Below are 57671 nucleotides of genomic sequence, written 5' to 3' on the forward strand. Positions count from 1 at the left end.
GGGGATTAGCCAAGCGGTAAGGCAACGGACTTTGACTCCGTCATGCATAGGTTCAAATCCTATATCCCCAGCCATTTTTTTAGTACGAGCCATTAGCTCAGTTGGTAGAGCACCTGACTTTTAATCAGGGTGTCGAAGGTTCGAGCCCTTCATGGCTCACTTTAATATATTTGCGGTCGTGGCGGAATTGGCAGACGCGCACGGTTCAGGTCCGTGTGGGCTAACCCCCGTGGAGGTTCGAGTCCTCTCGACCGCACCATATATTTGCGGACGTGGCTCAGCGGTAGAGCATCGCCTTGCCAAGGCGAGGGTCGCGGGTTCGATTCCCGTCGTCCGCTCCATAATCCGGCGCCATAGCCAAGTGGTAAGGCACAGCTCTGCAAAAGCTTTATCCCCAGTTCGAATCTGGGTGGCGCCTCCATGTATTTTTTTAAATTGTGTTATCCCAATATTTTTTACGCGGGTGTAGTTCAATGGTAGAACTTCAGCCTTCCAAGCTGATAGCGTGGGTTCGATTCCCATCACCCGCTTCACAGTAAACCCCTTCGCTTCGGCGAAGGGGGTTTTTTATTATAACTATATTGAGCAGAGAACAAGTGGTGTACTATTCAGCTTGTTCTTTTTTTGGCTGTAGCGTTATACTTCTACGGCCATCGGTACCAAATGGAATGTCGCCAGCAATGGTAACACGCCGTACCACACGGTGCTCATCGCCATAGTCATTAATTGCATAATGCTGTGTTGCTCGGTTATCCCAAACCACCACATCGCCCACAGCCCAGCGCCAGCGAACTGTATTTTCAAGTCTGGTAATGTGCTCTTGTAAAATACTAATGATTCGATCGGAATCTGCGGTTCTGAGCCCCGATATCCTTCTTACAAATTGCCCTAATAGCAAGTTACGTTCCCCTGTTTCGGGATGAACTCTTACCACCGGATGCTCTGTTTGATATACCGTTGAGGCAAAAACATTGTTCTTTCGCTGGGTCTGCTCTCTTGCGACTTCTTGTTGGGCAGGGGCTACATAATCAAAAGCGTTGGAGTGGATTGCCCGAAGGCTGCTTGCCAGCTCTTTTAATTCAGGAGATAAATCTTCATAGGCCGCTGCCGTGTTGGCCCATACCGTGTCCCCTCCAGCAGGAGGAATCACCACTGAGCGCAGAATGGATGCTTTGGGATAAGCTTCAACAAAGGTAACATCGGTGTGCCAAGCGTTAGCACGCCCTCCATGAGCAGAATCCAGCTCAAGTACAGCTCGGGTCCCATCTTTTACGGGCACAGTGGGATGTGCATACAGCTCTCCTAAAAGTTTAGCAAAGCGCTCTTGACCCTCATCATCTAGTTGATGTTGATCTCGGAAGAAGAGGACTTTGTACTTGAGCAGAGCTTCTTGAATGGATTCAATGACCGCAGGAAAGAGATCCTCAGATAAATCAATACCTCTCACTTCCGCTCCAATTCTTCCGGCTACCGGTACGATTTCAAGCTGAACTACCTGGTTATGAGTAACATTATTCATGAATAAATTCCTCCTTGGGTATGCGGTCTCCCGCCGTATTGGTAGATCATTCGATCAATGATTCACACAAAAAAGTAATAAGCACAATTCAAAAGAAACAATAGGAATACGGAAAGCAGAATATTATGGAGAGTACACAGATTGCATCAAGCCTGACATAAGAGGCAGGACCTAGAGAGCGCACGTATTAAATAATGCCTGACATAATGGGCAGAACCTAGGGAGCGCAAGTATTAAATAAAGCCCGACATGAGCGGCAGAGCCCAAAGAGTACACAGATTGCAGAATGCTTCCCTAAGGTCAGAACAGAGAACACTCAGAAGCCCCTACATAGAGGGCCGTCATACAGTCATACGTTGCTCTTACCATAAGTGGCAGAGCAGGTAGAGTACATGTCGTAAGCATGGCCCTACATACAGGAAATACACAAACAATACATACGAGGCGCAATAGCAGAATAGAGAAAATAGTACATAGATAACAGAATTTGTACTAATCTACTTGCGTAAATAGCACAGATAGAGAGGCACTGTAACTGTAAGTACTCTAGTGCCTTTTATACTCTTATCATACGGACTAAAACAGATGAGGTTAGCAGTTCATTTAATTCAGTTTTTCAACAAACGTATTGTTAATTGCTTTTGCAAAGTCAGGCTTCTTTTTCAAAAATTTATTGTTCAGTAGTATTTCCGAGGATGCCTCATGGGCTTGTAGAGCCTCAGGCGTATAGGCAGAGAGTTGATTGGCACTTCGCTCTAGCACCGTCTTGATGACAGAAGCGGGCATTTTAGAATGTTTCTCATAAAGAGCAGCAGCTTCGTCGAGGTTATCGCGTTGCCAGTCGAGCGTCTTTTGATACACTTTTAGATACTCTGTGACGAGTTCTGGATGTTCTTTGGCAAAACCAGTTCTAGCGATCATGGATAGAGGAGCGAGAAATTCGCCCTCCACTTCAATGATTTTCGCCTTTTTTTGCTCAACACTTAAGGTTACATAAGGATCTAGGGTTATCCAGGCATCCAGTTGTCCTGTCTCAAAAGCAGCTAAAGCATCATCCGCTTGCAGATTGATCTGTTTAACATCATCCTGGGATAGACCGATGGACTGCAATATTTTGATTAAGTACACGTGGCTGGTCGTTCCCTTGGCAACACCAATCGTTTTTCCTTTTAAATCAGCAACAGAGGAGATCGCGCTATTCACAGGAACAATCACGGTATTCAGATCTTTTCCATCACCTAACAGTCCGATAATTTCAAAAGGTAACTGATTGGCCAAGCCGGTGATCACTGCTCCGTCCCCCATGGAAGAGAGGTCTATCCGATTAGATACAAGGGCTTCCAGTATAGGAGGACCGCTCGTAAAGTTACTCCACTCTACTTTGGCGCCTTTCTCTGCAAAGGCCTCATCAATCCATCCTTTTTCCTCTGCAATCATAAGAGGACTGATTCCTCCAAGGCGAGCAATATGAACAGTTACCTCGGCTGATTTACTCCCTGCAGCAGCTTCTGCAGATCCACTAGTGGATGGGGAAGCTCCATTCTCATTACTGCAAGCGGTAAGCACCATGAGTAGAACGGTTACGAGTGTAACCATTTTCGATTTATTGCTTGAACGATGTTTCATTTTTTCATCTCCCATCCAAAGTTTGTGGTCATGCGGAATGCTGCAGCAAGGTTGCGAAAAGATCTAAAAAGGACGATCTCCCGCTATCGATACTCGCTCTGCTACCCGGCGGTTAGGAAAATAATCGGATACAGCATAATGCTGGGTTGCTCTGTTATCCCAGAAGGCTACTGAATTAGGCTCCCAGCGGAAGCGGATCTGATATTCGGGAATATGAGCCTGGCTGAACAGGTAATTGAGGAGTTGCTCGCTCTGCTCTTCTTCGAGTCCAACAATACGGATCGTAAAGATGGCGTTTACGAATAATGTTTTTCTCCCTGTCTCCGGGTGTGTACGTACGATAGGGTGTTCTGCGGGCGGGAATTCAGCTTGCTTCGCTTCGAGTACATCTGGTGGAAGAAAGCGACCAAAAGTAGAGGTGAAATCGTGTATAGCGGTTAGACCATCAATGCGTTCTTTGATCTCGTCTGGCAGATTATCGTAAGCTGCTCCCATGTCGCACCATAAGGTATCCCCACCTAGAGCTGGAACTTCAGAAAGGCGGAGAACGGATCCAAGTGCAGGTTCTTGACGCCAGGATACATCCGTATGCCAAATATTTTCGTTACCTGTCATATTGGCATTTTTCTCAAAACGGGTAATCTCCTCCGCATTTCCTTGAGGCAAGAAAGGGTGTTTTTCGAGTTCACCCCACTCTTTGGCAAAAGCAACTTGCTGTTCACTGGTGATATCTTGATTACGGAAGAAGAGTACTTTCTATTCGAGAAAGGCACGATGGAGCTCTGCTTTTAATTCTAAGCTGAGGGGAACTGCTAAATTGACACCTTCGATTTCAGCTCCGAGCAAGGGGCCAAGAGGTTTGAGCGTAAATAAAGTGTACGGCTGCTCTGGTTGACTTCCCTCCGCTAAGCGATGTAGTTGCCTGGCACCTGCTTTGAGTTCTCTGCGTGGTGCATAACTACGAGATAAATAGTCAGTTTGATTCAAGATATTCATGATGGTCTAGCCTCCTTTAACAATGTATTCACACCTGTTTAGTTGTATTTAGCCGAAAAAAAGAGGACGACAGGATTTGGGAGATCATAAAGAGGTTCTTTGATCTCCAAATCTCTGGTCGTCCAGTAGATTCAGCTAGATAGTGTTGCTTTGATGGACCAAATCTTATCAGTCTGCAAATCATCTTGTCAACCCTTATTTTTATTTATATAGAAAATAATGTAACTCTATTCTTTGTATGTACTATTAACAAAACTAATTCATACTAAAATAATCGGGTATTGACAAGATCCTTTTTTCTCTGATAAGATGAGCCAAATCCTATACGATGACCCAAAGTTTTGGGGACTACGAATTGACTGGAACCACCAGAGATTCGGCAAGCACATTAGGTGCTGTCGGATCTCTTTTTTTATGGTCAGAAGTTCAGTACGGCAAATCTAGAACAATGATAATGAATCGGAGGGAATGTAGATGTTAAATGATGAACTACGCTACATATTAGAGATTAGTGAGGTTAGTAAAACGTTCCGAAGCGAGCAAGGCGATACACATGTACTGGATTCCATAGATTTGTCTGTGAAGGAAGGAGACTTTACTACGGTCATCGGACCCAGTGGATGCGGCAAAAGTACCTTGCTTAAAATTATAGCAGGACTTGATCGGGATTATGAAGGAGAGGTACTGCTCAAGGGGAAAAGGGTGGAGCGTCCTTCTCAAGAGAAGGGATTTATTTTTCAAGAACCGAGATTATTCCCTTGGCTGAATGTAGAGAAGAATATCGCAGCTGATCTGTCTCTCAAAAATCCAGATGTAAGGAATGATGTACAGCGGCTGATAGAGCTGGTTAAACTGAATGGTTTTGAAAAATCCTATCCACGGCAGTTATCAGGCGGGATGTCTCAGCGGGTAGCTATCGCCAGAGCTCTTCTTCGTAAACCCGAAGTGCTGCTGCTAGATGAGCCATTTGGAGCGCTCGATGCTTTCACTAGAGGGCATATGCAAGAGGCGCTGCTGGATATATGGCAAACGAATAAAACAGCAATGGTCCTCGTCACGCATGACATTGATGAAGCTGTGTTTTTATCAACGCGTGTTGTTGTAATGGACCGACGCCCAGGACGAATAAAATCGATTGTTCCAATTGATCTTCCTTATCCTCGCAAAAGAACAAGCCGTGCTTTCACAGAACTGCGTACGCATGTACTGGAAGAGCTTGATCATCGGGAGGAACAGGAAGCTTACAGTATCTAAGCCGGGATAGCACTACAAATTTTAGATATAAAGGGGCGAAGTGAAGATGGCTTTACCGCTGACAATACGAAAAAATCCGTCTGTACAAATAAGCAAGAGGCAAACTCGAAAAGGAATGGGGGGAAAGTGGAGACTCTTTTTACGAGGAGCACTGCTTCCTATAGGTATTCTTGCACTTTGGCAAATTCTTAGCGCAACGGGCGTCATCTCCCAGCAGATGTTCTCATCGCCCTGGCTGATTGTAAAACAGTATTTTTTTCTAACAAGCTCTGGAGAATTACCGCATCATCTGCGGATTAGTGTAGTGAGGGCTTCGCTTGGCTTTTTATTTGGGGCAAGCAGCGGGTTAATACTCGGAATGCTTGTCGGCATGTACAGACCTGTTGAAGAAGTGCTGAATCCAACCGTTCAAATGATTCGAACGATCCCACTGCTTGCGATTACTCCCTTATTCATTATGTGGTTCGGTTTTGGCGAACTATCTAAAGTATTGCTGATTTCGATGGGTGCTTTCTTCCCGCTCTATGTGAACACTTTCCTTGGCGTTCGCAATGTGGACTCGAAATTATTCGATGTCGCCCGTGTCATGGAGTTCAGCCGTTTCTCACAAGTTGTGAAACTGATTATTCCTGCTGCACTGCCTAATATCCTGCTTGGAATTCGGTTATCGCTAAGTATCGCATGGCTTTGCCTTGTCGTTGCTGAGTTACTGGGGGCAGATACAGGAGTAGGCTATATGATTCAAGAAGCTCGTTCTTTCATGCAAACAGATGTGATGTTTGTGGGGATTACCATTTTCGCTCTTGTGGGTAAATTATCAGACTCTATTGTGCGGTTATTAGAGAATCGCCTGCTTCGCTGGCAGGACAGCTATAAGGGATAGGATTAAGAGCTAAAATCTTGAGGAGATGGGATTAAAGATACGTAAAAAGGCGAGGTAAACATAATGTAAATATGAGAAAAATAAGAGGGAGTACGAGAAAATAAGAGAGAATACAAGGTGAATTTGAAGAATATCTAATATGAGCAAGATACGAGATTTTGAATCAGGCTAGATACGAGCAGGATACGAGATTTTAATTTAAGTTAGATACGAGGTTGATATACGCTGGATAAGAAGTAGCTGCAAAAAAGATATAAAATAAAGGTAAGTAAAAGTTAATCTGAATCATAAAAAAATCCTCCCGATCCACTATGGATTATGGGAGGTTTTTTGCTGATAGACTATTGACTATCAGGCTGCTATACGAAGCAGAGCTACGCTTCACTCTTAGATGAATATTCAGCAGAATGTTTGGCAATGAACCGCTTTGCAAGTTGTCCGAGAACTACGTCATCCATCGGTGGATTGTGAAGCCCAAACCGAACATCCCGGTAATAGCGCTGTAAAGGACTATTCATAGAAAGGCTATGAACTCCAGTGATGCGCATCGCTATATCTACAACGGAGAGTGCGGTCTGAATGGCAAACACTTTAGCTGCTCCAAGATCAGGTGCAATCTGCTGCAAATCTTCCTTCGCAGGAGAAGGACCCAGACGCTCCACGCGTTCTGCAACGCTGTATAAAAAATGTCTTGCTGTGGTCAGTTCAAGTTCAATCTGACCGAGTTTTTGCTGAATATGAGGGAGTTCTAAAATGGGATGCGTAAGGCTGTTGGGCTGATAGCTTGCAGCAAACCGGACAGCTTCATTACGTGCCGCCTGTGCAATCCCAAGATATACAGCCGGAATGTTAAGTAGATACACATTCGGTATACCCGTAGGTTTCTGCGGACGATGGAAGACAAGTGCATCTTCAGGAAGCAGCACTTCCTTTAGCACAAGATCATGACTTGCTGTTCCCCTCATACCTGCCATATTCCATGTAGGTTCAATAAGAACGCCAGGCATATCTTTATGAATCAAATACTCAGAGACCTCACCCGTGTCCTCATCCGTCGCAGAGACGATAAAATAGCTAAGCGCAGTAGATAAGGAAGTGAATGTTTTTCGGCCGCTCAGGATATATCCATGGCTGTTCCTGCGTGCTTTCGTCTGCGGTTTTCCTCCTCGGGAAGGGCTACCTGTTGCGGACTCCGAGTCGGCAGCATTGCTCAGTGCTTGTTTCTTTATCACATCATTACACAAGCACTGAAAGACAGATTCATTCCAGTGCCGACGAAAAGCAAGGTTAAACATCGTGATGTGATGCCAGCCGATGGCAAGTGCAGCAGGCCCGTCAACCATAGCAATCTGCTCCTGACACATAAGAAAAAGGGGAAGTGAAATCTGAGCACCCCCATATTCGTTCGGCACAGAATAGGTGTGATACCCTTCTGTAAGCAAATCAGAGATCAGCGCGGAGTTGAGCTCATTCTTCTCATCAGCAAGTCTTGCCCCTTCGATGTGCCGGTTAGCGATCGTGCGGATACGGATCAGTATATCCTGCTCTTTCTTCGTTCTGATAAAGGAGTTCTCAAATGGTGACAACGGGTAACCCTCCCTTTAAATAGATGGTGGTGTGAGTGCTTGCTAGTACCAGCAGTCCGTTTTTCGTCTATCTTGCTTCGGTTACCTGTTTACGAATCTCATTCATCATCTTGATCGTATCCATGCTGGCATGATTGCCAAGCAGAATGATCGTCACTCCGTTACCTAGATCACGCATAATGCCTGTAGAATAACCTGTCCCTGAACCATTATGGAAGACGTTAAGACCGTTGGAAGTTTCGCTGATCATCCATCCATATCCGTAATTCTTTTCGGAATACGGAGTGAACATGTTTTTAAGCGATTCTTCGCTGACTACTTTACCGTCCTTCAGTGCTTGGTCCCATTTCAGAAGATCGTCCACAGTGGAATAGAGCGTACCCGTTCCAGACTGGGAGACGTAATAATCTGCTGTGACCCATTTTCCACTCTGATCCACGAATCCCTTAATCGTGTTGGTCGATTTTGAAGCCGTACCTGTATCCTTCATTCCAAGTGGAGTAAACATATGTTTCTGTAAGTAAGAACCATATTCTTCACCGGTTACTTTCTCGAGTATATGGGCTAATAAAATGTAGCCATTATTGCTGTAGCGATACTCTGCTCCAGGTTCAGCCATCAGCTTTTTGGTGCGTATTTCTTTCAAGGTATCCTCTAGCGTTATTCCTTCTTCTCTTGTGAAATTGGAAGGAAGCCCGGATGTGTGAGACAGTAACATATGCAGTGTAATTTCATCTCCGCGATCAACACCGGTCACGTATTTGGATAGCTTGTCTGTTAACGAAAGTTTGCCGGCTTCTACTTGCTGCATGATGGCAGCTGATGTAAATCCTTTGGTAATAGAAGCAATTCGCGATTTTTGATCCGGCCGTACTAGTAGGTTTTCTTTAGATAGGCCATATCCCTTACGAAGGGTAACTTCTCCATCTTTGGCGACAAGTGCAATGCCGGAAAACCCAGATGTTTGCAAATAGGAGTCAATGGATGCCGACTCTTTATTTATTTTCGTGACTTGATCGGACTTCAGTACGATGTTCATATGTGTAGATGTATTTGTTAGCTGAAGCGTTGATTTCATGGCATCAGATAGAGAGCGTAGCGGGATCATCAGCGTTCCGGACATATTTTTGGAATTCGCAGGTAAGGTAAGCGTGACGTCATTTATGGTGATGATGTTGGTTCCTGCCTTATGGGAGATGAGATCCCCGTGATTCTCGATTTGCACCGTTTGTGTGCTTTGGTTCCATTTTACTTTTCCCTTGAGGGCTGCTGCCGCTTGTCTAAGCGGGGCGAAGGTCGTTCCATTTTGCACAAAAGGAGGGAACTCCCAAGTAACTGTCTGTGAATCCACTTCGATATTTGCAGGTTTCGTTACCATAGCGGAAGCAGCATATGTGGTTTCGGTGAAAGCTCCCGCTGGGGTAAGAACGAGACCGGCAGCTAAGAGTACGGTGAGCAGTTTTTGTGTTGTTTTTGATGATTGTTTAGTAAAAGTCATGAAGTAATGAATCCTCCTGTCAGGAAATGTAGTCCAAATCTGTAATCTGTCTTGTAATAAATGAACGAGAGTACATTTGAAGATACTGGTATTTATTCTAACGAAAGTAAGAGTGGTAAACAACCCATATACTGGATGTTTATTTTAATATATCCCTCATAAGAAAAGCTGTACGGAAGCGCAAGCTGTTGTTGGAACTCGCAGAGAACGACCGGTAAGCTGTTCGCATTTGTCCAGACGATAGATAACGGTGTTGCGATGGAGTGCGAGGAAGTTAGCGGTAGATCTCTTTTGATGACTATATAGAAATAGGAACATTCATCATTGAGACCATCGACAAAATCGCAAAAAAAAGATTTTTGTCTTGTTACCAGTTGAGATAACCGGGCCTTTTTAGGGTAAATCCTATTAGAAGCGATATACATATCACATGATGAGTACAGGATTTTCATTCTCGAATAGACCAAGGAGGAAACGTTATGCAGTGGAAAGGGAGAAGGGCCAGCTCTAATGTAGAAGACCGGAGAGGACGGAAAGGGGCGGGACTGATTGGCGGTGGTATTGGAGGTGTTGTTATCCTGCTGATCGTAACACTACTCGGCGGCGGAAATGCTGCTGATTTGCTGAGCAGTCTTACGGGAGGTGGTTCGGATGCGGGGACATCCTACACGGAAACAGCAGAAGAGAAGGAACTAGCCCAGTTCGTGTCTGTTGTTCTGGCCGATACAGAGGATGTGTGGACTGAGGTTTTTAAAAAGGAAGGAAAGACTTATGAAAATCCGACGCTTGTTCTCTATACAGGAAGTGTTCAGTCGGCCTGCGGAACAGCGGGCTCATCGGTAGGACCGTTTTACTGTCCTGGTGACCAGAAGCTTTATATTGATCTAAGCTTCTACGACGAGCTGCGTCAAGAATTTCAGGCGCCTGGTGACTTCGCAATGGCCTATGTGATCGCTCACGAGGTAGGTCACCATGTACAGACACTGTTAGGTACATCGGACAAGCTAGCACAATACCGACAGCAGCTAAGCGAGCAGGAATATAACAAGTATCAGGTTCGATTTGAGCTCCAAGCCGACTATTTAGCCGGTGTGTGGGCGAATCATGCGCAGGGTATGAACCTGCTTGAGGAAGGCGATTTGGAAGAAGCTTTAACTGCGGCAAGCGCCGTAGGGGATGATACGATCCAGAAGAAAGCTCAAGGCTACGTTGTACCGGAGAGTTTTACCCACGGCACATCTGAGCAGCGGAAGCGCTGGTTCTACCAAGGTTTTGAGAATGGTACGTTGCAAGGCGGAGACACGTTTAACGCACAGAATTTATAAGTATAGGCACAATAAAAAGAAGGCCCCCATCTTTTAAAAGGATAGGGGATTTTTTATTAGTATTTTTCGACTAAAAGCAGAACACATGCGAATGAATCCGCATGGATCAAAAAAAACAGAAAGAAGGTCGCGATCGCTACGCTTTCAACAGAGCTAAATGCCGATAGTTCTCGGGTCTGCTAGGTGCTGCCGCTTGACTTGCAAGCAGAGTTGAATCACAAAGCAGATCTCTTATCTGTAGCCTACCGCCGCTGGATTACCCAGATGGGTGTAAGAATTGGAACGATGTAGGATTTCCTGTTGAATACGGATAGTGATATCAATCATAAAATAAAACCTCCGATATGCCGATATATAAGTTACTTTTGTAATGTTCGGTCAGATAAACCATCTGAACTCATTTCATTGTAATTACTATTCAGGCAGAAGGGGGTCGTTTTTTTGAGTGAAAAACCAAAGAAAAGCTTGATGTCGATAAGAGTGAAACTAATTACTATATTTGTCCTCTTCTTGTTCATCCCAAGTATTGTTACCGCTGTGTTTTCATTTCGAACAGCAGATCAGGAGATCCGCCAAGCGGATTTGGAAACGGGGAAACAATCTTTGCTGCTCGTCAGCAAGCAGATCGATTCACTGTTAGAGAACCAAAAAGCAAATCTCCACTTGATCTCCATGCAAACCAGTTCAGCCCAGATTGTAAATGGGAATTCTGCTGTGCAGCAACTGGTAGATAATATGAGAGACAGCAATCCGCAGATTGAATCTATACTTATTGTATCGGATGCAACGGGAAAACAAATGAAATCACCATCTCTTAGCAACGATGAGGTAGTAAAAGAGACAGAGTGGTATAAAGAAGCTTTGGGAACGAGCGATTCAGTCATAAGTATGCCCTATAAATCAGCTTCAACAGGTAATGTGGTGGTGACTCTGGCAAAACGTTTATCCGATGGTAAAGGTGTTGCTAGTATCCAGCTGGGGTTAAATTCACTCACTTCTACAGTAAACGGAATGAAGATTGGAGAAAAAGGGGTTATCTATCTTGTTGACCAGAAGGGGAACTACCTGGTACATACCCATTTTGGAGCAGGCTCCAGCGCAATTGAACTTCTGTCTGATCAGATTGTAAGCAACGAGGAAGGATCACTAAAGTATTCTATATCAGGTCAAAATAAAAGTGGTTACTTTATAAACCAACCCTTAACAGGTTGGAAGATCATAGCGGAATTTGATCTTGATGAGTATGAACAAGTATCTATACCTATGTTAAAAACCCTTATTATTGTGCTTTTGATTTCCTCTATTGTCGGAATTCTCATCATGATTCCTGTTATTCGAAGTCTATATAAGCCGATCAGAGGACTGGTCCACGCGTCAAAAACAGTAGGAAGCGGTGATCTGACCATAGACCTGTCGGTAAAACAACGGGATGAGTATGGACTGCTCGCAGAAGGATTTAATAAAATGACACGATCCCTGCGCTCTGTTCTGGGTGAAGTAAATGATACTTCTCAGCAGCTCGCATCGTCCTCTCAGGAGCTTGCAGCTAGTTCAGAACAGACGACGAGTGCCACAGAGCAGGTAGCGAGCATCATGCAACAAACGGCGGTTGGTATACTACACTCCAATCAAAGTCTTGGAGAAGCGAAACAGCAGGTTGCTGAAATGTCAGCAGGAATCAAGGAGATTAGTCTTCAGGCAGAAGAGGTCACCTCCGCTACCGAACAAGTATCAAACGAATCTCAGGCAGGGATGGAGCAGATTGAGCAGGCAAGCGTACAAATGAAGCAAATCGGTACCTCTGCATCAAACCTGAATGAAGTGATTGAGGGGCTTGGCAGCAAAACGATGGAGATTCGTCAGATCGTAGAGGTCATCACGAATATAGCTAAGCAGACCAATATTCTATCTCTAAATGCTTCCATAGAAGCATCAAGAGCAGGAGAGCATGGACGGGGGTTTGCCGTCGTCGCTAAAGAGGTGAAAGAGCTTGCGGATCAGTCGGCTGCTTCAGCGGCAGACATAGCTCAGCTCACTCATGATATGGAGCGAGGAACAACGGAAGCATCTGCTTCTATGCATTCAGCCTCTCAGGAGATTGATAAGGGGATTCATACGGTTAATGAGGCTGGGGAACATTTCAGATCTATTCTAGCCTCCATTCAGGAAGTGGCGATGCAGATGGGAGCAGTCTCCACGGCATCTAAACAAATGGATTCTACGGTGGATCAAGTAAATGAAGTCTTTGAAATTGCTCTTGCTATATCCGATGAGATCGCTGCTGGAGCACAGGAAGGATCTGCTGCTTCAGAAGAGCAACTCGCAGCTATGGAAGAGGTCGCTTCTTCTGCGGCAGCTTTATCAAGCATTGCTGATGAGATGAAGGAGATTATCGAACGTTTTAAACTATAAGAACATAGAAGTGACGATATTGAACTTCGTAAGGGGCAGGATATAGCCACATGACTGAATTCAGATTGATGTCCGGCGCGTGCCTTGATAAGTGATCGATCCATATATATTTTAAGCAAGGTCCTATTAGAGGACCTTGCTTTTTTGCGTACAGATCATCCCTTTATATCTAAATGATCCAGATGAGATGCGCCATATTTGGGATAAATTTCTTTTGTTTAGTTAAGAAGGCGAGGGTTTAAATACAAGTTAAGAGATTATGAAAACTATCAATAAGAGGAGTGGAAATTTATGTTTCGTCATCAAAAAGAATTACAGTTTGAAGTGAAGGTAGATCGTCCAGATCCATTGTTTGCACGCCAGGTGCAAGAAGTTCTAGGTGGACAGTTTGGTGAAATGACGGTAATGATGCAATATTTGTTCCAAGGCTTCAATTGCCGCGGTGGAGAAAAATATAAAGACATGCTTATGGATATCGGTACGGAAGAAATCGGTCATGTCGAAATGCTATGTGCAATGATCAGCCAGCTGTTGGATGGAGCTTCACCGGAAGACCAGGAAGAAGCAGCGAAGGATCCAGTAACAGCAGCGATTATGGGTGGAATGAATCCACAACATTTGCTTGTGAGCGGTCTTGGCGGATTGCCGACTAACTCTAATGGTATACCTTGGAACGGTAATTATATCGTAGCGAGCGGTAACTTGCTTGCAGATATGCGTTCAAATCTCCATGCAGAGACACAAGGAAGATTGCAGGTTGCTAGACTGTATCATATGACAAAAGATGAAGGCGTTCGTGCAGCGTTCCGCAAAATGCTGGCACGCGATCGCTATCACCAGTATCAATGGATGGCAGCAATTCAGGAATTGGAAGAGAAAAATGGAGTGGTTGTTCCTGCTTCCTTCCCACCAGAAGCAGAACTGGAATCCCAGCCTGAAGCTTATAAATTCTGGGACTTGTCCGAAGGCAATGAATCTAGTGAAGGTTTGTGGGCTACAGGCAGTGCTCCGGATGGAACAGGCGATTTTGTATATGTAGCAGACCCTGCTCCTCAAGGTCAAGTGTACAAGCCAGAGATTCCTCCGACTAATATCCATCATGACCTGGATGTTGCAAAAGTCCCATTAAAAAAATAAATAGTATCTATGAAAAACCTCTGCCCTGTGTAAGGGCGGAGGTTTTTTGTCGTGTACAGATTGTATTTTGATGGTGTCGGTAGAGGTGACATAGACAATCACCTTGTTTCGTCTATATTAAAACAAACAATTTATTATTATGTTTGACAATTAACAAACAAGTACATATTATATCTATATAAACAAAACGAGGGGGAAGTGTTATGACGGAACAACACAATGATTTTGCATATGATGCCTCATTGGAGGAAATCAAGCGCGGCTATATCGAGACAGAGACCGAATATATTTGTGTCTGCTGTGGTTATACCGCTGAAAAAGGGGTGATTTACCCTCACAATGAAGTTTTATACGAATCCTTCAGATATATACAGATCCATATTCAAGAAGAACATGGGTCGGTATTTCAGTTCTTGATCTCACAGGACAAGAAAGTGAGCGGACTTTCTGATATCCAGCGCAGGCTGCTGGCAGAGTTCTATGAAGGGAAAAAAGATGCGGAAATTCAAAAAGAATTAGGAATTGGCTCTACTTCCACGATTCGCAATCATCGGTTTGTGCTCAGGGAGAAGGAGAGACAAGCAAAAGTGCTGCTGGCTGTAATGGAGTTGCTGCACTCGCGTGATCACAATACCCCTGTCATGGCTGTGGAATCACCTAATAACAGAGCAGGCCAAGCTACCAATAAGGAGACTGATGTGACCGCTGAGCAGGAGAAAGTACTGACTAAATATTTCTCTTTTGGTACAGATGGACCGCTCGAGACTTTTGCAGTGCAAGAGAAACATCGACTCATTATTATGAATGAGATCGCAAAACGTTTTGACACGAACAAAGTATATTCCGAGTCTGAAGTGAATGGGATTCTAGATCAAATTTATGAGGATTATGTGTTGCTTCGCAGATCGATGGTGGACTATGGCATACTCAGCCGGGAAGAGGATGGAAGCAGTTACTGGCTTACCCCGAAGGAAGGAGAGAGTCGTAAAATGGCAAATCGCAGAGAAGAGTTAAAACAATTGGCAAAAGAAATAAAGACAGAAGCCGGCGTTTATCAAATTCGCAATAAAGAAAATGGAAAAAGGTATGTGGCAAGTACACCGAACCTCAAAAGTCTGAATGGTCAACAATTTATGCTTAATATGGGCAGTCACCGCAACCGCAGGCTTCAAGAAGAATGGAAAGAGTACGGGGAAGAAGCTTTTGCGATTGAAGTTGTGGAAAAGTTAAAAATCCCAGAGAGCAATATCTTTTTTGATGTCAAAGATGCATTGAAAAAATTGGAGGCAAGTTGGCTTGAGAAGCTCCAGCCTTATGGAGAGAAAGGGTATAACGAGGCTTGACCAATCATCCGTTTATAACCCTATTCGCAGCTTTTGATCCCAAAGAATATAGTAGGATGAAAATATCTAATACAAAATGAGCGTTAGAGAAGGGAATTTACTCTTCTGCTAACGCTCGCTTCTTTTTGTGTAATGCTATTTCGTCATCTTATCCTGCATAGCAACCGCCGCCATGATAAATGCACCAACGCCATGCAGATCGTTTTTACTTACTGGGCGAGTTACATAATTTTCATAATCTCCTGCTGAGGTACCGATGCATATAGACGGCATTACTAAGTGTCCAAGATCATCGGTTTCCATCATCTGAGCGAGTCCGGCGAAGCCTTTGCGGGCAGCGGACATACAGGTCTCATCAGCAGCAGACTGCTGAACAGCTCTAGCAATCGTATAAACAAATAAGCTTGAGCAGGAGGTTTCCAGCCAGTTATCCGGATGGCTGCCTTTATCGACAACCTGATACCATAGCCCTGTCTCTTCATCTTGATAGCGAATAATTGCTTCTACGAAAGCTCCAAGCTCCTCTTTCAGTTCAGCATGACTCGGATGCTCCTCAGGGAGCAGTGCGATAAACTCTGTAAGTGCCAGTCCATACCAGCCGAGCGATCGGCCCCAGAACTCAGGTGAACAGCCTGTATCAGGGTCTGCCCATGGCATCTGCCGGCTTTCATCCCAAGCATGATAAAGCAGCCCCGTCCGCTCATCCTTCATATATTTACGCATCAGCCGCTCCTGCTGCAATACTTCTTCCCGCAGTTCATCATCCCCATAGATGTCAGCATACTTTAGAGCAAATACACCGCCCATATATAATCCATCCAGCCACATTTGATGAGGATATTTATCTTTGTGCCAATATCCACCTTCTGTGGTTCGATTTAAGGTTCTGAATAAATTACGGAGCTTATCTGCAGCCACCTTATATTGCGGTTTCCCCGTTCGCTCTGCTTGGCGGAACAATAACAGCCCCGCCTGTATGGAATCCAGCTCGTCCCGGGCAAAGAATAGGTTGCCTTGCTCATCAACGAGATCATCAATATATCCTTGAATATAGTCGTCATACCGAGCTTCTCCTAACTGCTCAGCAATCTGCTCAACCCCGCATAAAAAGACACCCTGATGATAATGCCAGCGATGGGCTGGCGGAAGTTCGCCTGGTTTATACGTTGCCATGATGGAATCGGCCGCAGCTGAAGCCCATTGCATTGGTGTTCTCGCTACATTTGATTTAATCATCTGATCTACTCTCCTCTAATAGAGTTTAGGCGGCTATCCCTTTAGCCTTTAATAGAACCAAGCATAGCTCCCTTGGCAAAATGCTTTTGCAGAAATGGATACACTAGCAAAATTGGCAGAGTAGCTACGACGATTACTGCCATCTTGACCGATTGATCAGGAGGCGGAACGACGGAGTCTAACGTTGAGCTGTGATCCATTCCTGAAGCAAGCACAACGATCTGACGAAGCAATACTTGAATCGGCCACATTTGGCTGTCGTTCAAATACAAAATAGCGCTCAAATACGTATTCCAGTAGGTAACGGCATAAAAAAGGGAAATGGTTGCAATTGCCGGCATAGAGAGCGGCAGAACAATACGAAACAAGATGCCAAAGTCATTACAGCCATCAATTTTAGCTGATTCTTCAAGTCCTTCCGGTATGTTCTGAAAGAAGTTTTTGAGTATGATCATATTAAATGCGCCAATAGTCGATGGCAGTATAAGCGCTGCATAGCTGTCAATCAGGCCAAGCTCCTTAACCACTAAAAAAGTGGGGATCATCCCGCCGCTAAATAGCATCGTAAATACAACGAGGAACATAATAAGGTTTCGGCCGTCTAGATCACGGCGCGACAATCCATAAGCCATTAGTGATGTGACGAACATGCTGATTAGCGTACCTATCACCGTAACGCCAATCGATACACTCAATGCTCTGAAAATGGTATCCGTTGAAAAAATAAACCTATAGGCCTCGAGACTCCAAACCGTTGGAATAAGAACAAATTTTTTGGCTGCAATCTCGGCGTTTGTCGTAAACGAGCCCGCTACCACGTGGATGAACGGGAGCACGGTAACAAGTGCGATAATCGTCAGCAGCGTATAGTTAACCGCAACGAACAGTCGACCGCTAAGCGTACGATCTTCTACCATAATGAATCCTCCCTTGGCATTAATAGATGCCTTCTTCACCCATTTTTTTGGATAAGCGGTTTGCCAGCATAACGAGTACTAAACCAACAAGTGACTTGAAGAAGCCAACTGCCGAGCTATAACTGAACTGCATTTGTCTTAGGCCAGCGGTATACACATAGGTGTCAATTATTTCAGCAACTTCCCGATTCATTGAGTTGAGCAGCAGGTATACATGCTCAAAGCCAAGCTCAAGAACATCGCCAATTTTCAATATTAACAGGACGATAATTACACTACGAATGGCTGGCAGAGTGATATGCCACACTTGACGAAGCCGTCCAGCTCCGTCCATCCTTGCCGCTTCATACAGCTGAGGATCTACCGCTGCGATTGCCGCCAAGTATATAATGGTTCCCCAGCCCGCTTCTCGCCAGATCACCTGAATAATATAAGTCGGTCGGAACCATTCAGGACTAAGCAGGAAATTAATTTTACTAAAACCAAGTTGAACAAGCAGTTCATTGACAATGCCGCCGTCCATGGTCAGCATGACATAACTGATGGATACGATGATGACCCAAGACATAAAATGGGGCAGATAAACCAGTGTCTGAAAAAATCTTTTGAAAAACGTGATTCTTACCTCATTAAGCATTAAGGCTAAGATAATAGGGATCGGAAAGTAAAATAGCAGGTTCATACCAAACAATAGTAATGTATTGGATAAAATGTTCCAGAAGTCCGGCTCAGTAAACAACCGCTCAAAATGCTTAAATCCTACCCATTCACTACCTAGTATGCCTTTGAACGGTTTATAGTCTTGGAACGAAATGACAAGTCCAAACATCGGGATATATTTAAAGATAAGAAAATAAATAATGCCGGGCACAATCATGAGATACAGCCATTTGTTTCGCCAAAATCGCTTGCGCCATGCTGGATGCGTCTTGGTAACTTGTCGGCTGATCACGGTCTCCTCCATAAGTCCTCATCCTTCCAAAGTTGGCTCCGCTAGGGGCTAAGACTCTGCTCTGGCATAATAAGCAGCGCGAGCAGAGCGTTCCTTAAGTGAGCCTGATATATGGCTGCTGTTATTGAATACAGGCTCTATTCATGAAACGATCTGCATGCACTGCCTTCTGCCTAACCGAGAGGCCGGTTAATATTGGCCGCCCCGCTTTTATTTTTTGTAACTCGCATTAAACTCCTCGATCATTTTCTCGCCGCCTTGCTTCTTCCATTTCTCAATTTCCTTCTCAAAGCCGGCTTGGTCGATTTGTCCATAGATAAACTTGTACGTAGCATCAGTAATCGTCTGTTGCAGCTCTACGCCTTTCGATGCATAGGTGGATGAATCCAGTGCAGCAGTAGGGTCTTTCACGCCGTACTTCTCATTTTCCTTAATGAGTTCTTCCGCACGAATACGTCCTGGCAGCTCATTTAAGCTCTCGTACATGCCATTTGTTTCTGCCTCACCGATTACACTGTCCTTATAGCCCTTCACTTCACGTTCTGTCAGTTCTTTATCTTCAGATGGCTTCGCTTTTCCGTCTACGACGGTATAGTGTGTGCCTTCGATACCCCAGAACATGAGGTTAGCCACTTCTGGTGTCATCATTTTGTCGAAGAAACCTAGAATTTTCTTGAGTTCTGCCTCATCCTTGATTGCTGTTTTTGGGAACAACACAAGGTTGTTATAACCTGCAATCATCCATTGATGAATGTTGCCGTCTGGGCTTTTCACCATGCTGTGTGCATCAAGGACAGCGGTTGGTACGTTTTTGATCAAGTCCTTATCAAGTGTTGTAATATCCGGCATAGATCCGCCGATATAAATACCTGCTTTACCACTCGTGAACAAATTAACAGCGTCTGTTTTGCTTGTAGCAGCAAAATCTTGATTCATGTAACCGTTATCACGAAGTGATTTGAAAAAGGACATGGTATCGATATATTCAGGGAACATAAATTCAGGCAGCAGCTGGCCGTCTTTCTCACCCCAGTTGTTCGGTGTACCGAACCAAGAGGATACCGTCTTAAAGGCGCCAAAAACGAGCTCATTACGGTCTGCAATGCCTGTTGTATCATTTTGTCCATTGCCGTCAGGGTCCTGCTCAGTAAATGCTTTAGCCATAGCGAACAGCTCTTCTGTTGTTTCTGGAGGAGCAATATTCAGCTTATCTGCCCAGTCTTTACGATAGATGATTCCTTGACGGGCAAGCGGGCGGCCGAGATATAAAGAATATAATTTGTCTTCGACCTTTGTATTATCAAGTACTTCTGGCTTCAACTTGCTCAAATTTGGGAACTCGCTTAAGTAAGGGCCAATCTCCCAGAACTGTCCTTCCTTAATTGCTTCACGCATGAGCAAGAATGTTGTAGCATTTTTCAAATAAGTCGCTTGCGGCAGGGAGCCGGTAGCAAATGCCGTGTTTAGCTTCTCCTCATATGTATCCGCTGGAAAGAATTGATACGTAAGTTTTGTGTTTGTCAGCTTCTCTAGTTCATTTTTAATGGTGTCGGTTGGAGTCTCCGCCGTATTCAGCGGCAGCATGATGGTAATTTCTGCTGGGCTATCATCCTTCGGTGTACTGGTGTTAGGGCTGGAACCCGTATCACCCGATCCGGTAGATGTTGTGCCTGTACCGTTTCCGCCAGAGCAGGCGGAGAGAAGTAGTGTTAGGGACATGACAGCACATAGAGCCAAGGATAAAGGCTTTTTCTTTTTCATTCCTTTGTGACCTCCATTTAACGATGGGATTTGGCTTACACACTAAACACTACCGAATGGATAAAGTATCGTATACAATCATTTGCTCATATGCAGGCATACCAGCAAAAGTCTGATGAAATGATTATTGCGTGGGAAATGACACCATGGTGTCTATAAGAGCCAAGGAGAGCGAAGAGGGGATATTCATTGCAAATAGTGCTACTCGGGTGCAGGAAAAAGGGAATCCTTACTTGCATGATGTAGCAATACGCTAAAAACCCCAAGCAGTAGCTGCTTGGGGCGAAGCCGATTGTTAATTTTTTAGAGCTTCAGATAACTCCTTTATGATCGTGTTGCCGCCATTTGTACGCCAGCGTTTCGTCTCATGCTGAAATCCCTCCTTCGTCAAATTGCCAAGAATATAGTTGTAGGTAGCGTCTGTAATAATTTTACTGAGCTCTGCATTTCGCTCATCATACGTTTTTGATTCCAAATGAGCCGCGGGGTCTGCGACGAGAAAGTTTTCATTATCCTGGCTAAGCTGGTCTGCAATAGCTGTTAAGGTCTCTTTCTCTGCGACCTCCATAACACTCGGGTTATTCATGTCGGCAATCATCAACATATAAAAAGCATTCACTTCTTGGACACGCAGCTGAGTTGTTTCCTCCGGCAGGCGGACTTGACCATTCTCCAGCGTATAGTGCTTTCCTTCTATTCCGTATTTCAGCAAGTTTGCAACATCTTTTTCCATTGTGCGGTCAAAGAAAGCTAAAATATGCTTCAATTCTTCTTCCGTTTTGATCGCCTTTTTTGAAAATAAATATAATCCGTTAAAATTCGGAATGGACCACACCCGGTATCCGTTAGGACCTTTAATCCGGTTGGATAAAGTAAATGAAGCATTCGGATCTATCATTCTAGCTTCCTCATATAAGCGCTGAATATCGGTCATGCTTCCAATATAGACGCCGGCTTTGCCATTAATGATCATATTCCGCTGTACTTCTTTGCTTGTCACAGCAAAATCACGGTTAATGAGCTGCTCGTTATATAGTTTTTTGAAAAAATTCATTGTCTCCATATAAGCTTGTGTCTCAAACTCTGGTATAAATGTGCCCTCTTCTATACTCCAGTTATTAGGTGTCCCGAAATACGAGCTGACTGTTTTGAACGCTCCATAGATAAGATCATTACGGTCAGCAAGGCCAATTGTATCTGCCTTCCCGTTCCCATCAGGGTCATTATATGTAAAGGCATGAAGAACCTCATACAATTCATCAAGGGTTCGCGGCACGGCAAGATCTAGATGTTCTAGCCAATCCTGTCGAATGATCGCGCCTTGTCGTGACGATGGACGCTCTGTATATAAACCATAGATGCGATCATCAACGGCAGCCTGCTTCAGGATATCTTTATTTAAGTATTTAAGGTTAGGATAATCCTCTAAGTAAGGTCCGATCTCCCAGAATGCGCCGGATCTTATTGTGTTTTTCAGGAGAAGGAAGTCCGTATTTCTAACAAAGGTCACTTTCTTTAAGGAGTTCGTTGTTAATGCAGTATTCATCTTATCGCTATAGATCCCATCTGGAATCCAGTTGATATCTAGAGTAAAGCCACTCCATTCTTCGAGCATGGACTGCATTTCATCACTTGGGGGTGTAGGGAAGTGAAGGGGGAGCATAATGGAAATGGGTGAATCCTCTATCGAAGCAGCATTTGGTTTTTTAGAAGAATTATTACTGCATGCGCTTACAATTAGAAGTATAATGGTAAATATGGAAGTGATTATAAAGAATCTCTTCTCCGATTGGAACCCTTTCATAAGCATTCTGCCTCCTTCTTATTTAGAATGAGAGAAGCGTCGATTCCTCTCGATTGCCTGTAATCTAATATAATGATTATCCGACAGGTAGATGATTATTGCTCGTAAAAAGGCTGTTCCCATACAATAGCAGTACGATAAATATAACAAGTGAAGTGTAGGTGATGCTTAGGTGCGTTCTTTAAGTTTCCTTTCCAAAATGACGATATTCGGGTTCTTATTAAGCACGCTTCCGGTTATTTTTATCGGTGCATTCTCTTATTTAACATCATCCAATGAAATACAGAAAAACGTAAATGAAAGCAAGTTAATGTTAATCATGCAAATTAAATCCAATGTAGAGCAAAAATTAACGACTGTCAACCAAACACTTAATCAAGTAATCAATTCGTCTTTTATGAAGAAAGCTCTTAATTTAAATATAACTGAAAACGATTTCATTATGTATAACGACTTGCGTACTGAAATCCGCTATATGCAATCATTCGATACAAAGCTCGAAGATGTCATTCTTATTAATGAGCGTTATAACTGGATGATTAAAAATTCAGGTCTCTATAAGTTTGATGAGTACCCTTATCATGATCAGCTGGCGAGCCTGATGGGGCTTCCTGACGCAACCTCTTGGTCTTTGAATCCATCTACATGGTTCTACAGCGAAGAAAATGCGAATAATCCAGCCTGCTCCTACAGCATAGGTCTTGTTAAACATCTTCCTTCAACAGGACTTGATCCGCATGGTCTGGCAATCGCTAACATTCCCGCCTGTGATGTGCAGTCCTTGCTAGGTACGAATCATTCTGATCTAAGTGGACTGATGATTGTGAATGAGCAGGGGCAGATTATTTTGCACTCGGATGAATCGTTAATTGGCGAGCCTGCGGAGAAGACAGGCATTAATAGTCTGACGCAATTGAGTGGTGCTTCGGGGCAATATGAATCGCATATTGGTGAGGAGCCTTTTTCTATAACATATTATCGTTCCGAGTTTAATGACTGGACCTATGTCAGCTATGATTCTATTCAAAGTATGACCAGTGAATCCAAAAAAATTGGAGCGTATACGCTTTATGCCTGTTTACTCATTCTGCTGATCTGCGTCACTATTGCCTGGCTGGGTTCAAAACGGATGTATTCGCCTATTAAACTATTGCTGAAACAATTTGGCCACCGCAATGCAGATGAGAAGACAAGCAACGAGTTTCAACTGATCGGTGAACAGGTGCATGCCTTATTTCAATCCAAATCGAGGCTGGAAGATGAAGTGAGAAAGCAGCTTAAGCAAGTGCGTACGTTTTTCTTAATTCGTGCTTTTCAGGGTAAGGTGAAGGCAAAGGAGCTGCATGACAAGCTAGAGCAGTTTGATTACAGCCGGCAGCTTGAGGAGTGGAAGACGATGTCGGTGCTTACGATACAAATGGGGACACTTGAGCAAACGAGATATGAGAAGCAAGATTTAGAGCTATTATTATTTGCCGTGCAAAATATGGTAGAAGAGCTTATTCCGGAGGAAGAACAGCTGGCTCCAGTGATGATTGACCACACGGTTGTTGCCCTTATCGGTAGCAGGGAGAGCGAAAAGACTGCTTTCCAAGCTAAAATCTATACCGCAACGGAGCAGCTAATGAGTGAAATTACAAGTTACTTAAGCGTGCAGGTTAGCATTGGTATGAGTCTTCCGTTCCATGATATCCGAACCCTTTCGATTGCTTATAAAGAAGGGCTAGAGGCGTTAAAGCATCGCATGACTCTAGGAGACGGTATTATCATTCAGTTTGAAAATATTAACTCTGGGAAACCTTACTTGAAGCTCAATTACCCCAATCATCTAGAAAACGAGCTGCTGGATGCGGTTAAGCTCGCAAACGCTGAGAAAGCAAAGGAATTGCTCGATCAGCTGCTAAGGCATGTGTTTGCAACCGAGATGTCGCCGCAGGAGTACCAGATTCCGTTATCGCGCCTGCTTAATAACCTGCTGATTACGATGCAAGAATCAGGTATTAGCTTGAAGCAGATTTATTATGGAACAGGAACATTATTTGAGGAACTGCTAGATTGCCATATTGTAGCCGAAATTGAGGATTGGTTCTGGACAGCTGTGATCCATCCGATGATTAAAGTGTTCCGTGACCGTCAGGATGCGCAGTATCACAACATATCGGAGAAAATAATCGAGCTTATTCATCGTTATTATGATACTGATCTGACACTGGAAGAATGTGCTTCCAGGCTTCACTACAATGCTAACTATTTAAGCAGTGTATTTCGGAAAGAAACGAATTATTTTTTTAGTGAATATTTATCTGTTTACCGGTTTCAAATTGCGAAGAAGTGGCTGGCCGAAACGGATATTCCCGTAAAAGACATCGCAGCGAAGCTTCGTTACAACAATTCGCAGAATTTCATCCGTTCTTTCCGTAAGCAGGAAGGTTTAACCCCTGGCCAATACAGACAAAAAACGATGCAAATCGAAGCCTGAGCTGAAGTGACCCCTATTGTTAGACACACCTAACAATAGGGGTGCAGTTCAACCTTGTGATATGTCTATGGGTTTTTGGTTAATACTTTCTGTGATGACATAAAACAGGGGGTATAGGAATGGGACATAACTCAGAACGTAAAAGAATACTGATTACGGGTGCCGCAGGTAAAATTGGAAGCTGCCTCGCTGCAGGTTTACGAGAGACGGGCAAATACGAAGTGATCGCAACAGATCTCATGGGAGACGAAACGAAGAAGATACAACCACTCGATGTTACGAATTCAGATCAGCTACTGGAACTTACCAAGGGAGTGGACACCATCCTCCATATAGGATGGGCTAAAGATGAGGAAGACTTCCTTGGTAAAGTACTGCCGATCAATGTAACGGGAGCGTATTACTTATATGAAGCAGCAAAATGTAACGGAGTAAAGCGGGTTATTTTTTCAAGTTCAAACCACGCCACGGGATTTTATAAAGTAGGGGAAGACGTCGATGTGAATGACCCATATCGTCCCGATAGTTTTTATGGACTGAGCAAGTGTTACATCGAACTTCTTGGCAGACTGTATTCGGACAAACACGGAATATCTTCTATTAACATACGAATTGGTAATTTCCCGGGTGATAACAAACCACATTCCGAGCGTGCTGCGCATATTTGGATCTCAGAGCGAGATTTAGTGCAGCTTGCAGATAAATGTATAGAAGCACCAGAGATACATAAATTCTTAAGTCTTTATGGCACTTCTGCCAACACAGATAACTACTATGATATTCGTTACCTTAAACAACTGATCGGATATGAACCCCAGGATGATGCAGCAGAACTCATGGAACAGTTCGAGCGCCAGGGACAAGAGGTAAAGCAAGATGAGACAGAGTATCAGGGCGGCAATATATAAAAGGATGGCATGTAACGAAGAGTTCGTATTATTTGTAAGGCAAATATTGATTGAAAGAAGAAGACGAAACAGCAAATACGCTGATTTCGTCTTTTTTATTCATTTTACGGATTAAAAATGGTTAAATATAGGAAATATAAAACGCATTTATTAATTATGAACGAAAGTGTATGATAAAAGAAAAACAGAACCGGAGTTCAGAGGGGGTCAAGGGATGAGATCATTATGCAGAGTTCTTATCGTCGATGACGAGATGCTGGTTAGACAGGGGATCAAACATCTTCTGGACTGGGAACAAGCTGGCTATTATATTGTTGGGGAAGCTTCTAATGGTTTGGAAGCGCTAGAATTGGTAGAAGAGTTACAACCTCACATTGTGATTACAGATATCGTGATGCCTATTATGGATGGCGAGAAGTTGGTAAGGTTGGTAAAAGAGCGCTATCCTGCTATCGAGGTTATCGTGCTGAGCAGCTTCAGCGAATTCGATTATGTACGTTCTACCTTTCAGAACGGAGTAGCTGACTATATTTTAAAACCTAAACTCGAGGCGGAATATCTGCTCTCTATTTTACACAAAACAGCAGCCAAAATAGAAGGACTTGGCATACCGGTAAAAGAAGAACGATCGGAAGAAACACAGATCGCGCAAGCAATCGATAAGATGATATCCGGTTATGAGGCAGAGATAACAACCGAAATCATCCGCCGCCGGTTTCCATACCTTAAGTTTCTCCTACTGGGTGTAGATCTGAATCCCGTAAAGGATAAATTAGGGAAGAAACAGATCGAAAAGAGCTTAAGTCAGTATCTTCATCTTTTACAATCAGGGCAAGCGGAATATATGAAATTAGAATCTGTTCCAGGCACGTTACTCTATTTACTCAATGCGGATGATCCCTGGGCCGAACGCATAGAGCAATTGATACACAATCTTTCCCGAATTCCTAAAGAGATTGAGCAAGCAGAAACAGTACATTTTATTATTAGTAATCGATTTGAAGATTTCTGCCAATTGGGCAATATCTACAGTAAACAATATGAGAGATTGAAGCGTTACTCGTTTTATTTACCGACGTATCCGGTACTTGAAGTAGACCATTTACCTGCCTTACCGGCTAGGACGTCAGCGATAGATATGGCAGAGCTGATTGAAGGATTAAAACGTAAACAATTCCAAAAATCCTTTTCATCTTTTTTAGAACATATACATGAAAAATCTATAGATTATGAGACAGATATATTTGAATTCAAATCTCTGCTTGGTAACTTTATATTTAATGTTACAAACACACTAAGTAAACTGAAATTTGAAACCGAGCCACTCGAAAAGAGAAAATATGATTATTTCAGGAAAATTGATCAGGCAGTGTACGCACGTGATGCGATCCAGTACATCGAGGAATTTATCCAAGAAGCAGAGATCATTACGAGAGAGACGGACACTTCAACAAACCCAAGTTTTTATCGTCTGCTAAACTATATACAAGAGCATTATGCGGAGCCGATTACCCTAACGGAAGTGGCGAAGAAATTTCATTTCAACGCATCTTATTTATCGAGTTATTTCTCTGCCAACAATAATGAGGGTTTCAGTGAATATGTAAACAAGGTACGAGTTGAGAAAGCAAAAGAAATGCTGGTAGAAACAGAAGAGTCAATCTCCGAGATTAGTGACCGTGTAGGTTACTCTGATCAGAGTTATTTTACAAAAGTTTTTAAGAAGATGACCGGGGTATCACCAAGTCAGTATCGTAAAGAACAGGTGCAGGAGAACCAAAATATATGATGAGGGGGGAGCTTGCAAATTTGAACAAAAAAAGTCTGTTTGTGAAGCTGTTTTTAGTTACCTTAATCAGTATTATTACGGTCTCGTTGTTATCCGTGGCGATTACGATCCGCATGTCTGAGAATTTATTCCTCAAGACCTTCAGTATTACGAATGAAAAGTTACTGGGACAGGTCAAATCAGATCTTGAAGCATACAATAACGCGGTTGCAACAAGTGCTACCTTAATTGCGCAAAGCGGAGGAGTCCGTACATACCTGACGAGCAGTGAGACGGATTCAGTGTCTTTATCAATGCAGACCTATGCAATGACGCAGCGGATTAAGACGATTATAACGAACCTAAGTGCCTATGATGTAGGTGTGACACTCGTTGGTGCCAACGGGCGAAGTTATACGACAGATCCTTGGTACTGGTCGGTTACGGTAGATGAATTAAACAATCATGAGATAACAAAACAGACAAGAGCGCATCCGCGGGAGATTTTGTATCAGCTTTATTATGATCGAGATCAGGCGGGTACAGAACAAAAACCTGTGCTGGTTGCCTCAAAAGCTTTATATGAACAGTATACCGGGAATATTTATGGAACACTGTATATCACGTTTCGTGACCAGGATTTCCAGTCTTTTTATGAGAATTTCACGAGTGAAGGCAACGATGTGCTGCTGATGAGTTCACAGGGACGGATTATCTCCAGTAATCGAAGTGAGTTAATCGGTCAGCATGTTCCTGCTCTGTTGCACGCTGTAGGTAAGCAAGAGAAGAGTGGACTCGGCAGTACAAGCCTTTCTTTTGAGGGAAGCGAGATTACGGTATTATCAGAGTATTTACCGGAATTTGATTTTTATCTGGTGAACCTTTTAGACCGAGAAACAGCGATGGGTGATATGGTCAATGTAAAAGCAATTGCACTCATGATCATGTCTATTGTTCTACTGTCTCTGATTGTTGTCTATCTCATTACAAGGAAAATGACGAAGTCCATGAGAGAGCTTGTCCGTCATATGTCACAGATTCCAACGAGTGGATTTAATCAGCGCGTTGATGTATCCAAAAGCGGATATGAGGTGGAGGAGCTGGGCAATGCGTTCAACTATGTACTCGACGAATTAAATGTGTATGTAGATCGATTGGTAGAGACTCAGAAAGAGCAGCGGAAAGCCGAACTTGCGGCACTCGAAATGCAGATTAATCCGCATTTTCTATATAATACGTTGGCTTCTGTTAAATTTCTCGTACAACAAGGAAATAAAGAAAAGGCTGCGGATACGATTAATGCCTTAATTACGTTGTTGCAAAATACCGTCAGTAACGTACAGAGTGCCGTTACCGTCCGCCAAGAGCTGGATACACTAAAGAATTATGTGTTTATCAATCATGTAAGATATGGCGATAGAATTCGAGTCAATTATTTCATCGAACCAGAGAGTATGGACTACCAAATTCCTAAACTTATTTTGCAACCGTTTATTGAAAATGCGTTTTTTCATGCTTTCAACCATAAAGAAGAGGGAACGATTCTGATTATGATTTCGGTTCAGGATGATCATTTGGTCTGCGAAGTAAATGACAACGGCGATGGAATGGACATAGATTCAGCTGAAACTACGGAAGGAAAAACATTACCGAAGACAAAGAGGAATCGAAAGTTGTTCTCAGGTATCGGGATACAGAATGTGGATCATAGGCTCAGATTCATGTATGGGGACAGCTATGGAGTTGATATCAGTAGTGTAATCGGTGAGGGGACTCGAATTAAAATCACGATACCTCTTCTAAAACAGGAGGAGCAAGACGAGAAAAGTAGACAACAATAAAGGAATAAAAAGTTAAATAAAATTCAAAAATATGTAATTAACCTAAAGAAAGAACCAAAACCCAAGAATAATACATGAGTTAAGTAGTGTTTTAAACAATGGAACTAAGAAAAGCACCAAAGCTAACAAATATAGTTCTAAAGAAACCGCATACATGAGTGATAAGATGGAAGCATAGAAAGTAAACGCTTCCATCTTATTTTATTTTATTTTCATATTTATTACAGCCTTGAGGGGGTTATTTCATTGAAAAACAAATTACCAAAAGTACTTTCAGTACTGTTAGCTAGTGCGGTTGTTCTATCTGCTTGTTCTACGGGTTCAGGTGGAGAATCTAGTGAAGGATCTAGTGCAGATACGAAAGAGATTACAGTCTGGGCATGGGACCCGGCGTTTAACATTGCAGCAATGAATAAAGCGAAAGAAGCTTATGCAGAAACGAATCCTGATCTTAAGATTAATGTGGTAGAGAACGCACAAGCAGATGTCGTGCAGAAGCTGAACACTGGCCTCAACTCTGGTTCTACAAAAGGTCTTCCGAACATTGTACTGATTGAGGATTACCGGGCACAAAGCTTCCTGCAATCCTATCCGGATTCTTTCTTTGAACTGACTGATGTCATTGATGTAGCCAATTTTGCAGATTATAAAGTGGGACCTACCAGCGTAGATGGCAAACAGTATGGAGTTCCTTTTGATTCTGGCGCTACTGGAATGTATGTAAGAACAGATTACTTGGAGGAAGCAGGGTACACGCTCGACGACCTACAAGATATTGATTGGGATAAATATATTGAAATTGGTAAAGATGTCAAAGAAAAAACAGGGAAATTTATGCTGACACAAGATCCGAATGACCTCGGAATCGTTCGTCTGATGATTCAATCTGCTGGATCTTGGTATACAGCCGAAGATGGTGAAACGCCAAACATTGCGAATAACGAAGCAATGAAAGTAGCATTTGAAACCTATAAAAAATTGATGGATTCCGGTATCGTCAAAGTCGTTTCTGACTGGAGTCAAGGGGTTGGGGCTCTTAACGGCGGTGATGTTGCATCTACTCCAACAGGAAACTGGATTACTCCATCGATTAAAGCAGAGGCTTCTCAGTCCGGAAAATGGGCAGTAGCTCCAACTCCGAAACTACCTGGGGTGGAAGGTTCTGTGAATGCTTCAAACCTTGGCGGCAGCTCTTGGTATGTAATGAATGTAGACGGTAAAGAAGCAGCGGCAGAATTCTTGGCAGCAACTTTCGGTACCGACGTAGATCTCTACCAAACATTGAATACAGAAGTAGGAGTAATCGGTACGTTCAAACCAGCTTCCGAGGGTGAAGCTTATAAAGCAGGAGATGAGTATTTCCAAGGACAAAAAGTCGTATCTGACTTCGCTGCTTGGACAGAACAAATTCCTAACGTGAATTATGGTCTAAATACGTACGCAGTCGAGGATATCTTGGTTGTTGCAATGCAAAGCTACTTAGGCGGCAAAGATATTGATTCCGTACTTACAGATGCGCAATCTCAAGCAGACACACAAATTCGTTAATTCATGAATGAATACGGGCCCTTGTTCCTTCTGCTTCTCCTTTAGAGAAAACTCTATGGATGGAGGGAAAGGGCAAGGGTCCTTTTTATGAAGAAAAAATAGAGAGAAACAAAAACATACTTAAGAAAACATATAGAGAAGGGTGTGGAGTGGTGTGAATACTGCGAAGACCGCGGCGAGTACCGGAAGTCCTAAAGGCATGGGCAGTCAAAGACGTATCAATATAACAGGCTGGTTATTTATTCTCGTACCGGTTCTTGCAATCAGCTTATTTTATTTTTATCCAATGATTCAGGCACTGATCCTTTCCTTTAAATCAGGTCGGGGAATGAATCTTGATTTTGTTGGATTCGATAACTATATTCGCTTGTTCCAGGACAGCAACTTTATTACCGCAGTAAAAAATACATTTATTTATCTCATCATACAAGTTCCTGTCATGCTGGTCCTTGCAATCTTTATTGCCGTTCTACTTAATGATGATAACTTGAAATTTAAAGGGTTCTTTAGAACCGCCATTTTCTTACCTACCGTTACTTCCCTTGTAGCATACTCCGTTGTATTTAAATACATGTTTGGCGGAGACGGTATTGTGAACAAGATGCTCATGAATTTCCATCTTATATCAGAACCAATCCAATGGATTTCTGATCCTTTCTGGGCAAAAGTAACGATTATCATTGCGATTACTTGGCGTTTTACAGGTTATAACATGATTTTCTATCTTTCTTCTTTACAAAATATCGACAAATCAGTATATGAAGCAGCTCGAATTGACGGAGCAAATGCGTTTACTCAATTCTTTAAAATTACGATTCCTCTTCTAAAACCGATGATCTTATTTACGACGATTACATCGACGATTGGTACCTTGCAGTTATTTGATGAAGTTGTGAACATCACGAAAGGCGGACCAGGTAACTCAACCATGTCGATTTCACAGTATATTTATAACTTATCATTTGAGTACACACCAGACTTTGGATATGCAGCAACTGTTTCTTACTCGATCGTAGTTATGGTCATCATACTGACACTCATCCAGAACAAAATTGGGGGCGATAAAAAATGAGTAAACCGAAGAAATTTTTCACGTATGCATTTCTTATCCTTGCTACCCTAATTTCGATCTTCCCATTCTTATGGATGATTACAAGTTCGACGAATCTGTCAGTAGAGGTTACGAAAGGAAGACTTCTTCCGGGATCACATCTGATCGAGAATGTAAGGAATCTATTTAATAGTGTAGATATGTGGCAGGCACTTTGGAACTCAGCTAAAATTTCCATTGTGACTACGATTCTCTCTTTGCTTATTGCATCCGCAGCAGGTTATGGATTCGAGATTTATCGCAGCCGTGCCAAAGATATTGTGTTTAACATTCTGCTGGCATCTATGATGATTCCATTTGCGGCCATTATGGTACCGCTGTACCAAATGTTCGCGAAGGTATCGAGTGTAATTCCGTTTCTTGGTATCGACACCGCATCAGCAGTTATCTTACCCACATTTACTACGGCATTCTTGATCTTCTTCTTCCGCCAAAGCTCCAAGATGTTCCCTAGAGACTTGCTGGAAGCAGGGCGTATGGATGGTCTGACTGAAGTTGGACTCTTCTTTAAAATTTATATGCCGACAATGAAATCAACGTATGCAGCAGCTGCGATCATTACATTCCTTAGCAGCTGGAATAACTATCTGTGGCCGCTCATCGTCTTGCAGTCGCCTGAGAATATGACAGTGCCGCTCCTGATTTCTAACCTTGGTTCAGGATATGCACCGGATTATGGAATGATTATGTCTGCGATTGTCATTACTACGCTGCCAACTGCACTTGTATTCTTTGTAATGCAAAAACACTTCGTAGCAGGAATGACAGGGTCCGTTAAGTAATTTAAATAGTAGCAGGATAGGAAAGGCTGTCTTGGCATCAGTTGAGAGCAAGTAGAGACTGATGTCAGGCAGTCCTTTCCCATATAGAAATGGAGGATGTATAATGAAACAAGTAATGGAGCAAAAAGCAAATCCGAGTACAGCATGGTTGTCCGATGTAAGCGTATTCGCTGTAGGCAGAGTGCCTGCGCATTCCGACCATAAATATTATGCTACAGCCGAAGAGGCGCAACAGCGCGGAGAGATGCCGCTTCGACACAGTCTGAACGGAAGCTGGAAATTTAGTTATGCTGCTTCACCGGCAGCACGCCAAGCGGACTTTTATAAGAAAGAAGTATCTTGTCGGGGCTGGGCTCAGATCGAAGTTCCCGGACATATTCAGTTGCAAGGGTACGGAAACCCGCAGTATGTAAATACGATGTATCCGTGGGATGGACATGAGAACCTTAGGCCGCCTATGGTTTCAGAAGACCATAATCCGGTTGGCAGCTATGTAAAATATTTTGACGTACCTGAAGGATGGGAAGGCCGTCCGCTCTATGTTTCTTTTCAAGGTGTTGAATCGGCTTTCTATGTATGGCTGAACGGAGAGTTTGTCGGTTACAGTGAAGACAGCTTTACGCCAAGTGAGTTTGATCTTACTCCTTATTTAACGGACGGAGAGAATAAGCTGGCTGTTGAGGTCTATCAACGCAGCACAGGTAGCTGGCTGGAGGATCAAGATTTCTGGCGTTTCTCAGGGATCTTCCGGGAAGTATATTTGTACACCATTCCAGAAGTGCATGTTCAAGATTTATTCGTAAAGACAGATCTGGATGAGATGTATGAAGCAGGTACACTTCTTACGGATCTGCAGCTGACAGGCAAGTCAGCTTCAAAAGTGGAACTTGTACTAAAAGATGCGGAAAATAAAGTGATTGTAGAGCAGACGGTAGTGTCTCCCGAAAACAATCTATCGGTTCGTCTAGCAGCCGGAAATGTAAATCTATGGAGCGCAGAAGCGCCGTACTTATATACTCTTTATATTTCTTTATACAATGAGACAGGAGAACTTGTCGAAGTTGTGCCTCAAAAAGTAGGCTTCCGTAAATTTGAGATGATAGACAAAGTGATGCATCTAAACGGAAAGCGTATTGTTTTCAAAGGGGTAAATCGACATGAATTCAATGTTCGTCAAGGACGGAATATTACGAAAGAAGATATGCTATGGGATATCAAAGCAATCAAGCAGGGGAATATGAACGCGGTTCGTACCTCCCACTATCCGAACCAGACGCTCTGGTATGAACTTTGTGATGAGTATGGTGTATACGTCATTGATGAAATGAATCTGGAAACGCATGGTTCATGGCAGAAGATGGGCGCAGTTGAGCCATCTTGGAACGTACCAGGAAACAACATGGAATGGCAAGATATCGTAATGGATCGTGCGATTTCGATGGTAGAACGGGATAAAAACCATCCTTCCATTCTCATATGGTCTTGTGGTAATGAATCCTATGCTGGGGATGTAATCCTGAATGTATCCGATTATTTCCGGGAGAAAGACAGCACTCGTCTCGTACATTATGAAGGAGTATTCTACGACCGGAATTATGATAGAACGAGTGACATGGAGAGCCGGATGTATGCGAAGGTAGCAGATATTGAAGAGTATCTAAATGACAATCCGGGTAAACCTTATATCAGCTGTGAATATATGCACGCGATGGGGAACTCTTTAGGCGGTATCCATAAATACACGGAACTTGAACAGAAGTATCCAATGTACCAAGGTGGTTTTATTTGGGACTACATGGATCAGGTTCTTATAAAAAAAGATCGTTATGGTAAGGAATTTATGGCCTACGGCGGTGACTTTGACGATCGTTCTACGGATTACAACTTCTCCGGTAACGGGATTGTATATGCAGACCGCCGCTGGTCTCCAAAGATGCAGGAAGTGAAATTCGTGTATCAGAATGTGAAGCTTACGCCAAGCCTTACGGGAGTTACCATTCGAAATGAGAATCTTTTTGTCGGCACCGATGCTTATGAACTCGTATACACGCTGAACAAAGAAGGAAAGCAGTTGTTCACAGGAAGAATGGATGTTCATGTGGCTGCGGGAGAAGAGAAAGAGATTGCGTATACTTTGCCGGAGGTGAGTGGTCAGCCTGGCGAGTATAGCGTAGATTGCTCCCTCGTACTCAAGGAAGAAACCTTATGGGCTGAAGCAGGGTATGAAGTGTGCTTTGGACAGCATGTGTTCCTTGTGGAAGAAGCTAAAGGAGATATTTCTGCAAAAGGCTCCGCGCTATCAAATGATTTCCGCGTGGTAGAAGGGGATGTGAATATCGGCGTACACGGCCGTGACTTCTCGATCATGTTCTCTAAACAGGCCGGAACACTCATCTCGGTGAACTACGGAGGTCGTGAGATGATCTCGGCACCGCCAGCTCCGCTCTTCTGGAGAGCGATGACGGATAACGATAAAGGAGCAGGGTTCCACTTTGATTCTTCCGCTTGGTATGCAGCAAGTCTTACTCGCCGAACACTAAGCTGGGAACTAGCAGAATCAGAAGGACAAGCAACGATCACGTATACCTATAAACTGAGTGTTCATGAGGACGTACGTGTGAAGGTAGCATATACCGTATTTACAGACGGAAGTATTCAGGTTGATTCCTCGTATAAAGGGGTGTCTGGATTACCGAAGTTCCCGATCTTCGCATTGTCCTTTAAAGTGCCAGCAGATTATGCGAACCTTGATTGGTATGCAAAAGGACCAGAAGAGAATTATGCAGACCGTGCGGAGGGAGCAAGACTCACACGTTTCAAAAACCGTGCCGAAGATAATGTTTCTGCTTACCTCGTTCCGCAAGAATCAGGTAATCGTATGGGAGTACGTCAGGTTGCGATTACGAATGACACGGGAAAAGGAATTCTTATTACTGCTCCGGCGTCGCAGCCTGTCGAAGCAGGAATATCGCCGTACACGGCGTTTGAGCTGGAACAAGCAACTCATCATTATGAACTGCCAAATGTGCATCATACCGTAGTCACGATTGCTGGCTGCCAAATGGGTGTTGGCGGAGATGACAGCTGGGGAGCACCTGTGCTAGACGAATTTACAATTGATCCATCAGGCGAATTGTCCTTCCAATTTACAATTCGAAATCAGGGTTAATTCAATAAGTGACGGTGTTTTAGTATAAGCAAAAAGAGCCTTTCTCGGGATAAGAGAAAGGCTCTTTTTTTGATTGCTGTACATATGAGATGAATTAAGCAAACATCCAGTGCAGTGCTTCTATAAATTGTTTCGCGAAGAAGACATCATCATGAGTTCCGCCTTCAACGAGTACAAATTTCAGCTGCTCCGGGGTCAATCCTTTCTCCAATAACCGTTCATGGGCTCTTAGGGTGTATGGAACCATGTGACGCTGAATATTTTCTTTATACACTCCTTCAAGACTTCCAACAGATAGAAATAGTTTACCGCCATGATGTAAAGAGAGCGGGTTATCTTCTATAAAGGTCAACATACCTTCATACCAGAAGGAAGCTGATAAAGCTCCGATTTTGCCGAATACATCAGGCCGCAGATAGCCGGCATAGAGAGAAATCAGGCCGCCTAGAGAGGCGCCGATGATTCCGGTATGCTCGGATTCAGTCAAAGTACGATAGGTCATATCAATATGCGGTTTCAAAACATCGGTGATGTATTCTATATATTCCGCACCCTTACTGCCAAAACCAGGATGACCTGCACCTCGAAGAGAAGCGGCGGGCCAAGGGGTATATTCATGAATTCGGTTGTTTGGTTCAATCCCAACGATAATGAGTTCGGGTAGTTCCTTTACTCGAAATTTATGACTGAGTAAATTAAATACTTGGCTAACGAGATCTATTCCGTCTTGAAGATAAACGACAGGAAATCTGACGGAATTCTCAGTCTCATTATAGGAAGGCGGGAGATAGATGGAAATCTGTTTATCTAAAATGACTTCTTGCTGATACATATTTCTCATGAACGAAACTCCTTATCTATATGAGTACAATAGAGAACGGGTGATATGGCTCTGTGCTCTAGCATAAGAAAAATAAATAAGGCCTTCCATGGACAAAATCCGGATTAATTCTGCCTGATAATAAATGGATCGCTGATAAGTACAACTTCGTCCTGAGTAGTGATATCTGTTGTGTTGTAAAGTGATACTTCCTTCGTCAAACGATACCTTCCGACTGGCAATTTTTCAGTGATATAAGCATCAAGTTCCACTTTTTTACTTGGTTCCAGTCCATATAAAATGTCAATGTAGCTAAGGTCAGCATATACTTTTGTCCATACCCCATCGATATCGGCTTCGACTCCTGTAAATGCACCATAATGGAGGGTCATGTCTGTATTATTCATTATACGGAATGAAACCGCATTGCCATCGAGATATTCTTTTTCCGACAACCCACACTTTACGATTTCAGAACCTATGAGATTAAGTTTAATATCCTCTCGTTCTGAACGAGTAAGTGTAGATGGCTCACCGAGGCTGACTCCTTCTGCTTCTTCGATTCGATCTTTGAGGGATGAGGTAGGACTATTGGACATTGCTGATTTATTCATTGCCTCTTGTTCAGAGGCAGCTCTTTTCGTAATGGTAAATGGATCGCTAATGAGGGTAATTGACTCTTTTTGTGAGCTGTCTGATGGATCCTGGAGTGACACCTTTTTCGTTAGACGATATTCTCCTGGCGGAAGGGCCTCTGTTCTTGCGTAGGAATACTGCTCAGAAGAATTACCTGAGTCGAGTCCATATCCAATACTGATAACAGCTTCATTTTCAAAATAAATCTCGAACCAGCGTTCTCCCAATTTCCTTTCCATTCGAAGATCTGCACCATAAAATATCGGATGACCAGAATGATTCACCAGCTCATAAGAGATAGCTTCTCCTTCTTGAAGTTGTTGTTCTACGAGTCGAAGATTAAGTTTCTCGTCTTCTTGTATTTGTGCTCTTGTGTGTATAGAGTCTTTTCCTTGCTTGAATCCACTAGTGTGGATATCCGAACCAGTTGTAGATATGTCCTTTTGACAGGAGACAAGCAGGAGCATAACCCCGGTGACAAGCAGCAAATAAAGCAGCTGTTTTCTGCGTTTCATGACTCTATTGTTATTCGGCATAGCGCATATCCTCCTTCTCATCAACCTCTATAATCTTTTGACGCAGTTAAGCTGGATATCGTTCCCTATTCTTAAAAAAGATAAAAAATACTTCAGTAACTTCCATTCTTAAGGTAATATGAAAGCGCAGACAAAATTTCTTGAAGGTGGTTTGGTCCCCCATGGAAATGAGTAGAACGGATAAGGATAAAGGAAGTAGCCTCTATGTGGATCGGCAAAATTTAAAAGAGGCTTTGTCAGCAAGGGTTGAAAAATCTGAAGCAGATTCAGCCGCTTTTGCTTTTGGGATCACGAATTGGAGACAAAGATTAAGATGCACCCAAGAAGAGCCTCATTTCACTAAGAGCTGGGAGCAGGTTAGATGGAAAGCTTCTCAGGCTTTAAATGAACCACTTCCGCAACTTTCTTTTGCGATCTTTAGGCAATTTGCCGAGACGGGAGAGCGTAAAGCATATGAGGATGTTTATTTTGAACGGAGAGCGAGGTTGAATGCACTTGCTGTAGTAACTGCAGTCATCACAGATAAGCAAGAGCACCAACAATATCTGGCTTCGTTAGAAAATGTGATCTGGGATATATGCGGAGAGTATACGTGGTGCTTAACCGCACATCTTCCAAGGGAAGGAGACCCCTCTCAAGAGGTGGATTTGTTTGCGGCCGAAACCGCACAGACACTTGCTGAAATTTATGCGATGCACCAAGAGGTACTGGATGCAAGGATTGCTGAGCGGATCCGAATTGAGGTGAGAAGACGGGTGCTTACCCCGGTTTTTACTGAAAAAAGATCCTTCTTTTGGCGAAGCGCAGATCATAACTGGTCGGCCGTATGTGCTGGCGGGAGCGGGATGGCTGCGCTTATTCTAATGAATGATCAGGAAGAAAAGACAGATGCGATGATGCAGACGCTTGAGTCTATGCAATCTTTTCTGAGCGGCTATGAAGCGGATGGAGGGTGTGCAGAAGGGCTGGGTTACTGGGTATACGGATTTGGTTACTATACATATTTCGCTGAGATGCTGAGGGAATATTCGCATGGGAAAATAGATCTGCTTACAACAGAGCATGTGCGGTCAATCGCTCGCTTTCCCTCATCTATCCATCTTTCGGATGGAGTGTATGTTAATTTTTCGGATAGCAGTGAGCGGGAGGTGCTTCCGTCAGGACTTCTGAACCGAATCGCAGAGCGAACGGGATGCATTCATGATTTTCCTTCTATTATTCCTGGTATGCTGGATGACCCTGTGAGAAGATGGGCGCACCTGATTCGTAATTTCCTATGGAGTGATACGGAACAAAATAAGGGTGAGAAGCAGATGGAGAATCAAATTGCAGCTACATCCGACATTTCTGAGCGGGCGGGTCTTAGAACAGTGATATTCCCAAATCTCGGTTGGTGGGTGAGCAGAGGGAAGTTCAGTGGTTTCGCACTGAAAGGTGGGGATAACGGAGAGCCTCATAACCACAATGATCTAGGACAGATTATTATTCATGGCGGCGGGGAAAATCTTCTCTGCGATTTAGGCGCAGGTATGTATTCCAAAGCCTATTTTCAAGAAGGCAGAGAGTCGATTATTAATATCTCTTCGGGCGGTCATAGTGTCCCAGTGATCGGTGGGCATATGCAGAAGTCAGGTCCTTCGTATTCGGCAAAGGTTCTAAAGACAAAGAGCAGCGAGAAGGAACTTCAGGTAGTGCTTGATCTCACGCATGCTTATGGTGAAGCTCCAATTCACTACTTTACCCGTTCTATCCTATTCAAATGTCACTCAGATGGAGAGAGATCCATAGTGGAACTGGAAGATGTGTTCGAGTGGAAGGGTATAGCGGAGTCGATAGAAGAAAGGCTGATTAGCCGAATCGGACCTATTTTCGAGCGAGATACGGTGATATGGAGTGGTAGCAGAGCAAGGTTGATCCTGCGCTATGATTCAGCCCTGTGGGCAGCATCATCTATAGCAACGGCCCACTTCACCCATGAAGGCGAACCGTATACTTTTTATACGACTTCACTTGTAAGCAAGGAACAAGAGGGCAAACAAACCAAATGCCAGCTCCAGTTTGAGATAGAAGATATTTCTTCAAAGAGTCGTCATAAGACACCAATCAAATGAAACTTGAAGGGATTAAATGCGGAAAGTTGACCTGTTTATCTTGCTGCTTCTAGTAGTTAACTCCAAATTCAATTGCGTCCTTCTTAATAGCAGATGGTTGGTCAGTAGAATCGTTTAAACAGGCTTGAGAGTAATAAAAAACAGACCTTATCTCATTCGATAAGGTCTGTTTAAAACGAGTTAAAGGGATACCATTACAGGTTTTTTGCTCGATTTGTTGGCTTCTTCTATGTTTTTCATTTTGTTGTCCCAGCAAGCCTGACTTAAATTCACAGGATATTCGGCTGGATATAAGGAACGTTTGTATTCTTCCCATAGAAGATCAAGCTGTTGTTTTGCAAAAAGTTGAATTTCTTGAACCTTTGGACATTCATACACAAGTTTGCCATTCTCGAAAATCACTTCGTGCAAATCGATCGCCGTAAAATTTTTGACTGCTTTCCTAATGTACGTATGCACGGGATGGAACATATGAAGTTCGGATTCTTTTTCCGGTTGTTCATAGGCAAGGGCAATATAATCGCCTTCTGATTTTTTCGTATGGTTATTGATAATGCGATACACCTTTTTTATGCCTGGTGTGGTGACTTTCTCATGGCTTGCAGAAATTTTGATGGTATCTCTCATCTGTCCATTTTCGTCTTCAATGGAGACTAGTTTATACACAGCTCCTAAGGCAGGTTGGTCAAAGGCAGTTATACCTTTCGTTCCAACTCCCCATACATCAATTTTTGCTCCTTGAGCTTTTAAATTCATGATCGTGTATTCATCGAGATCATTTGAAACATAGATTTTAGTGTCAACAAATCCAGCTTGATCTAATAATTTCCTTGCCTCTTTGGAGAGATAACCCAAGTCCCCGCTATCGATACGAATACCGGCAAAATTGATGTTGTTACCTAATTCTTTTGCCACTTTTATTGCCGTCGGAACACCTGAATTTAGCGTATCGTACGTATCCACTAGGAAGACGCAATCCTTGTGACGTTTTGCGTATTTATGGAAAGCGATATATTCATCTCCATACGCTTGGACAAAGGAATGGGCATGGGTTCCTGAGACAGGCAGACCGAATAACTTACCTGCTCGAACATTACTCGTACTAGAGAACCCACCAATATAGGCAGCTCTCGTACCCCATAGGGCAGCATCGAATTCATGTGCACGTCTAGTACCCAACTCGGAGATGGGCTGGTCACCCGCCACTTGTTTGATTCGGGACGCTTTGGTTGCGATGAGTGTTTGATAGTTCACAATATTTAATAAGGCCGACTCAATAAGTTGTGCTTCTATTAAAGGTGCTTCGACACGAAGAATAGGTGAATTTCCAAAGACAACCTCTCCTTCTCTCATGGCACGTATGGTTCCTGTAAAACGTATCGTTCTCAAAAAGTCGACAAAGTCTTCTTGATAGCCAAGTTCTTTTAAATAATCCAAGTCAATTTCAGTAAAACGAAATGCTTGAATATATTCTATAATTCTTTCTAATCCAGCAAAAATCGCATATCCGTTTCCAAAAGGCAATTTCCGAAAATATAAATCAAATACCGCTTTTTTGGTATGAATATGGTCTGCCCAATAGGATTCAGCCATATTGATTTGGTACAGGTCCGTGTGTAGGGCGAAGCTATCGTCCACATCATTCTTCATCATTATTACCTCCTAACCTAACAAAATACGGTCAGGTTTGTTCACTATATAGCGTTTTTTATGACATTAGTTTTTAGTTTCTTCACTTTGACGTAAGAGATGTTTAGCAAATTCAACGAGTCGGCGTGCTTCTTCCGTCCGAAGAAAATTTACATCCAAACCGTTTGGTCCTAGACGAAAACGATCTAGTGCATCGGCATCCTTGAAAATTTGATAGAGCAGTTTAGCCTTTTCATGATCACTACACGAAATTTCAATCTCTGACAAACCAAGTGAATCATGTTGGTCATGGTAATAGATCATAAAATACGTTTTTTCATCATAGGGTAACTCGTTTGCCTCACAATATTCTTTGTAATACGCTGCTCCCCGGCTACCATGCCCTTGATCAATACCATCATCCAACCGACGAGTATCATGGAAAACAGCCGCCATACCGAGTGCATCTAGTCCTTCATCTCGAATTCCTTTTTGGTGCCCGATGATAAGAGCAAGTAACAGCACGCGTGCACTATGTGTTTTCGTATGCCATTCACTATCTGGCAGCCAAAACTCGACGTTTTCCTCCATGAATGTATACCATCGTTCGTAATACGCTTTAATTGGATGGAAATCAGGCTCATTTAGAACATTTGCTAAAAGCATATTTATTCTCCCATCTATTGGTTTATTTCAGCTGAACTAATTGCTCTAATACGGCGGAAATATCCCCATCGATTCCAATTGATTTGGAGGCGATTTCTTGCGGAATATAAATTTCTCCTTTATTCAGCGTAATATACGTCGCGTGTTCCTCGTTGTTCGTAATATTCATAAATGGTGCTTTAATCAACTGGTTTCTATAACCTACGCCTAGTTCCAGCAATACTAATTTTTTACCATGAGCGGTCTCAATAAATTTCTGATACGCTTCATAGCTGGCTTGCCAAGATGTATCTCTTAAGAAATTGCGGTCAACTTCTACATGCATTTGCATCGGACCGCCACATTTTGGACACTGTGGAATCAGGTCGGAAGGTACTTTTCCATTTTGCTGTTTTTGTGCCATTTCACGTAATACGAGATCACCGGAATAAACATCATCATGACAGCTGTTAGAACACTGTAGCTTACGACAATTGCCTTCAAATTCGAAAAGACGTTCTTTTGAAAAACCAGCCAATTCAAAGTGAGCATCCGTATTGGATGTAATCACAAAATAATTTTTATCTCTCACTAGTTCATAAAGATTTTTCATTGCAGGACTAACTTCCTCGCTCTCTAAGAAGTACATGTACATCCGGCTAAAAAATGCCCACTTTACTTCTTGAGAAGGGAAAGGATAAAAAGCGCCTTGCAGGATACTTCGAATGCCGTACTTTTCACGAAAATCGCTAAAATTCTCTATAAATGCCGCATTCTCTGCGAAAATATTATAGCCTCCTGAAATAGCAAGACCGTTACTGGCACCAATGACAATGCTGTCAGCTTCTTCGATTTTTTTTAAAACTGTTTCATATGTTTCTTTCATAAGTTCCTCCAATTAAAACACTTGATTCTAGATACGAAACCGTACTTATTCGATATTCCCTGCTCGTTTTTCTTGCTCGTTCACAGCAGTTTTCAATACTTTAGCAATGTCCTCATGAATCGCGAGTCCTTTATCTATAAGCTCAACTGGCAATATTGCATCGTTTGGATTAATCGTAATATAATAGGCATCCGGCCAGTTATATGTCATATTCCAGAAGGGCTCTTTAATAAACATCGGAGTCATCTTTCCAACACCTAATTCTAAGAACAGTACCTTTTTATCTTTGTTTTTGATGAGAAACTCATTATATTTTTTAAGTTCAGTTCGATAAGCAGTTCCTTCTAAGAATACATAGGAGCGAACCCATGGCTCCATATCGCCTCCGCATTTTGGACAGGTTGGAATCAACTCGGTAGGTATACTTGTTCCTTCCATGTTTTCAAACATTTTTTCAACCATGTCTTTATTAAAATAAACATGGTCATGACAACGATCATTACATTGGAAATAACGGGAATCTCCTTGAATCGGTGCCACTTTATCTTGAGGGAAAACTTTAGAAAACTGTGCATCTTGATTCGTTGTCACAATGAAATAATTTTTGCCTTCGAGCAATTTTTCTAAATCAAGGTAGGGTTGGCCAGCTTCAAGCTCATGTACGCCCTTCTGATATAATGTAGCTAGGTAAGCCCAGCGTTCCTCTTTTGTTGGGAAAGGGTGATAAAATCCATAAAATAAATTTTCAATTCCGTATTTTTTTGCAAATTCCCCAAAATGCTTATTGAACAACTCTCCAGTTTGATAATAGCTGTATCCTGCAGCTTCCGACATACCAGCAGCTCCGCCAACCACGATTGCGTCAGCTTCTTCCATTTTCTGAAGTAATATATCTATATTGTTCTGTTGTAATAACATAATTTAATTTGTCCTCCTAATAGGGCATCAATTTCGTATCCTGATGTTCTTGGATTTAAATATATTATATAAGTTGTATAATCTTATGAACAAGTATGCACTTTTAAGACATATACTATCCAATTAGATAGTGTATGTCTAACAAATAAGAATTATAAAATGAGGCTTACTATAACTGGCGCATTCACGCATTGATAAGCTATCTATGTACATACTAAAATCCAGGGATGAAATGTATCTTCATTTAAGAGGCCCGCTTTACTAGACTATAAACATATAATATAGTTAATACATAATAAAGAATGCGTATATAACTTATGAATGTATACTATCTAGGAGGATAGCGTGGATATGAATATAAATAACTCAATTACGAATAACGAGGAGTCCAAGGAACCGTTTTTTGGATACACTTTATCGATTATTAGCGGCAAGTGGAAACTGCTTATTATTTATCATCTCTCACAAAATGGTGCTGTTCGTTATAACGAACTTCAACGTATGTTAGGAAAAATCACTTATAAAACCCTAAGTACTACATTAAAAGAAATGCAAAATGATGGTTTAATTCATCGGGAGGAGTATCCGCAAATCCCTCCAAAAGTGGAATATAGTCTAACGGAAAAGGGACAAACGCTTTGGCCACTCATTCAGGAGATGTGCCAATGGGGAGAACAATATAAAGAAGATTAAAAAAGCCCTAACTGGACGGGCTGTTCACAGCGATCGTCCAGTTAGGGCTTATGTTTACCTAACAGAGAGGGTTCATTTTTTTTAACCACTCTTTTTAATTAGTTGTTCAGTTGCAGGAAGTCTGCAGTCGAAACTACATTGCAGTACATACCGTGAAGAGCGCCGACAAACGCATAATGAACTTGTTCAGCAGGTACGATTTTATCTTGATAAGATAATTCTTTTGTTGCACAAGCATCTTCAATAAGGGTAGTTTCATAGCCTAGATCTACGGCAGCTCTAACTGTTGCATCAATACACATATGTGTCATCATACCTACAACGACTAACTTGGTAATCCCTTTTTCTTTTAATTGTTGCTCTAAATCTGTATTTAAAAAGCTGTTAGGGAAATGTTTGATGATGATACTTTCGTGTTCCGATGGTTGAACAGATTCATGTATCTTAACTCCCTCTGTATCCTTAACAAAGAAGCCCATTGCTGGGTCACTTGCGACATGTTGAACATGGAAAATATGATCTTTGTTATTCTGTCTGAACCACTCCAGGATTTTAGCTGCATTAGCTGCTGCTTTTTCAGGGTTACTTAATTCCATGTTTCCATTTGGAAAATAGTCATTTTGGATATCTACAATAATTAAAGCTGTGCTCATTTTTTCCACCTCGTTAATCGATTTAGTATAATCAATGATAAATAAGTTCATGATTTTTATTGATACTTTGATGAAAGACTTTGGCATCTAATGATTTCATGATGAAAGGAAGTTACTATGGAACTTGATAACATCGATTTTCAGATCCTCCGGTTACTATCCGAAAACTCACGTATTCAATGGAAGGACCTAGGAGCGCAAATCCATATGACCGGGCAAGCAGTAGGGAATCGCATTAAAAAGTTGGAGGAAAGTGGTGTGATTGAAGCCTACTCTCTAATCGTAGATGAAATGAAATTAGGGTTCTCTTATACCGCGTTTGTCATTATCTATATGAAAACAGCGAATCATGAATCATTTATATCCTTTATTAATGAACAAAAAGAGGTGGTGGAAGCTCACCGAGTATCGGGTGAAGGTTGTTACCATTTGAAAATAAAAGTAGACTCTCAAGAACGTTTGAATGTTCTTCTTAATAAAATTCTTGATTATGGGAATTACAAACTGTATTTATCTATACAAAACATTAAGAAACAAAATCCACTGACTAGTATGTTACAAGTATAAAAAAGATAGGTATAATAACTCGAAGTTATTATACCTATCTTGCTTTAGGAACACTGGGAATACTAGCAGTGCCCTAGTTATTAACTATTCAAATGTGTAGGATTCTCCATCATCTGGTACCAACACATTAGACTGGATTCCTTTTTCGTTAATAAAGTTCTTTAATTCTTCTCTAGACAATCCCCAATGGTTAACTGCTTCTAGATGGCTAACAACGATGGTTGCTTCAGGAGCAGCCTTGTATACTTCATAGATGTCTTCTTTACCCATAATAAGATTGCCAACAGGACGACCTCCAGTAAAATGGTTTTCGCCACCATTTAGCAAAATAATTTCTGGTGTATAGGTATCAATGATCTCTTCTACTTTTTCATACCAAACGGTGTCACCAGCTAAATACACCGTTTCTTCTTCTGGATGTTGGAATACAACGCCCATCACATTTCCCATGAGTTCTGCTGTTTCTCCATAACCGTGACGACCATCAACTTCCGTAATTTCAACTCCATTAAAGTCGATCGCTACTTCTTCTTCCATAACTTCAATATTCGTGAATCCTAATTCTTTGGCTAATTTAGCATCCTCTTCATCTTGCATAAACATCTTAATGTCTTTAGGGAGCTGATCTTTTGCTGCTTGGTCAAAGTGATCCTCATGTGTATGAGTGATAATGACAGCATCTACCCCTTCAAGAAGTTCATCAACGGACATTGGCAATTCAACGAGTGGATTCCGATCATCTCTTTCGGCAGGAAGGAAAGGATCAAATTCACCTTTTTTAGACAGCATCGGATCGACCAAGAACTTTTGACCACCGTATTCTAAAGTAATTGTCGCATTTCGAATTTGCTGAAAATTCAGTTCATACTCTTGTTGTTGCTGTTGTTGAGAAGTGTTTTGCTCCTCTACTACAGGCTTTGCTTCCTGCGCGGTTCCGCAAGCAGCTAATATTGCACTCATCAATACCGCTGTCATTGTAAGCATAGCGGGCTTTTTAAACTTTTTCATCTTCATAAAACCTCATTTCAAATTGTAAGTAAATTTTTATATTGCTCTCCTTTCTTGATGTCTCTTCCACTGGGGTCTGAATGTATTATATAGTCGGTATAGATACACGGGAAAGTATGCACTTTTATGACATATACTATCAATTATGATAGCGTTATTCGTTCTTATCTATTCGAGATCTATTTGATGTGAAACAAAAAAACAATTTCAGCTCATTTATGAAAACAAACACACATACGTAAACGTATGTGTGTTTGTTTTGAATGTATATTAATTTTCTATGGATTAAGTGATGTAATCATCTTGTGACTATACCGTGTAAAAGAAGAAATCATTTAAAAAAGAGCAGTTCATCGCTGCTCTTTACTTATGTCTTATATCTAGTTATGAATTGTCTTTAACGTGCAGGTGGTAGAACACCGCTTGAGAAAATAATAGACAAAATAACGATACTGACAAGGACAGCAGCCCCAACAGTCCAGAATACCAGTTTTTGAATCATGTTTTAGTAAACTCCCTTTTTACGATATTAATAAATGGCACCATTAGCTATTATACACATCAAATGTTAGATAAAAGAGACAAAAATATAATTTTTATTAGTTTTTTTGAAATAGTAGACTTTTTTATTAAAGACGGATTGTCAATCCAAGTGCGACACTTCATACTCAAAAGATTCGTGGGCTGTTTTCCATCCTAAACATTTTCTTGGTCTGTTGTTAATGAGATGGAGGGCCTGTTCCAATTCTTCATCACATACCTCTGCGAAGTCTTTTCCTTTTTGAAAGAACTCTCGTAACAAGCCGTTTCCATTCTCATTGGAACCTCGTTGCCAAGAAGAATAAGGATCTGCAAAATACACCTTCATACCGTGTGTTTCTTCTAGATTTCGAAAGCATGCAAACTCTTTACCGCGGTCCACAGTAGCACTCTGAAAGGTACCCACTGGGTGCTGTGCAGCGGCTACACCTACAGCAATTTCCATGGATAGTGCGGTACGATCAGGCATGCTGATGGCAGTGTATAGCCGTGTTTTTCGTTCGATAAAAGTAGCGACACAAGCTTTGCTTTTTCCTCGGCTAGAGACAACCGTATCCAGTTCCCAGTGGCCGAAGGTTTCGCGAGAACGAATCTCTTTAGGACGCTGTTTAATAGAAGTGCCTACAAGGAAGCGGCCTCGTTTTTCCTGAGGTTTCTGTCTCTTACCTTTATGTCTTAACTGCTGAACTGTAGTGCGAGTTAAACGGCCGTCATACAGCCACCGGTAAATCGTTTTGAATGAAACCATGGGCATATCTTTTTGAACATAGCTCATTGAAATTTGCTCAGGTGACCAGGTTTCCTGAAGTCTTCTCTCTATCTCTTCACCAAGTGCCTCAGTCCACTTTCCGCGTGAACTTTGGGCTTGGCGAAGGCACTGATACCGCTCATTTGAATCTACCGCTTGATAACCTTTTAAACGGTGATTTCGTTTTAATTCTCGGCTGATGGTAGAGTGGTGGCGGTCCAACTCACGAGCAATGGCTCGAGCAGACAATCCTATCCGTGAGAGTGCTTCTAGTTTACTGCGTTCAATTATGCTAAGATGTGAATAGCTCATGGACTGATTCTCCTGTGTGAATTTGGTGTGGTAACTTAATTCTACACGAATCAGGCCATGGGCCATTTTTATTTTTTGAGTAAGGTGTCGCACTTCATATTACAATCCGTCTAAATAAAAAGATCTTAAAATCTAATAATCGCAAGTTTCCTAACCGACAAAAGAAGAAGACTACTCAACTCATATGGGGGGAAATCATGATAAAACAAAGATTGGCAAAAGTAATGGCAGCGTTTATGGCACTCGTTCTAGTCATGACGACAACAGGGCTTGTTTCCGTGAACGTGGTGTCCGCTGCAGATGCGGAGATTAGCAAACTGGTTTTGTCCACGGATTCACTAAGTTTGGAGATCGGGGATAGCAGTACACTGACAGCAACAGCCGTCTATAAGGATGGTAAATCTAATAATGTAACCATTAGCACAAACTGGACTAGTAATGATAGTCCTATAGCTTCCGTATATAACGGCACAATTACAGCCAAAGGGGAAGGTACGGCAACAATTGTCGCTGCATTTGATGGCGAGTCACAGGCTGTTAATGTAAAAGTTACAAAGAAAGTAAAGGCACTAACGAAAGATAAACAGGTACTAGATCTGCGTACAGGGCAGGAAGCAAGTGTTGTTCTCAAGGCGATTTATACAGATAACACAGAACAGGATGTATCCAGTATCGCCGAGTGGACTTCTTCGGACAACAAAGTAGCTACTGTAGTTAATGGTTCCGTAAATGCTTTGTCAGCGGGTACAGCAATCGTTACAGCAAAGTTAGGCAAACAAAGTGTGACCATTGAAGTTGGCGTAGAGGTCGTAAGACGAATTGAGATGGACTACACGCAGTTATCCCTGCTCTTAAAAGATGGAAAGCTAAAGGACGAACAGAAAGTGATCCTGACAGCAACGTACCCAGATGGAGAGACGAAAGATGTTACAGCAGATGCCGTATGGTCCTCCAGCAATGAGAAAGTTGCTGATGCGTTCAAAGGTAATATTGTAGCCTACAAGGCAGGTACAGCAACGATTTCAGCGGAATACGGTACGAAGACAACCACACTTGAAGTGGATGTAGATAAGACACGTAAGCTGGTTGCCAGCGAGCAAAGTTTTTTCATGAAATTAAATGAAACAAAACAAATCAACTTGGAGGCTGTTTATCCTGATGATTCCAAGGATGATGTAACCACTAAAGCGGTATGGTCTTCCAGTAATGAGAAGATAGCGGATGTCATTGATGGCAAGGTGTATGCTAATGCGTCTGGATCGGTAACGATTACAGCGAAATACAGCAATCAGACAGTTGAAATTCCAGTGGATGTAGAAGTTGCTCGTCATCTGGATATCGATAAGGAAGAACTCGGACTCAAAGTAGGCGGAACGCACACGTTTAAAGTGTTGGCAGCCTTCGCAAACGGTGTAACAGAGGAAGTAACGAACAAGGCAACCTGGACATCAAGCGAGGAAAGCGTTGCTTTTGTAGAGAGTGGAAATCTGACGGCATATAAGTCAGGTAAGACCACGGTAAAAGCAACCTATGGCGGTAAAACGGTTGAGGTAGCAGTTAGCGTAGACATTCCGACCAAAGTAGCACTGGCAAACAAAAAAGGGGTAGTTCCTGTAGACGGAACCCTGCAAGCGAATGTAATTGCTACTTACGCAGAAGATCGTGAGGAAATCGTAACAGATAAAGCAGAATGGAGCTCAAGTAATGAGAAGATTGCTGAGGTTACTTCGGGTGGTTTAATTACAGGAATAAAGACAGGTAAAGCGACCATTACTGCAAAATATCAAGGTAAGACTCTTACTATGGCGGTAGAAGTAGGACTCGCAAGCGGCCTGCAAGCTGACGTTCCCATCGTAGCGCTGCTCTCCAAAGAAACGTATCAACTTAAGCTGACTGCGTCTGATGAATACGGAAATGAGCAGGATGTAAGCAATGATGCAACCTGGAAATCAAGCAGTGCTCGTATAGCAGATGTGAAAAAAGGATTAGTTACTGCTTACGGCAAGGGTAAGACCAATATTACCGCTGAATATGGTGATCAGAAGGTGACAATTGCAGTAGAAGTGGACGTCATTGAACGCATGGAAATTTCGGAGTCTGCTCTTTCTCTGAAATCAGGCGACACGATAGATCTGACGCTGAATGTAATGCTCAGCGACGGTTCTACACGTGACGTGACAAGCGCTGCAGAATGGAAAACAAACAGCTATAAAGTAGCTACGGTGAGCAAAGGGAAAGTGAAAGCAATAGATTACGGAAAAGCTAAGATTACAGTTAAATATGGCAGTAAATCAGAAAGTGTACCCGTAGATGTAGATACACTAAAGTACTTGCAAACCGATGAAGTGAGTCTGACACTGAAAAAAGGACAAACGGTAAAGATTACGGCAGAAGCAACCTATGCGGATGGTTCCGAGGCAGACGTATCGAAACCAGCGATGTGGACTTCTTCCCGAATCACCGTCGCTAGTGTAAAAGACGGTACTATACGGGCAACTGGAAAAGGAAAAGCGACGATTACGGTCAGCTTTGCCGGCAAGAAATCAAAAGTTAGTCTTGTCGTTACGGAGTAAATACCTAGCGATGTAACAAGCAGAAAAGGCCGCTATCCCATTAAGGGGGTAGCGGCTTTTTATCACTTAGATATCATTTAGACGATTGTATGAGACAAGACAATCGCTCCATACGCAAATGCAATGAGGATAACAAATGCGGGATGAAGCTTTGTTTTTGTGAGTATAAACAGTGCAATCCCAGCAATAATCAAAGTCTGCCACACATTAATTGTATGAATTGAGACAATTCCCATTTCCCATGTTAGTAACATCATGAGGACAGCAATGACAGGCTGAACAAGCAGCGTCATTCCTTTTACTACGTTAGATGTACGGTATTTATTAAGTAAGCTAAGTAGTAGAATGAGTGCTGTTGCGGAAGGAACAACAGTAGCGAGGGTAGCGATAATGAATCCCGGCCAGCTGGCTACTTGGTATCCCACAAAAGCGGCAATTTTGGTCGCAATCGGTCCAGGCAGGGCATTTGCTACCGCCAGCACATCACCAAATTGTTCATTTGTCATCCAAGCGTAATGGTTTACGACTTCTTCCTGCATAAGTGGAATGGATGCAGGGCCGCCTCCATAACCAAGTACATTGGCTACAAAAAATCCCCAAAACAGTTCCCACCATGTTTGTAGTTGCTCCACGGTTTATGACACTCCTTTATCGCTTTGTTTGTCACGTTTGTATCGCTGCACGAGGTTTAGGTGGAACATGCCATAACCAAGGAAGAGCATAACCACGATCCCTGGGTGGATTTGTAGCAACTGAAGCAGGATAAACGCAAGAACTCCAAACAAGATAGCAAATCCTTTTCCAAGACCTTTCCAGGCCTTCAGGGCAAACTCATAAGCCATAATACCAAGCATGACGACGATAACGGGTCTTACCGCTGCGATCATTCCTGCAATGTACTTGGAGTCTTTTAAGGTGTACATCACCCCGAGCAGAGCAACAATAGCAATACTCGATGGCAAGATATGAGCAAGCACCGAGACAATGGCACCGGAGACTCCTTTTCGCTTATAGCCGAGATACGCTGCCATTTTAGTTGCAATCGGTCCAGGCAGGGCGTTGGCGAGAGCGAGGGTTTCTCCAAATTCTTCATCTTCCATCCACTTATAGCGGATAACTGCTTCATAGCGGATCAAGGGAATAACAGAGGGGCCGCCCCCATATCCCAAAATACCGGTTCTCACCATTCCAATGGCCAGTTCTTTGTAAGGCTGTAAGTTCATTATTGATGTCTCCTCCTATAAGCGCATGCCCATGCGGCTCTTGTAGCGTTTGAGCAGCAGCTGGGATTCTACTTTCACAATCCCGGGCATTTTGTATACTTTCTCTAGTAGAAAATGTTCCATCTCTTCCATATCTGCAAAGATGCCGTGCATATGTAACGTGCTCGGACCTGTCATGTGATACAGGCTAGTAACCGCCGGCTCTTGATCAAGCTTCTCTGCCACTTCATCCAAATACTGCGGTTCAATGTCTACATTAAAGAAGGCAGATACAGATAAGCCCACTTTCACCGGATTAATCACAACCGTGAAGCGTTCGATGACTTCCTTCTCGGACAGTGCGTTAATTCGGGCCTGAACGGCAACGCGGGATAAGCCGATTTGCTGACCAAGGTCAGTATAGGATATACGGCTGTTCTGGTGCAGGGCTGCTAGTATTTTGCGATCAATATCATCGAGGTTATGCATGCGGGGTATCTCCGATGAAACCTGATCTATCCAATCTTCACTCATCATTAGACCACCTTTCAATAATTCGAAACGTTCTTTATGTAATTTATATACCTATATTTATAACTTTTCGTAAGATGAGTCAATGATTTGAGTTCGATTTGTTCGTTTTTATAATATATTTCCTTCTATTTGTATAGTTGAACATCAATGAAGCAAATCAGCTCTCCGATCCCATGGACCGAAGAGCCAGATCAATAAGAGTATTCAAATAATAGAACGGATTAATACAAATACGAATTGTTAAAAAATAAAAAACCAAGAGGTCACCTAAAATCGATGACTCGTTGGTTTTTTAATTAATAGTTATGCACGTCTATTCTTTAGCAAAAATGATGGTGATGCTTGTTCCTTCTTCAGGAGTAGAAGTGATGGTCAGCGTGCCGCCAACACTTCTTGCTCTTTCTTCCATACTAAAAAGGCCGACACCAGCTTCCCTGCCGGCTGCTCCAACGGTAAAGCCTTCTCCATTATCACTTATCGTGACGAGCAGCTTCGCTTCACGATCATCAATCGTGACTTTCGCTTCTTCTGCATCGGCATGTTTGGCGATGTTGGTCAGCGCTTCTTGAATGATTCGATAGATCGCCAGTTCCAGGTTATGGGGCAGTCTACGACGTAAGTGACACTCAAAGCAGACATCAATTCCATAATAACCTATGAACTTCTCAATATAGGTACGGATCGCAGGAACAATACCAAGGTCGTCTAATACGGAAGGACGAAGCTGCCAGGCTAGACCTCTTACATCCTCGATGATCGCAGTCACCTGTTCACGCAAAGGTTGTAAGTCGGATTTACCAACCGATTCATTTGAAGTAAGTTGATCCAGCTGAATTACGAGGGAGTAGAGGCTTTGCCCAATCCCATCATGCAGCTCTCTTGAGAAACGTTTCCGCTCCTCTTCTTGGATCCGAATGACTTTGGTCATCATGGATTGCAGCTCGGCTTCTGTCTGCTTCAGTCTCGTTACTTCGTTACGAATCGCTAAATACTTTTTAGGTTTTCCTTGTTCATCCATTAGCGGCACGATCGTGGTATTTACCCAGTAGAATTTTCCGTCCTTGGTTGTATTGCGAATTTCCCCTTGCCATACCTTTCCTTCACGGATGGTCGTCCAAAGCTCCTTCATAAAAGCAGCATCGTGATATCCCGAATTGATAATACGATGATCCTGTCCGAGCAGTTCTTCTCTTGAGTACTTGGATATTTCGCAAAATTTATCATTTACATACTGAATTTTACCCTTTGTATCTGTCATAGCGACAATAGATGATTCATCTAGAGCAATCTTAAGATCGGTGAGCTCCTGGAGAGCGCTTTTCACTTCATCCTTCACTGTATCATTCTCTATGTGGTGCTCTACTTCATTTACGAGTTTATCAATGGAATAGTTCTGAAAAGGAGATGTAAAGCTTTGGGTATCAGTCATAAGTCATGAGCCCTTTCTTCATTGCTAGTTTGACGAGCTCTGGTCTGCTTTTTAGACCAAGTTTATCCATGAGATTACTCTTATGGGATTCAACCGTCTTGACGCTGATAATAAGCTGCTCGGCAATTTCCTTATTGGAATACCCTTTGGCGATCCAGGCCATAATCTCTTTTTCACGATCAGATAGAGTTTCAAAAGGACCCTCTGATTCTCCCCGGCGAATCATATCAGAGTATTCCTTCATTAGCTTCTTTGTTGCACTTGGATATAAATAGGCAGTCCCATCAGCCACAGAGCGAATCGCCGCTATGAGCTCTTCATGAGGAGCACTTTTGAGTATGTAGCCGGAAGCACCTGCGTGAATTGCTCGGAACAAATACTCCTCATCATCATGCATGGTTAGAATCAATACGCCGACATGAGGCATTTTTTGTTTTAGTTCAGCGGTTGCAGTAAGGCCATCCTTGCCAGGGGGCATACTGAAATCCATGAGTACAACATCCGGATTCAGCTCTTCCGCTTTGGCTATCGCTTCGTCTCCGTCTGCTGCATCTCCAATCACTTCAATCTCGTGTCTTCCTTGTAACAAAGCAGATAGTCCTGAGCGTACTACAATATGGTCGTCAGCAATCACGATACGAATCAATTGGTTGTCCTCCCTTTCCTTTAAGGTCCGGTGTGATGTATTTAACATTTTACTACAGTTAGAGTAGGGCTGCACCGATCTTTAAGTAAAAAGAGAGCTAAACATTTGTTATTTTACATAATTGGTTCACCATGTTAGATCACATTCAGTATGTTTGTCATAGAAGAGGAAAGTCGGCCCGCTTCACGTTGTACCACTTGGATCTCACTCGAATGAAAGGTGCGAGAATGGTTTCTTAGACCGGTGATAAGAATCCCAACCGGTGTTTGATCCTGCAAGAGTGGAACGGAAATAATGCTAGTAAGCCGCTCTGCAAGTAGGAGGGGACAGGTACGAAACAGCAGAGAAGCATGGTCTGAAGCCATACTTGAGATAAAACTTCGGCCTGACTTAAAGACAGGGGCTGCAATACCTTCGTTTGTTTTAAATGCTAGTTTTGATGTGCGCTTACTGCGGCTTCCCGTCTGAAAGATGACATGCAGCTTTCCGTCTGTTTTGGAGAGGAGCAAGATGGCGGTGAAGTCTGCGTGTAGACTATGTTGCAGCTGCTCTACAATATACTCTTCTGCAGGGGATAAGCATTGCATCATCATCACATCCTTTGGTTTGATTTATGCAACTAAGATTACTCGTTTTCGAGAAACAGGCTGTGAAATATGTCACTAGATATCGGCTAAATTAGAAAGTTAGGGGAATTTTAGTACTTTTATCAGGTGATTCCCTGATCCGTAATATGGGGGGATTAAGTACAATAGAGATATTAGAAGAGCGAGGGGCGATTTAAGATGACATTAGTATTAGCCAGAAGAGGACGTGAGGTAGAGGTGACCATGTGCGGAGGGAATGAGACTAGCCAAGGGGAAGCTGAACTGAAAAAGGGTCTCCAAGGTCTGATGCAACTTAAATCGATCAATGTCGGGGATCGACTGTTTTATGAAGGTGATGAGGTAGAGGCGCTGTACTACATGAAGTCGGGGCGTGTGAAGCTGACAAAGACGAATGAGGACGGAAAAGAGATTATTCTTTCGTTTATGCAGGCAGATGATCTGGTAGGGGAATTCGGAGGAATCGAAGGAGAATTTCACGGATTTGAGGCAGAGGTGGTAGAAGGGGGCATGGTGGGTGTCATTATGGTCCGGAATCTAGAGATCTACCTAAGCCAAAACGGAGAGATGGCCCTGGAATTTATTCGCTTAATGGGAACTGCACAGCGTATACTACAATATAAACTGCGCGACCTTTTGATGAATGGTAAAGCGGGTGCGCTCGCTTCGGTACTCGTAAGAGCATGTAACAGTTATGGGAAAATGACGCCCGAAGGCGTACTAATCACTAAAAAACTGAATCATGCAGATATTGCTGAGCTTATTGGAGCAACGAGAGAGAATGTAACGAAGACGCTGAGTGGTTGGAAAGAACAAGGGATCGTAGAAGTATCGCAGGGACGAATTCTTGTTCGTGAACTGAGTGCGCTGCATCAGATCTGCGGCTGCCCGGCAGGGAATCTTTGCTCGTCGAAAATTTGCCGGATGTAACTTAACGGATCATAGCGCAAATAAAAAAGACACCTGCTGGTGTCTTTTTCTATGTTTTTATTCTAGAAAGAGCATATAGCTCCTCTACAATAGAATGGAATTAATTATTTGAGACCAGCTTGCTGGAAGGATAAGTATAGGACAACTTACGTACAATTTCTTTTTGCCATTTTTCATCGCCAATGGACACTGCCAGATTGAGAAGGTCCAAGTAATCGTCAAGTTTCAAATTCGTTTTGGTTGCCGATATGTTCATTCTGTCCTTAAGTCCCCTTTATAATAAAATGTGCAGGTTATCTACGTTAGACAACTCACAATAATGATAATCATTATCAATAATTTTATTATGCATGGTTTCTCTTGGAAATGCAAACATTACTCGTTATTTTTCTTTACTTTTTTAGGAAGAAGTAAATAAGTGATGATGAGAAAGGGGATGTAGATCCCTAAAAAGGCAGCAGGAATAAGTAGCATCGGGTCTAGCAAAATATGATGGACCTGAGTAGTGAACGTAGTTCCGCTCGCATTGGTATGATAAACAGCGAGCAGAAGTGAAATACCCGCAAGATAAATGCAGAACAACGCGATAAAGTGTAACAGGCGCTGCAAAGGTTTATATAGTAACGAAAGTCCGCTCAGTACGAAGGGAAATAGAATAAAGCCAGCAATTATAAATGTGTTCACGTGAGTAAGTCCTCCTTTTTGTTAGAAGTATGGACAGTTTCATGGAGACGCATACTAATTGGCTTCACTAGAGGGCTATTCAATCCATTTCTCATAGAGTTTCGTATACTCTCCACTTTCTTTCAATTCCTTCAGCATTTCGTTAACGGTATCCACCATCTTTTGGTCGCCTTTATGAATGGCTATGCTGTAAGACTCATTTGTGAAAAGCCCGCCGACCATTTCAAAGTTAGCATCTTCGCGCATCATCCCAAGCAGAATGGAATTATCCGCTGTGAGCACATCTCCTTGCTCAGACTTAAGAGCAGCAAATGCTTCTTGATAGTCATTATATTCGACGACATTTGATTCAGGTGCCTTATCTTTTATACTTTTCACTGAAGTAGAGCCCTCTACAGCGATCACCGTAGTATCGGAGGATAAAGAGTCTAATCCCCTAATCGGGCTGCCCTTTGGTACGAGGAGAGATTGACCGGCATAGAAGTAAACATCACTAAAATCGACTTCCTTT

47 protein-coding genes, 5 tRNA genes and 1 pseudogene (1 of these 53 running past the window's edge) are annotated in these 57671 nt (G+C 42.6%); 24 read left to right on the forward strand and 29 right to left on the reverse strand.

Features of this window, described 5'->3' with window-relative positions; genetic code table 11:
* The first annotated feature begins 86 nt into the window (after nucleotides 1-86).
* The 5 genes from H9647_RS11015 to H9647_RS11035 all read left to right on the forward strand — a co-directional run bounded on the left by H9647_RS11015 (nucleotide 87) and on the right by H9647_RS11035 (nucleotide 530).
* A tRNA-Lys gene (locus H9647_RS11015) sits at nucleotides 87-159 on the forward strand.
* Between the two features lie 13 nt (nucleotides 160-172).
* Nucleotides 173-259, forward strand: a tRNA-Leu gene (locus H9647_RS11020).
* 7 nt (nucleotides 260-266) lie between these two features.
* Nucleotides 267-341 (forward strand) — tRNA-Gly (locus tag H9647_RS11025).
* A gap of 6 nt (nucleotides 342-347) precedes the next feature.
* Nucleotides 348-421: transfer RNA gene (locus tag H9647_RS11030), tRNA-Cys, on the forward strand.
* A gap of 38 nt (nucleotides 422-459) precedes the next feature.
* Nucleotides 460-530: transfer RNA gene (locus tag H9647_RS11035), tRNA-Gly, on the forward strand.
* Between the two features lie 74 nt (nucleotides 531-604).
* Here H9647_RS11035 and H9647_RS11040 read toward each other — a convergent pair.
* The 3 genes and pseudogenes from H9647_RS11040 to H9647_RS11050 form a co-directional block, all read right to left on the reverse strand.
* Nucleotides 605-1519, reverse strand: coding sequence for a TauD/TfdA dioxygenase family protein (locus H9647_RS11040; protein ID WP_191799844.1), 915 nt, complete (start codon nucleotides 1517-1519; stop codon nucleotides 605-607).
* Between the two features lie 603 nt (nucleotides 1520-2122).
* Nucleotides 2123-3145: an ABC transporter substrate-binding protein gene (locus H9647_RS11045; protein WP_225229234.1), complete on the reverse strand. Its 1023-nt coding sequence runs from the start codon at nucleotides 3143-3145 to the stop codon at nucleotides 2123-2125.
* A gap of 63 nt (nucleotides 3146-3208) precedes the next feature.
* Nucleotides 3209-4141 (reverse strand): annotated as a pseudogene (locus H9647_RS11050) (TauD/TfdA dioxygenase family protein).
* A gap of 474 nt (nucleotides 4142-4615) precedes the next feature.
* On the opposite strand from H9647_RS11050, the gene H9647_RS11055 reads away from it, so the two are divergent.
* Nucleotides 4616-5395 (forward strand): ABC transporter ATP-binding protein, encoded by a 780-nt coding sequence (locus H9647_RS11055; RefSeq protein WP_191799846.1) that lies wholly within the window; start codon nucleotides 4616-4618, stop codon nucleotides 5393-5395.
* Nucleotides 5396-5510: 115 nt separating this feature from the next.
* On the forward strand, nucleotides 5511-6278 hold the full coding sequence (locus H9647_RS11060; protein WP_225229251.1) for an ABC transporter permease: 768 nt from the start codon (nucleotides 5511-5513) through the stop codon (nucleotides 6276-6278).
* Nucleotides 6279-6652: 374 nt separating this feature from the next.
* Here the strand turns inward: H9647_RS11060 and H9647_RS11065 are convergent, their stop codons facing one another.
* The 3 genes from H9647_RS11065 to H9647_RS26305 form a co-directional block, all read right to left on the reverse strand.
* Nucleotides 6653-7864: an acyl-CoA dehydrogenase family protein gene (locus H9647_RS11065; protein ID WP_191799848.1), complete on the reverse strand. Its 1212-nt coding sequence runs from the start codon at nucleotides 7862-7864 to the stop codon at nucleotides 6653-6655.
* A 67-nt stretch (nucleotides 7865-7931) separates the two neighbouring features.
* Nucleotides 7932-9362: a serine hydrolase gene (locus tag H9647_RS11070; protein WP_191799849.1), complete on the reverse strand. Its 1431-nt coding sequence runs from the start codon at nucleotides 9360-9362 to the stop codon at nucleotides 7932-7934.
* Nucleotides 9363-9518: 156 nt separating this feature from the next.
* Nucleotides 9519-9680 (reverse strand): helix-turn-helix domain-containing protein, encoded by a 162-nt coding sequence (locus tag H9647_RS26305; protein ID WP_191799850.1) that lies wholly within the window; start codon nucleotides 9678-9680, stop codon nucleotides 9519-9521.
* A 161-nt stretch (nucleotides 9681-9841) separates the two neighbouring features.
* On the opposite strand from H9647_RS26305, the gene ypfJ reads away from it, so the two are divergent.
* The 4 genes from ypfJ to H9647_RS11100 all read left to right on the forward strand — a co-directional run bounded on the left by ypfJ (nucleotide 9842) and on the right by H9647_RS11100 (nucleotide 15579).
* Nucleotides 9842-10687: a KPN_02809 family neutral zinc metallopeptidase gene (gene ypfJ / locus H9647_RS11080; RefSeq protein ID WP_191799851.1), complete on the forward strand. Its 846-nt coding sequence runs from the start codon at nucleotides 9842-9844 to the stop codon at nucleotides 10685-10687.
* Between the two features lie 441 nt (nucleotides 10688-11128).
* Nucleotides 11129-13099, forward strand: a complete 1971-nt coding sequence (locus H9647_RS11090; RefSeq protein WP_191799852.1) for a methyl-accepting chemotaxis protein — start codon at nucleotides 11129-11131, stop codon at nucleotides 13097-13099.
* Between the two features lie 291 nt (nucleotides 13100-13390).
* Nucleotides 13391-14236, forward strand: a complete 846-nt coding sequence (locus H9647_RS11095) for a manganese catalase family protein (protein WP_191799853.1) — start codon at nucleotides 13391-13393, stop codon at nucleotides 14234-14236.
* 203 nt (nucleotides 14237-14439) lie between these two features.
* A complete protein-coding gene (locus H9647_RS11100) occupies nucleotides 14440-15579 on the forward strand; it encodes a DUF2087 domain-containing protein (protein WP_191799854.1) in 1140 nt (379 codons plus the stop codon).
* Between the two features lie 135 nt (nucleotides 15580-15714).
* On the opposite strand, the gene H9647_RS11105 is transcribed toward H9647_RS11100, so the two are convergent.
* The 5 genes from H9647_RS11105 to H9647_RS11125 all read right to left on the reverse strand — a co-directional run bounded on the left by H9647_RS11105 (nucleotide 15715) and on the right by H9647_RS11125 (nucleotide 22249).
* Nucleotides 15715-16815: a glycoside hydrolase family 88/105 protein gene (locus H9647_RS11105; protein ID WP_191799855.1), complete on the reverse strand. Its 1101-nt coding sequence runs from the start codon at nucleotides 16813-16815 to the stop codon at nucleotides 15715-15717.
* Nucleotides 16816-16856: 41 nt separating this feature from the next.
* Nucleotides 16857-17732 (reverse strand): carbohydrate ABC transporter permease, encoded by an 876-nt coding sequence (locus H9647_RS11110; protein WP_191799856.1) that lies wholly within the window; start codon nucleotides 17730-17732, stop codon nucleotides 16857-16859.
* 19 nt (nucleotides 17733-17751) lie between these two features.
* The gene (locus H9647_RS11115) at nucleotides 17752-18696 is read right to left on the reverse strand and encodes an ABC transporter permease (protein WP_191799857.1); all 945 of its coding nucleotides are present in this window, start codon (nucleotides 18694-18696) and stop codon (nucleotides 17752-17754) included.
* A gap of 198 nt (nucleotides 18697-18894) precedes the next feature.
* Nucleotides 18895-20445 (reverse strand): extracellular solute-binding protein, encoded by a 1551-nt coding sequence (locus H9647_RS11120; protein WP_191799858.1) that lies wholly within the window; start codon nucleotides 20443-20445, stop codon nucleotides 18895-18897.
* A gap of 295 nt (nucleotides 20446-20740) precedes the next feature.
* Nucleotides 20741-22249 (reverse strand): extracellular solute-binding protein, encoded by a 1509-nt coding sequence (locus H9647_RS11125; RefSeq protein WP_191799859.1) that lies wholly within the window; start codon nucleotides 22247-22249, stop codon nucleotides 20741-20743.
* 172 nt (nucleotides 22250-22421) lie between these two features.
* On the opposite strand from H9647_RS11125, the gene H9647_RS11130 reads away from it, so the two are divergent.
* The 8 genes from H9647_RS11130 to H9647_RS11165 all read left to right on the forward strand — a co-directional run bounded on the left by H9647_RS11130 (nucleotide 22422) and on the right by H9647_RS11165 (nucleotide 35855).
* A complete protein-coding gene (locus tag H9647_RS11130; protein ID WP_191799860.1) occupies nucleotides 22422-24728 on the forward strand; it encodes an AraC family transcriptional regulator in 2307 nt (768 codons plus the stop codon).
* 119 nt (nucleotides 24729-24847) lie between these two features.
* The gene (locus H9647_RS11135; RefSeq protein ID WP_191799861.1) at nucleotides 24848-25636 is read left to right on the forward strand and encodes an NAD-dependent epimerase/dehydratase family protein; all 789 of its coding nucleotides are present in this window, start codon (nucleotides 24848-24850) and stop codon (nucleotides 25634-25636) included.
* A 214-nt stretch (nucleotides 25637-25850) separates the two neighbouring features.
* Entirely contained in the window at nucleotides 25851-27425 is a 1575-nt protein-coding gene (locus H9647_RS11140) for a response regulator transcription factor (protein WP_191799862.1), read from the forward strand.
* A gap of 20 nt (nucleotides 27426-27445) precedes the next feature.
* Nucleotides 27446-29245 carry a sensor histidine kinase gene (locus H9647_RS11145; RefSeq protein WP_318245293.1) on the forward strand — a complete coding sequence of 600 codons (1800 nt, stop codon included), beginning with the start codon at nucleotides 27446-27448 and terminating at the stop codon, nucleotides 29243-29245.
* Between the two features lie 246 nt (nucleotides 29246-29491).
* Nucleotides 29492-30793, forward strand: a complete 1302-nt coding sequence (locus H9647_RS11150) for an ABC transporter substrate-binding protein (protein ID WP_191799863.1) — start codon at nucleotides 29492-29494, stop codon at nucleotides 30791-30793.
* 199 nt (nucleotides 30794-30992) lie between these two features.
* Entirely contained in the window at nucleotides 30993-31865 is an 873-nt protein-coding gene (locus H9647_RS11155; RefSeq protein WP_191800315.1) for a carbohydrate ABC transporter permease, read from the forward strand.
* Nucleotides 31862-32686 (forward strand): carbohydrate ABC transporter permease, encoded by an 825-nt coding sequence (locus tag H9647_RS11160; protein WP_191799864.1) that lies wholly within the window; start codon nucleotides 31862-31864, stop codon nucleotides 32684-32686. Before H9647_RS11155 ends, H9647_RS11160 begins: the two co-directional genes overlap by 4 nt.
* 103 nt (nucleotides 32687-32789) lie before the next feature.
* Nucleotides 32790-35855 carry a glycoside hydrolase family 2 TIM barrel-domain containing protein gene (locus H9647_RS11165; RefSeq protein ID WP_191799865.1) on the forward strand — a complete coding sequence of 1022 codons (3066 nt, stop codon included), beginning with the start codon at nucleotides 32790-32792 and terminating at the stop codon, nucleotides 35853-35855.
* A gap of 94 nt (nucleotides 35856-35949) precedes the next feature.
* Here H9647_RS11165 and H9647_RS11170 read toward each other — a convergent pair whose 3' ends face one another.
* Entirely contained in the window at nucleotides 35950-36696 is a 747-nt protein-coding gene (locus H9647_RS11170) for an alpha/beta hydrolase (RefSeq protein ID WP_191799866.1), read from the reverse strand.
* A 104-nt stretch (nucleotides 36697-36800) separates the two neighbouring features.
* A complete protein-coding gene (locus H9647_RS11175; RefSeq protein ID WP_191799867.1) occupies nucleotides 36801-37847 on the reverse strand; it encodes an immunoglobulin-like domain-containing protein in 1047 nt (348 codons plus the stop codon).
* A gap of 161 nt (nucleotides 37848-38008) precedes the next feature.
* Between H9647_RS11175 and H9647_RS11180 the strand changes: the two genes are divergently transcribed.
* Nucleotides 38009-39958, forward strand: a complete 1950-nt coding sequence (locus tag H9647_RS11180) for a heparinase II/III family protein (protein WP_191799868.1) — start codon at nucleotides 38009-38011, stop codon at nucleotides 39956-39958.
* 180 nt (nucleotides 39959-40138) lie between these two features.
* Here H9647_RS11180 and H9647_RS11185 read toward each other — a convergent pair whose 3' ends face one another.
* The 4 genes from H9647_RS11185 to H9647_RS11200 form a co-directional block, all read right to left on the reverse strand.
* Nucleotides 40139-41611, reverse strand: a complete 1473-nt coding sequence (locus tag H9647_RS11185; RefSeq protein ID WP_191799869.1) for a nicotinate phosphoribosyltransferase — start codon at nucleotides 41609-41611, stop codon at nucleotides 40139-40141.
* A 63-nt stretch (nucleotides 41612-41674) separates the two neighbouring features.
* Nucleotides 41675-42253, reverse strand: a complete 579-nt coding sequence (locus tag H9647_RS11190; RefSeq protein WP_191799870.1) for an HD domain-containing protein — start codon at nucleotides 42251-42253, stop codon at nucleotides 41675-41677.
* Nucleotides 42254-42275: 22 nt separating this feature from the next.
* The gene (locus tag H9647_RS11195) at nucleotides 42276-43118 is read right to left on the reverse strand and encodes a Sir2 family NAD-dependent protein deacetylase (RefSeq protein WP_191799872.1); all 843 of its coding nucleotides are present in this window, start codon (nucleotides 43116-43118) and stop codon (nucleotides 42276-42278) included.
* Nucleotides 43119-43163: 45 nt separating this feature from the next.
* Nucleotides 43164-44036: an SIR2 family NAD-dependent protein deacylase gene (locus H9647_RS11200; RefSeq protein ID WP_191799875.1), complete on the reverse strand. Its 873-nt coding sequence runs from the start codon at nucleotides 44034-44036 to the stop codon at nucleotides 43164-43166.
* A gap of 351 nt (nucleotides 44037-44387) precedes the next feature.
* Here H9647_RS11200 and H9647_RS11205 point away from each other — a divergent pair, with 351 nt between their 5' ends.
* Nucleotides 44388-44729 (forward strand): winged helix-turn-helix transcriptional regulator, encoded by a 342-nt coding sequence (locus tag H9647_RS11205; RefSeq protein ID WP_191799877.1) that lies wholly within the window; start codon nucleotides 44388-44390, stop codon nucleotides 44727-44729.
* A gap of 98 nt (nucleotides 44730-44827) precedes the next feature.
* Here the strand turns inward: H9647_RS11205 and H9647_RS11210 are convergent, their stop codons facing one another.
* Complete coding sequence (locus tag H9647_RS11210; RefSeq protein ID WP_191799879.1) at nucleotides 44828-45382, reverse strand: cysteine hydrolase family protein; 555 nt, start codon at nucleotides 45380-45382, stop codon at nucleotides 44828-44830.
* 117 nt (nucleotides 45383-45499) lie between these two features.
* Between H9647_RS11210 and H9647_RS11215 the strand changes: the two genes are divergently transcribed.
* On the forward strand, nucleotides 45500-45949 hold the full coding sequence (locus H9647_RS11215) for an Lrp/AsnC family transcriptional regulator (protein WP_191799881.1): 450 nt from the start codon (nucleotides 45500-45502) through the stop codon (nucleotides 45947-45949).
* A gap of 84 nt (nucleotides 45950-46033) precedes the next feature.
* On the opposite strand, the gene H9647_RS11220 is transcribed toward H9647_RS11215, so the two are convergent.
* Both H9647_RS11220 and H9647_RS11225 read right to left on the reverse strand, forming a co-directional pair.
* Nucleotides 46034-46810 carry an MBL fold metallo-hydrolase gene (locus tag H9647_RS11220; protein ID WP_191800317.1) on the reverse strand — a complete coding sequence of 259 codons (777 nt, stop codon included), beginning with the start codon at nucleotides 46808-46810 and terminating at the stop codon, nucleotides 46034-46036.
* Nucleotides 46811-47600: 790 nt separating this feature from the next.
* Nucleotides 47601-48557 carry an IS30 family transposase gene (locus H9647_RS11225; RefSeq protein WP_191799883.1) on the reverse strand — a complete coding sequence of 319 codons (957 nt, stop codon included), beginning with the start codon at nucleotides 48555-48557 and terminating at the stop codon, nucleotides 47601-47603.
* A 197-nt stretch (nucleotides 48558-48754) separates the two neighbouring features.
* On the opposite strand from H9647_RS11225, the gene H9647_RS11230 reads away from it, so the two are divergent.
* Complete coding sequence (locus tag H9647_RS11230; protein ID WP_191799885.1) at nucleotides 48755-51130, forward strand: Ig-like domain-containing protein; 2376 nt, start codon at nucleotides 48755-48757, stop codon at nucleotides 51128-51130.
* A gap of 77 nt (nucleotides 51131-51207) precedes the next feature.
* Here H9647_RS11230 and H9647_RS11235 read toward each other — a convergent pair whose 3' ends face one another.
* The 6 genes from H9647_RS11235 to H9647_RS11260 form a co-directional block, all read right to left on the reverse strand.
* The gene (locus H9647_RS11235; protein WP_318245294.1) at nucleotides 51208-51762 is read right to left on the reverse strand and encodes a chromate transporter; all 555 of its coding nucleotides are present in this window, start codon (nucleotides 51760-51762) and stop codon (nucleotides 51208-51210) included.
* A 3-nt stretch (nucleotides 51763-51765) separates the two neighbouring features.
* Nucleotides 51766-52353, reverse strand: a complete 588-nt coding sequence (locus H9647_RS11240) for a chromate transporter (RefSeq protein ID WP_191799887.1) — start codon at nucleotides 52351-52353, stop codon at nucleotides 51766-51768.
* A 15-nt stretch (nucleotides 52354-52368) separates the two neighbouring features.
* Nucleotides 52369-52866 (reverse strand): Lrp/AsnC family transcriptional regulator, encoded by a 498-nt coding sequence (locus H9647_RS11245; RefSeq protein ID WP_191799889.1) that lies wholly within the window; start codon nucleotides 52864-52866, stop codon nucleotides 52369-52371.
* 313 nt (nucleotides 52867-53179) lie between these two features.
* Nucleotides 53180-54295, reverse strand: coding sequence for a PAS domain-containing sensor histidine kinase (locus H9647_RS11250; protein ID WP_191799891.1), 1116 nt, complete (start codon nucleotides 54293-54295; stop codon nucleotides 53180-53182).
* Nucleotides 54288-54941, reverse strand: coding sequence for a response regulator transcription factor (locus H9647_RS11255; RefSeq protein WP_191799893.1), 654 nt, complete (start codon nucleotides 54939-54941; stop codon nucleotides 54288-54290). The genes H9647_RS11250 and H9647_RS11255 overlap by 8 nt, the downstream gene beginning before the upstream one ends.
* Nucleotides 54942-55075: 134 nt before the next feature.
* The gene (locus H9647_RS11260) at nucleotides 55076-55534 is read right to left on the reverse strand and encodes a GAF domain-containing protein (protein ID WP_191799895.1); all 459 of its coding nucleotides are present in this window, start codon (nucleotides 55532-55534) and stop codon (nucleotides 55076-55078) included.
* A 192-nt stretch (nucleotides 55535-55726) separates the two neighbouring features.
* Here H9647_RS11260 and H9647_RS11265 point away from each other — a divergent pair, with 192 nt between their 5' ends.
* Nucleotides 55727-56476, forward strand: coding sequence for a Crp/Fnr family transcriptional regulator (locus H9647_RS11265; protein WP_191799898.1), 750 nt, complete (start codon nucleotides 55727-55729; stop codon nucleotides 56474-56476).
* A 100-nt stretch (nucleotides 56477-56576) separates the two neighbouring features.
* Here the strand turns inward: H9647_RS11265 and H9647_RS11270 are convergent, their stop codons facing one another.
* The 3 genes from H9647_RS11270 to H9647_RS11280 form a co-directional block, all read right to left on the reverse strand.
* Nucleotides 56577-56732: a hypothetical protein gene (locus H9647_RS11270; protein WP_191799899.1), complete on the reverse strand. Its 156-nt coding sequence runs from the start codon at nucleotides 56730-56732 to the stop codon at nucleotides 56577-56579.
* A 119-nt stretch (nucleotides 56733-56851) separates the two neighbouring features.
* Nucleotides 56852-57160, reverse strand: coding sequence for a hypothetical protein (locus tag H9647_RS11275; RefSeq protein WP_191799901.1), 309 nt, complete (start codon nucleotides 57158-57160; stop codon nucleotides 56852-56854).
* Between the two features lie 75 nt (nucleotides 57161-57235).
* Nucleotides 57236-57671, reverse strand: partial view of a transporter substrate-binding domain-containing protein gene (locus H9647_RS11280; RefSeq protein ID WP_191799903.1) — the 3' portion only. 389 nt of this gene lie beyond the right edge of the window; 436 of the gene's 825 nt are visible here — the last part of the coding sequence; the start codon falls outside the window, past its right edge; the stop codon is at nucleotides 57236-57238.

This window comes from Paenibacillus gallinarum, from assembly GCF_014836635.1.
GTDB classification, from domain to species: Bacteria; Bacillota; Bacilli; order Paenibacillales; family Paenibacillaceae; genus Paenibacillus; species Paenibacillus gallinarum.

Excerpts from the sequence above, each read along its gene's own strand:
- H9647_RS11040 (WP_191799844.1), bottom strand. The coding sequence starts at position 1,519 with ATGAATAATGTTACTCATAACCAGGTAGTTCAGCTTGAAATCGTACCG.
- H9647_RS11045 (WP_225229234.1), bottom strand. The coding sequence starts at position 3,145 with ATGAAACATCGTTCAAGCAATAAATCGAAAATGGTTACACTCGTAACC.
- H9647_RS11055 (WP_191799846.1), top strand. The coding sequence starts at position 4,616 with ATGTTAAATGATGAACTACGCTACATATTAGAGATTAGTGAGGTTAGT.
- H9647_RS11060 (WP_225229251.1), top strand. The coding sequence starts at position 5,511 with ATGGGGGGAAAGTGGAGACTCTTTTTACGAGGAGCACTGCTTCCTATA.
- H9647_RS11070 (WP_191799849.1), bottom strand. The coding sequence starts at position 9,362 with ATGACTTTTACTAAACAATCATCAAAAACAACACAAAAACTGCTCACC.
- H9647_RS26305 (WP_191799850.1), bottom strand. The coding sequence starts at position 9,680 with ATGTTCCTATTTCTATATAGTCATCAAAAGAGATCTACCGCTAACTTC.
- ypfJ (WP_191799851.1), top strand. The coding sequence starts at position 9,842 with ATGCAGTGGAAAGGGAGAAGGGCCAGCTCTAATGTAGAAGACCGGAGA.
- H9647_RS11095 (WP_191799853.1), top strand. The coding sequence starts at position 13,391 with ATGTTTCGTCATCAAAAAGAATTACAGTTTGAAGTGAAGGTAGATCGT.
- H9647_RS11100 (WP_191799854.1), top strand. The coding sequence starts at position 14,440 with ATGACGGAACAACACAATGATTTTGCATATGATGCCTCATTGGAGGAA.
- H9647_RS11105 (WP_191799855.1), bottom strand. The coding sequence starts at position 16,815 with ATGATTAAATCAAATGTAGCGAGAACACCAATGCAATGGGCTTCAGCT.
- H9647_RS11110 (WP_191799856.1), bottom strand. The coding sequence starts at position 17,732 with ATGGTAGAAGATCGTACGCTTAGCGGTCGACTGTTCGTTGCGGTTAAC.
- H9647_RS11115 (WP_191799857.1), bottom strand. The coding sequence starts at position 18,696 with ATGGAGGAGACCGTGATCAGCCGACAAGTTACCAAGACGCATCCAGCA.
- H9647_RS11120 (WP_191799858.1), bottom strand. The coding sequence starts at position 20,445 with ATGAAAAAGAAAAAGCCTTTATCCTTGGCTCTATGTGCTGTCATGTCC.
- H9647_RS11125 (WP_191799859.1), bottom strand. The coding sequence starts at position 22,249 with ATGAAAGGGTTCCAATCGGAGAAGAGATTCTTTATAATCACTTCCATA.
- H9647_RS11135 (WP_191799861.1), top strand. The coding sequence starts at position 24,848 with ATGGGACATAACTCAGAACGTAAAAGAATACTGATTACGGGTGCCGCA.
- H9647_RS11140 (WP_191799862.1), top strand. The coding sequence starts at position 25,851 with ATGAGATCATTATGCAGAGTTCTTATCGTCGATGACGAGATGCTGGTT.
- H9647_RS11155 (WP_191800315.1), top strand. The coding sequence starts at position 30,993 with ATGGGCAGTCAAAGACGTATCAATATAACAGGCTGGTTATTTATTCTC.
- H9647_RS11160 (WP_191799864.1), top strand. The coding sequence starts at position 31,862 with ATGAGTAAACCGAAGAAATTTTTCACGTATGCATTTCTTATCCTTGCT.
- H9647_RS11165 (WP_191799865.1), top strand. The coding sequence starts at position 32,790 with ATGAAACAAGTAATGGAGCAAAAAGCAAATCCGAGTACAGCATGGTTG.
- H9647_RS11170 (WP_191799866.1), bottom strand. The coding sequence starts at position 36,696 with ATGAGAAATATGTATCAGCAAGAAGTCATTTTAGATAAACAGATTTCC.
- H9647_RS11175 (WP_191799867.1), bottom strand. The coding sequence starts at position 37,847 with ATGCCGAATAACAATAGAGTCATGAAACGCAGAAAACAGCTGCTTTAT.
- H9647_RS11180 (WP_191799868.1), top strand. The coding sequence starts at position 38,009 with ATGGAAATGAGTAGAACGGATAAGGATAAAGGAAGTAGCCTCTATGTG.
- H9647_RS11185 (WP_191799869.1), bottom strand. The coding sequence starts at position 41,611 with ATGATGAAGAATGATGTGGACGATAGCTTCGCCCTACACACGGACCTG.
- H9647_RS11190 (WP_191799870.1), bottom strand. The coding sequence starts at position 42,253 with ATGCTTTTAGCAAATGTTCTAAATGAGCCTGATTTCCATCCAATTAAA.
- H9647_RS11195 (WP_191799872.1), bottom strand. The coding sequence starts at position 43,118 with ATGAAAGAAACATATGAAACAGTTTTAAAAAAAATCGAAGAAGCTGAC.
- H9647_RS11200 (WP_191799875.1), bottom strand. The coding sequence starts at position 44,036 with ATGTTATTACAACAGAACAATATAGATATATTACTTCAGAAAATGGAA.
- H9647_RS11205 (WP_191799877.1), top strand. The coding sequence starts at position 44,388 with ATGAATATAAATAACTCAATTACGAATAACGAGGAGTCCAAGGAACCG.
- H9647_RS11210 (WP_191799879.1), bottom strand. The coding sequence starts at position 45,382 with ATGAGCACAGCTTTAATTATTGTAGATATCCAAAATGACTATTTTCCA.
- H9647_RS11215 (WP_191799881.1), top strand. The coding sequence starts at position 45,500 with ATGGAACTTGATAACATCGATTTTCAGATCCTCCGGTTACTATCCGAA.
- H9647_RS11225 (WP_191799883.1), bottom strand. The coding sequence starts at position 48,557 with ATGAGCTATTCACATCTTAGCATAATTGAACGCAGTAAACTAGAAGCA.
- H9647_RS11230 (WP_191799885.1), top strand. The coding sequence starts at position 48,755 with ATGATAAAACAAAGATTGGCAAAAGTAATGGCAGCGTTTATGGCACTC.
- H9647_RS11240 (WP_191799887.1), bottom strand. The coding sequence starts at position 52,353 with ATGAACTTACAGCCTTACAAAGAACTGGCCATTGGAATGGTGAGAACC.
- H9647_RS11245 (WP_191799889.1), bottom strand. The coding sequence starts at position 52,866 with ATGAGTGAAGATTGGATAGATCAGGTTTCATCGGAGATACCCCGCATG.
- H9647_RS11250 (WP_191799891.1), bottom strand. The coding sequence starts at position 54,295 with ATGACTGATACCCAAAGCTTTACATCTCCTTTTCAGAACTATTCCATT.
- H9647_RS11260 (WP_191799895.1), bottom strand. The coding sequence starts at position 55,534 with ATGATGATGCAATGCTTATCCCCTGCAGAAGAGTATATTGTAGAGCAG.
- H9647_RS11265 (WP_191799898.1), top strand. The coding sequence starts at position 55,727 with ATGACATTAGTATTAGCCAGAAGAGGACGTGAGGTAGAGGTGACCATG.
- H9647_RS11270 (WP_191799899.1), bottom strand. The coding sequence starts at position 56,732 with ATGAACATATCGGCAACCAAAACGAATTTGAAACTTGACGATTACTTG.